Raw genomic sequence first — 48,894 nt, 5'->3', positions numbered from 1 at the left:
GGCGTGGAGGTTCGTTTCCAGAAGGACGAAGCCTTGCCACCGGTCCCCCTGGACGCGGAGCGGATGACCCAGGCGCTGCTGAACCTGTTCCTCAACGCCATCCAGGCGACGGAGCGAAACGGTGTGCTGGAGGTATCCGCGCGCCGCGAGGGCAGCCCTGGCCGACTGTCCGTGCGCATCGCCGACACGGGCAAGGGCATGCCCCCGGATGTCATCGCCAACATCTTCAACCCCTATTTCACCACAAGGCCGTCCGGCACAGGGCTGGGCCTTGCCATCGTGCACCGGGTGGTGGAGGGGCATGGCGGGGAGATCAAGGTGGAAAGCCAGCCCGGCACCGGGACCACGTTCACCATCCTGCTGCCCCTGGAAGGGCAGGCTGCATAGGAGATCGAAAGGTGAAGCCCTCCAAGACGAAACTGCTCGTTGTCGATGATGACTCCGGCCACAGGAACATGCTGCTCACGCTCCTGGCCGACTGGGGCTACCGCGTTGAAGGCACGGAGGACGGCGACTCCGCAGTGGCCCTGTGCCATCAGCGTCCCTACGACCTGATCCTGATGGACGTGCGCATGGCCGGGCTTTCCGGCATCGAGGCGCTCAAGGAGATCAAGGCCTACAACCCGGCCATCCCTATCCTGATCATGACGGCCTACTCCAACGTGGAGTCGGCGGTGGAGGCCATCAAGGCCGGAGCCTACGACTACCTCACCAAGCCCCTTGATTTCGACGACCTCAAGCTGACGCTGGAGCGCGCCCTGGACCATACGTCCCTGCGCGACGAGAACAAGGCCTTGCGCGTGACCCTGGCCGCCTCCTTTGATCCGGGCGGCATCATCGGCTCAAGCCCCCCCATGCGCCAGCTCCTGGACATGCTGTCCACCATCGCCCCCTCCGAGGCCACCGTGCTCATCACCGGCGAGTCCGGGACGGGGAAAGAACTCATCGCCAAGGCCCTCCACGCCAACAGCTCCCGCAAGAATGGCCCCTACGTGGCCGTCAACTGCGCAGCCTTGACCGAGACCCTGCTGGAGTCGGAACTCTTCGGGCATGAGAAGGGGGCCTTCACCGGGGCCGAGAGGCGGCGCGATGGCCGGTTCCAGATGGCGGACAAGGGAACGATCTTTCTCGACGAGATCGGTGAAATCTCCATGACCATGCAGGTCAAACTCTTGCGGGCCATACAGGAACGGGAAGTCCAGCGGGTGGGCGGGGACCACGCCATCAAGGTGGACGTGCGCATCCTGGCCGCCACGAACCGCGACCTCATGCACGAGGTGGAGCTGGGGCGCTTCCGGCAAGACCTCTATTACCGGCTGAATGTGGTCACGCTGTCCTTGCCGCCGCTCCGTGACCGTGTTGAGGACATCCCGCTTCTCGCCACGCATTTCCTGAAGAAGTTCGCGTCCAAGAACGGCAAGCAGGTCAAAGGATTCACCCCCGAGGCCATGGACCGGCTGCTCAAATATCCCTGGCCGGGAAACGTGCGGGAGTTGGAGAACGGCGTGGAGCGGGCCGTGGTGCTGCTCGCGGGCGAGTACATCCGCGAGCAGGACTTGCCCTCAGCCATCGCTCTGAGCGGCGCGGGTGCCTCGCCAGCCGGGGTGAACATCCAGGATATGACCCTTGACGAGATCGAACGGGTGGCAATCCTGGATGCGCTTGAGGGCGCTGGCGGGAACAAGAGCGAAACGGCCCGGAAGCTGGGCATCACGCGGAAGACGCTCCACGCCAAGCTCCAGCGGTACGGAGTGCAGTAGCTTTATGAGGACCCCAAAGAGCGAGTCCCTTTGCCTGGCTTGTCATCTCTTGTCAGAGCCCTTTGACCGCCGGGCTTGCGAGATTGTAGCTAATTGGGCTTGGGCATGTTTTTGCACAAGCTGAACCTCCCATATAACGATTAGCCTCTGTTGCCTGACGATTTGCTGGCTGTTCGTGTAGATCAGTGCTTGCCCCCCAGCCCATCCTACTGCGCCGCTTTACTTCTCGCCACGACCGCAGGATGGGTTAGACGGCGTTCGGTGGTGAGCCGCAATATTCCTCCTGCTATTCTGGGCGTTGTGCCCTATTGTGAATTACTTGTTTCTATTTGACGTATTTGATTTTCCGTGGCTATACCCCCCGTGCGGAACAGAATCAGGACCGACAGATCGGGGGCACATATCGTGGGTATCATTGGCGACGTGGCAGGCATCGACATCGGCTCACGCAGCATTGAGCTGGTGGTCATGCGTGGGGCAGAGGTCGTGCATACAGCCAAGGCCGCCACCACCTTCGACCCCGTGGGCCAGTGCCGGGCGCTGCTCAAAGACGTCTTTGCCACACGTGTCGTGGCCACGGGCTATGGCCGCAAGCTCTTCACCGAGGCCTTTGACGGCGACGCCCGCCTGGGCCGCGTGTCCGACATCACCGAGATACAGGCCTACGCTCTGGGTGTAACTCGGCTCTTCCCTCAGGCACGCACCATCCTCGACATCGGCGGTCAGGACTCCAAGGTCATCAGCCTGGGGCCGAACGGCCGCGTCCTGCGCTTCGAAATGAACGACCGCTGCGCCGCCGGAACCGGCAAGTTCCTGGAGATCATGGCCCTGTCGCTCCAGGTGCCGCTCACGGACTTCGGGGCCTTTGCCCAGTCCGGCGACACGCGCATCCCCATCAACAGCATGTGCACGGTCTTCGCCGAGAGCGAGGCCACCAGCCTCATGGCGCGCGGGGAAAAGGCGCAGAACATCGCGCTGGGCATCCACCTGGCCATCATGCAACGCATCCATTCGATGTTGCGGCGGGCGGGCCAGGACGGCCCCCTCGTCTTCGCCGGGGGCGTTGCGCGCAACCCCTGCGCGGTGGAGTTGTTGCGCGAAATCACCGGAACCCAGTGCCTGGTGCCCCAAGACCCGGACCTGGCCGGGGCCTTGGGCGCCTGCCTGCACGCCCAAAAACTCCTGGAGAACGACAATGACTGAAGCATCCAAGGCTCCGACCCTCGCCAAGTTTGCCAGCCCGGTGGACCGCTTCCACCTGGAGCTTGAGCCTCTGAAGGAGGCGGGCATGAAGCTTGCCGGAATATACTGCGTGTTCGCTCCGGTGGAGCTTGTGCGCGCCGCCGGGGCCGTTTCGGTCGGCCTGTGCGGCAAGAAGCAGGCCCCCATCCCCGAGGCCGAGCGCGTGCTGCCCGCCAACCTCTGCCCGCTCATCAAGTCCAGCTTCGGCTATGCCGCCACCGCCACCTGCCCGTATTTCAACGCCACGGACTTCATCCTGGCCGAGACCACCTGCGATGGCAAAAAGAAGATGTTCGAGCTGATGAACAGCATCAAGACCGTGCACATGATGCGCCTGCCCACGGACAAAAGCCCCGAGGCCCAGGCCCTGTGGCTGGCGGAGATGCGCCGCCTGGCGGCATTTCTGGCCGAGCGCACCGGCCAGACCGTGACGGACGAGGCCTTGCGCCGCGAGATCGCCCTGCAAAACAGAATTCGCCGCGCGCTGCTGGATGTGGCCGCCTTCATGTCCGAGGCGCGGCCACCCATCTCCAGCCTGGACCTGATGGGGGTGTGCGAGTCGCGCACCTTCGTGCTGGACCAGGAAGCCTACCTGAACGACCTGCTGGCCTTGCGCGGCGAGCTTGAGGAACTGCGGGCCAAGGGCTCCTCGCCGTACAGGCAGGGCGCGCCGCGCATCCTGCTCACAGGCACGCCCGTGGGCCGTGGCTCGGAAAAGGTGCTGCGCCTGCTGGAGGAAGCCGGGGCCGTTGTGGTGGTCCTGGAAAACTGCACCGGGATCAAGGGCGTTGTCGGTCTGACGGACGAGAACGCGGCCGACCCCTTTGCGGCCCTGGCCAAGCGCTACCTGGACACGCCCTGCTCGTGCATGAGTCCCAACACGGGACGCTTCGCCCTCATTGACGACCTGACCAGGCAGTTCCAGCCCACGGGTGTTGTGGACCTCGTCTGGCAGGCCTGCCACACCTACAGCGTGGAGTCCCACAGCCTGAGCCGCCACGTGACCGAAGACCTGGGCCTGCCCTTCCTCAAGATCGAGACGGACTACACCGAGTCCGACGTCGAACAGCTCAGAACCCGCATCGAAGCCTTCCTGGAACTGCAAACGCATTGAAACAAGGAGCCCTGTCATGAACAAACCCGCACTCCCCGGCAAACGCCTCGCAGGTCTTTTCTGCGCGCTGCTTTTCAGCCTGGTCTTGGCTTCCAGCGCCCTGGCCCAGAATCTCCCGTCCTACAAGCTCTCCTACGTGCTCACCACGCACCACACCCCGCTCATGGTGGCAGCGGTGAAGGGCGAGGAGTTCAAGAGCTTCGGCACCTACCTCAGGCCGCTCATCCCGCGCGAGAAGTATGAGCTGGTCTCCGGCGGCAAGGCCATCGCGGTCATTGACCTTGTTCTGGCCAAGAGCGGCTCCGAGACCTCCACCATGTTCGCCCAGAAGCAGGTGGACCTGGCCATGGCCTCCATGACCGCCATCATGGCCGGCATCGACAAGGGCACCCACATGCACATCGTGGCCCCCCTGCAGACCGAGGGCATGGCCCTTGTCGCTCCCAAGGATGCGCCCTTCAGCACCTGGGACACCTTCCTGGCCCATGTGAAGGCCGCCAAGATGCCCGTGAAGGTCGGCTACCATTCGCCCACCAGCGCGCCCAAGATTCTGCTGGAGCGCGCGCTGAAGCAGGCCGGGGTCGCTGTCACCGAGAACCCCAACGACTTCGCCGCCAAGGTCCTCCTGGCCGACCTGAAGGAGACCAGCAACATGCTCCCGGCCCTGGCCACCAGGCAGGTGGACGCCATCGTCGGCCCCTCGCCCTTTCCGGAAGTGGCCGTGAGCAAGGGCGCGGGCAAGATCGTGTTCGACCAGCGCGACATGCCGCCCAAGGGCTTCTGGCACGACTTTCCCTGCTGCGTGGTGGTCGCCAGCGACGACTTGATCAAGACCAACAATCCGGTGGTGAAGGCCCTTGTGGGCCTGACGCTCAAGACCAACGCCTGGAGCAACGCCAACCGAGGCGAGGTGGCCAAGATCACCGCCGACTGGATCGGCATCAGCCCCGACGCGGCCAAGGCCTCGTCCCTGGTGTTTCTGCCGCAGTTCACCCAGGGCTGGATGCGCTGGGCCGGGGTGTATCTGGAACTCCTGGACGGCATGGGCAACTTCAAGGGCAGCCTCAAAGGCAAGAAGCTCGACGAGGTGAAGCCGCTGTTGTTCGACTTCAGCTTCGCCGGCCAGCCCAAGAAGTAATCACCGGGCCATGAACCAGCGCATCACAAGCTTCTTCCTGCCGCTCGTCGTCCCGGCCCTGTTCCTCTGGGGCTGGGAGACGACGGCGGTGCGCGTGGCCAACGACATCATCCTGCCGCGCCTGGGCGACGTGCTGGCCGTGCTGGCGCACCCTATCCAGCCCATCATCGGCATGGGTTCGCTTTTGTCCAACGTCGGCATCAGCTTGGCGCGGGTGCTCTTCGGTTATCTCGCGGCCGTGGCCCTGGCCATCCCGCTGGGCATCCTCATGGGCTACTGTGCGGGCGCACACCGGTTGCTGAACAACTTCCTCTCCGTGTTCCGGCCCATCCCGCCCCTGGCCTGGACTCCGCTCATGCTGGCCTGGTTCGGCATCACGAGCCCGGCCACCGTCTTCAACATGGAAATCGGCCCGGCCTACATCTTCTTCAACAACTTGAAGTTCTCCATGGCCTTCATCATCTTCATCGGCGGATTCTTTCCGGTGCTCACAAGCAGCGTCCACGGGGTGCGCAGTGTGCGCCGGGTGCTCATCGAGTCCAGCCTGGTGCTGGGCGCCAACCGGCTGGACATCTTCCGCAAGGTCATCCTGCCCGCAGCCTCGCCGTCCATCCTCACGGGCATGCGCATCGGCCTGGGCGTGGCCTGGATGTGCCTGGTCTCGGCCGAGATGCTGCCCGGCAGCCTCTCCGGGGTGGGCTATCTCATCACCCATGCCTACACCGTGGGCCGCCAGGACATCGTCATCACGGGCATGGTCTCCATCGGGGTCATGGGCGCGCTCATGGACCAGGGCTTCCGCCTGTGCGAGCGCAGGATGCTGTTCTGGAGGGGGATGTCCTGATGAGCGCCAAGCACGCCCTCACCATCGAAGCGGTGAGCAAGGTCTTTCCCCTGGGCCGGGCCAACGGCCAAGGCAAGACCGTCACCGCCCTCGACAGCACCAGCTTCAAGGTGCTCAACAACGAATTCCTGTCCATCGTGGGGCCCTCGGGCTGCGGCAAGTCAACGCTGCTGCGGCTCATGGCTGGGCTGGACACCCCGACCACGGGCCAGGTCGCCTACCAGGGCCAGGCCGTGCAGAAGCCCACGGGCAGGATCGGGCTGGTGTTCCAGGACTACTCCCTGCTGCCCTGGCGCACGCTGGTGCGCAACATCAAGCTGGGCCTGGAATTCCAGGGGCTGCCCCGGCGGCAGGCGCGGGACAAGGCCCTGGAGTATCTGGAACTGGTGGGGCTGGCTGCATCCAAGGATGCCTACCCGCACGAGCTCTCCGGCGGCATGCGCCAGCGGGCGGCCATCGCCCGCGCCCTGGCCGTGGAGCCGGACGTGCTGCTCATGGATGAACCCTTTGGCGCGCTGGACGCGCACACGCGCCTGCTCATGCAGCGCGAGCTCTTGGCCATCTGGGAAAAGCACCGCAAGACCGTGGTCTTTGTCACCCACAGCATTGACGAGGCCGTGTACCTCTCTGACCGAATTGCGGTCATGGACAAGGACCCTGGCCGAGTCATTGAGGTGCTGGACGTGGACCTGCCCCGGCCCCGCACACGCAAGAATCCCGACTTTGGCAAGCTCACGGAGTCCATCCTGGAGATGCTCAAATACTAACGCCCAACGTGGAGGAAGCGACATGTCAAAGCATGTGACTTTGGATTGCCGAGGCCTGTCCTGTCCCGGCCCGGTGCTGCGCGTCATCGACGTCCTGGAGAAGGGCGCGCCCGAGACCCTGGAGGTCCAGGTGGACGACCAGGCAGCGCAAGAGAACGTCACTCGCCTGCTCACGGGCAAGGGCTTCACCGTCACGGCGGAGGAAGGCCCCGGCCGCATCGTGCTCAAAGCTGCGCGCGGGACTTCCGCCCAAGCTGACGCCTCGCCCCAGCCCCAGAGCCAGGAAAAGACAGTGGCCTTCATCACGGCGGACAGCATCGGCCGGGGCAATGACGAGCTGGGCGGCAAACTCATGCTCGCCTTCCTGGCCACCCTGCCGGAACTGGGCACGAGCCTGTGGCGCATTGTGCTGGTCAACGGCGGCGTGAAGCTGGCCTGCGAAGGGCACCCGGCGTTGGAAAAGCTGGAGGCCCTGGCAGCGTCCGGCGTGTCCATCCTGGTCTGCGGCACCTGCCTGAACTTCTTTGAGTTGATGGAGAGAAAACGCGTGGGCGAAACCACGAACATGCTCGATGTGGTGACGAGCCTGGGTTTGGCGGGGAAGATCATCCAGATTTAGCTTCTGATGTGGCGCAAGCCCACCCTTACCAAGGCCGTGACCTCGCTTGAGGCAAATGAGGCAAGGGAAGCCGCCGACATGGATCGTCCATGTCGGCGGCTTCGCGTATGGAGACGGATACAGCTGCGTCCCTGCCCGAGCGGAAAGAATGTAGAGACGGCCAAGGAATAGGAAATCAAGGAAACGGGGCGAGGCGAGGGCCTTGCTGTTCGGATGATCGTTGCCATGCTCGTCGCCACCTTGAAGCGACGGAACGAAAGGAAAAAGGAAAGAAGGAAAAAGGAAAGCGGCCCCACAGGGGCCGCCAAGGAAACGAAAGGAAAAGCTTCGGCTAGAATCCGCCACCGCCTTGGAGAAGCATTGCGGCTATGGCCGCCGCTACTGCTGCGGCAGGCAGGATGGTAACGGCGCGGAACCTAAGCTGCCAAGCGCGAGCGGCCTCCACAGCCTCCCTCTGGAGATGCTCAAGGTAGCTGGCCCAAGCATCCAGGTCGAACAGCACGGCCTTGCCGGGCTTGACAAAGATCCCTGCCCGCACGATCTCCAAGGCTGCCTTTTCCCGCCACCCCCACAGGGTTCTTTCTGGCAGCCCAATTTGCTTGGCTGCTTCCGATACGGTGACGTAGCGCCCAGGCTGAAATTTTGTGGTCGGCGCTTGAAGATCAATGGACTTCTGCTTTCTCATGCTCCCCTCCAGGAAGAGTCTTTGTTCATTTCCGTTCCTCGGTCGGGCTGCAGCCGAGGAACCTTTGCGTTGATACGAGTAGCCCTGTGCGACTGGCGCCTTACCCAACGTGTTTCTACTGACCACATAACACACTGATATCGTAAAGCAAGAACCGAAAATCCCTGAATGTGTCAAGCGGGCCATGTTTTTTGGCTCTGCGGGTGGCGGCTGCTGATGCCTGGATCACTTTTGCTCTGGCTCCGGTCCCCATATTGAGGACGGGCTGAGAGCCTGTAACGCCTTGTTGACGGCGATGGTGAGCCGCGAAACCTCAAAATAGGACAGAAACCGCTCCGCCTCGGTGTTCCCCCGTGCCACTCGGCAAACCTGAAGAAACTGAACCTTGTCCTTCTGCCGCACGGTCACACGTAACCCTTCGTGCTCCGTTCCCAAGATGATGCCCGGCTCGCCGCTTGGAAGACGCCCGCGCAGGAAGCAGTCGAGCACCGCCTTCAGGCCGGCAAGCGGCTCAAGGTCTGAACAGGGCCAGCCCAGATAGCTGGCCGCTACCTGCGTCCACCTACGCTTTCCGAGCTTCTCATCCGACACGCCCGCAGAAATTGCCAGTTCAAACCCATCGATGTTGTAGTTGAGGCTCATGGTGTCCGTCCTTCTGCGCCTAACGCCTGGGGTTCCAAATTTTGAGCCAATCCTCGTCCGTCACGTCCCTATCCAGAAGATACGACACACGCCCAAAATGAAGCTGCGTATCCCACGTTGCCGTTCTCAGGCTGAAGTACGCAGCCAGTAGCTTTGGGGAGTGTTGCAGGATGTGTCGGCTGACCCGCCGCCATATCCACGCCTCTACCTCCGTCGCCTCCTGTCGGGCGTCAAAGGCGTAGCGCGCCCAATGATGCCATGACCGAACAGCGGCATTGATCTGCCGTAGCTTATGTTCTGGTGAAGCGTCCGATGCCAAGGCCCCCCTGACGCTCTCCTTGAGTCGCTGCACAGTGGGCTCTGACATCCGTGCCTGGAGCTTGCCCTCGGCTACCCTGACCGACCATTGGAGGATATCCACCGCTCCCCCACGTAGGTCGACCCAGGCAACGCCATCCGCACTGAACGGCCTCCGCGCCAACAACCACAACTCGTCTTCATGCCACATGAACGCGGCCTGATGCTCTCTCGCTAACGCGAGTGCTTGTTCGGCGGCGGCGCGCCAAACCAATCCGCCTAGGACGTATCGCGTAAAGTTGGCGCGCAGGGTATCGCCCAACGCGTGGCCGAGCAACGCTTCTGCATGTGCGAGGAACGCATCGTCCGTAATTTTGGCTGCCGCAGCTCCCGGTGCAACCTGCGCCGTAGCCCAGTCGAACGAGAAGCGGCCAAGGCAAGGACGAGCGCAGCGGTTGATCTCGACGCGCAGCCAGCTCATCGCCACGCCCGGCCCCCACCACGGGCGCCAGTAGCCTCTTGCCTGGTTGGACAGAGGCGCCAGTACGAGCCACGTCGCGTAAAGGTCTCGGAACACCTCCGCTATCTCCAACTGTTTGGCCGCAGCGCGCGGCATGTAGTGCTCGACGAGCATCGCGGCTACCGCTTGGAAGCTATCCCGCTCCACATACCGCATCAGATCCACATGCCGCCCGGCTAGGGCTAGGGAACGCTGCGCCCTCCTCACGAGCGCAACGTCCCCCGGCCCAGGCCGATATTGCTTGCTGATGCCCACCCGCTACTCGCCGGCTTCAGCGGCTGGAGCCTTCTTCGCAAGCTCCTTTTCTGCCTTGATTAGCTCGCCATTCAGCCAGGCGCTGAACTCCGGCTGCAAGCTAAACTCCCATCCCTTCGCCGTGCATGCCTCACGGACGGCCTTATACTTGTTGTAGACCTCCTCGTTGACCTTTATGTTGACCTGCTTCTCCAGTCGTTCGGTTCTGCGAATGATTCCCATCTGCTTGTCCTTGGCTAGGGTTGCGGGCGCGGCCCGATTCCCCCCAAGGCTACGATCGCGCTGGAGGCAAAAGCAAATTTTTCAAGAGGGTCAGCACAATATTCTTCAACTTTTTTTATGAGGTGACGGCTAGCGCATTCGTCTGAGCCGAACCTGCTGTCAGGACGGGAGAAGTCATGTCCATATTTGAGGTGGACTGTCTTCGAGCATTTGCTTCCCGCTGCCTCTTGACCCAGCACTCCGGCGCCGTGATATGCTGACCTCAAACCCGCATCACGATCAGCTGGTCATCACGCCAGCACGGCCGCAGTGGACGTCACACACGTGCCGCAGAAGGATGCGACAATCCGAACAAAGGAGGAAGAGAAGGACCAGGAGAAGTGCGTCCCGGATAAATGGCGCTGCCGATGACCACGGAGTTCAAGGCGAGGACAAGACTCGCCGCAATGTGGTCACGGCGCCGCTCATTTGGAGGCTCGTCTCCACCGAACGGATCAGAATCGTAGGACTGCTGTATGACCCAGAGCAAACTACTTGTTAGCCGACAAGTATCCGCAGCCTAGCCAGCACGGATGATTCCAAGTTTGCTCGTACCGGAAAGCCGCGTGCGATGGAAACACGCCTGCGCGGTTTGGGAACCAGCTACACAAGCTACCCGAGGCTATCACGGGGTGTGAAGTGTTGTTGAGTTCATGCCTGTCTTAGGTGGTGCGCCTGGATAGGCCAAATGTCGTAAGCCCCAGAAACTGGGGTCGCGGGACGGAACCTTCGCTCTATGAGAGCATGGGCCGTGACGCGTAAGGGACGAAGCGGCTGCGCGTGGCGAAACTGGGTGGCCCCCGGAGATAAGCACGATGCGGTTAGAGCAGCTTCGTTAACGGGCGAAAGCCCAACCCGCTCCATCATGGTGACGAGAGAAACCTTCGTCGTAAAACCCGAGAGATAGCACCGTAGTAGCACTTTGCTGTGACACCTCGGAAGTTGAAAGGAGCGTATTCTGGGAATTATCGCCCCAGATGTGAACGCTCGGGTACAGAAGGCACCTAAAATGGATACCGACATGTGAGGTAAGAACTCACGGCGGCGTACTGCCTGGTCAGCATGCTGGCTAGGCAAGTGCCGTATTGGCTGAATCAGGGATGTAATCTGTTCGTCAGCGATGACGAGCAGAACACAGAGACTTCATAGTAACCTCCCCTTAGGGCAACGTCTGCGTCCGACCTTGTGTAAAGAGCACAAGGCGATTCCTGGTTGGCTACCAGGGTGTAAGCGAAGGACAGACGCGGCGAGGAAATGCGCCGAGGCGAAGGAAGTCAGGTGGGTCTAAGCAGAGATTCTGATTACGTTTGGATTTGGATATCTAGAAGAGGGGCCGCAAGGCCCCTCTTTACATCGCTATCGCGGGTAAGCATAAAAAGCCGTACCAAGCCAAAAAGAAAAGGCTCCCCGAAGGGAGCCTTTTGTCATATCGCCGCCAACTTTGCGGCAGGTTCATCCCGGCGACCGGGGAACTGTGGCAGACTACCGGAGCATTCTGTCTGTTGTTTCCTCCTGGCTGCCGCGTTTTTTCGAGCCCACGAGCTCGCCGTGCTCGTCCCGCAGCTCGCCTTCTTCGGCCTGTTTGTAGTCCATCAGGTATTCAAGCTCCTCGAGAGCCTTGGCCTGAGACAGCGCCGGGTAGATGGCCTGCACGCGCTTGCCGTTCGCACACTTGAGCAGTGCAACGTATCTCATGCTGATCTTCCTTTGCTCATTGCGAGCCTGCGTTTTGCGATGGAGGCAATTGCCACAGTCGCAGTGATTTTGAGTGTTCTCGTGCGTCGCTTCACTGTCCCTCCTTTATCTAAAACGGTTCCGTTTGCTTTAAGCGAACCACACCTCATTTCCTTAAGTCAATGGGATAAGATTAATATTATTCGAGGCTTGACATAATTTTTGTTTTTGATTCGGTGGCGCCGAAGTAATGCTCTTGAACGTGGCAAGGTTCAGGCCCCTCCCTTGGGCAGGCGCGGTGAGGTCACGGAGCTGCCCTGGCGCCTCCAAACCGTAGCGGGCCGGAGCCCCTGAAAAAGAAAAGCGGCCCCACAGGGGGCCGCTCAGGGAAAACGTCTGTTTGTCGCGGCTTTGGACGGAGGGGGCTGCCGTTGGGCAACCTTCACGGGGGGGCTAGTCGTCGTTGGAGCAAGAAGACCAGCAGTCGTCGTCGCTGAAGGAATCGTCGTCGTCGCTGGATAGCCATGAGTTGTCATCAAGGCTGGAGTCAAACATGTTGTGGTAGATGTTGCACCCCAGGTGGGCGTATGTGATGTCGGTGAGCATGCTCGTCAGCATCGGTATGCCGCACATACCTATGCCAAAGCCATCGGCGCTGCTGCCAGTGTCCCAGAAATCCTCCTCCTCCCAGTAGGCACGGTCGTCGGAGATCACAGTCTCTTCGGTGGTCTTTTCCCTGGTGCGCAGGTACCAGGCAATCGCCGCAAAAATGATCGCGCTGATGATGAGTCCGGCCATGTTCTTCTCCTGGTTTGTTCCTTTTGACCTGCTGCCAATATAGCAGATATAGGCAAAAGAGCCCAGGAGAAAGTGATCAATTTAAGCATGTTGAATATCTTTCTGGTAGTGTGTGGCTACTTGGGCGGTAGTTTTTAGGGAGGTGCTTGAGATGCCCATGCCATTTGCCCCGGTGGAGTTGGACCGGGTTGGTTGAGGAGGCACTCCGCAAGACTCTGGAGATACCGCATAGGGCACCACCGGCTTCCCCATTTTGAACAGCATCATGCCGGCATAACAACCCAACAGCTATCTATGACCGGAGCCCCCCGAAAACATCTCCGACCGTCGCCCGCAGCGGACAGCCAGCGCGAGCAAGCGGCACACTGCAAGGCGCGGCGTAGCCGCCCCCGGAAGGGGTCGCCTTGCGGCGTGCCGCGCTCGTGCTACCCTGCGGGTAGCGATGGTTGGCGGAAGGAAACAAGGCGGAAGGAAACAAGGCGGAAGGAAGCTGGAACGACCGGGTGTTGCAATTCGCTAGCGCACGGCAGGCTGAGATGCCCTTTGAAACAATTTCCCCCGAGGCACTCCAGGGGGGGCTCCCAAGGCAATCCAGGCGTGGTAATCGGCTCCTGTCTTATCCGAGACTTTCAACAAAGGAGCTTTCATGCCGATCGTTTATGTCCTCACCACCCTCTCCTGCAGCATCGTCCTCCCCGGCTTATCACGGCGCACCGGGGAGCCGTGCCGCATCGTTTCGACCCGGCAGTTGATCCTCGCCTGCGACCATGCCGAGGCCATCAGCCTTGTTGGCTGCCTCGATCCTCGCGGCGAAGTCTTCCGTGTCGCAGTGCGCGACATCGTGGGCGTCCAGCAGCGCCTGATAGCCTACGCCGAGAATCTCTCCGTGGATGGTAGGGTCATCCAGACCTTGGAGGCTCTGGCTCCAGCCTCGTTCCGTTACGACGCGTCCGGAACACCTTACACATACGGTTCTCTCGGCGCGCAGGATTCTGTCGAGCTCATCGGCGCCTGGCCGTCGCAGAACGGCGACATCACAGCGCAGATGCTGCCAGTGTGCGGCCTCTTGATTCCAGTGGCAGACCCGCTCATTCCGCCGTTCCGTCAAGTCGGACACTTGTGGCCGCATGGTGATTTCGCAAGGCCCGCCGGTTCGGAAATCGTGTCATTTGTCAGGGCACCGGGCGTGATGTTCGCAGCCCGATATCCGCTTGAACTGGCGGCGCGGGTCATCGTGCGCAACGTCAGCATGTGGGGCGAGTCGTGGGCGCCGGGTGAGATTTCGGCAGAAGCGAAAGAGACCGCTGCGGATATCACCCGGCAGTTTAGGCCGCGGCGACACACCCCTCTGACGCACGACATACTGCGCAGCGCCTCGGAGCGGCCGCCACTGGAGGACGCTGGGGACTTGCGGCATGACTATGCGCCGACCTCCCCAACTGCGCGCATGATATGGCACAACGGACGCACGCGTTCAGGCGTATGTCTTTCGGCCGATAATTGGGCGGTGGACAAGCTCTTCATCACGCCGCACGAGTGGGACGTTGAAAGCCTAGGCAGACTCAAGCTGCTCGGAAAAGGGATCATCAACATCCACCATTAGCAACCCACGTTCAAAGAAATGTGGGCGAGAGGGATCTCTTCCTCTCGCCCACGAGGTGCCGGAGGATTTGTTCTCCGGTTCAAGAGCTGCCCACATCAGCTCGTCGGTTTGTCGTCCTTCTCGCCATTTCGAAGTCCCGCCCGTTCCGCTACTGCGGCGATACCACGCCGCAACACGTCATCTTCGGTATGCTCGTAAATCTTTGCATTCGTTACGGTAGTATGCCCAGTTAGCCCCATCGAAGCGAGCAGGCCGACTTTACGTTTCACCCAGGTTGCGAAAGTGTGCCTGAAGTCATGAATCCTGAATCCAGCGAGACCAACGCTATCTCGGAGCTTCCTCCACCGGTATTGCATTGCGCTGTAAATGCTCGCCCCTTTCTCGCGATGAAAAACAATCTCTGCGTCCTTGAGCCCGATTTCGTTTGCTTGATTGATTAGATCCAAGGCTTCTCGGCCCAGTGGCACCGTTAGAAAACAATCATTTTTCTCGTCAAAAAATTCAGCCTCCTCGAATTCCATATCAACCTTGTCTCTCCGCAATGAGCATATTTCGCCTAGTCGGCGACCGGTCAAGAGCGCGAACAGAAGCCCTAAGGCGCACATCCGTTCCACAAGCGGCTTGGTATCCCCGCCGTAGCCTTGAAGTGTGGCCAGCAGATGTTTTGCCTGTTCGGGGGTAAGTGCTCTTCCGATGGCGTTTTTGACTTTCACAGTTACTTTTTTGGATGGATTGAACCCACGGTAAATTTTTTCGTCATATGCCCAATTATACAAGCGTTGCATCAAGTGTAGCACGTGTCTGCGTGTGGCAGGCGCAAGCGGTTTTCCGACGCGGGAAAGTTTGCCCTCCAACGCTTTGAGGAACGTCGAGACATCAGCGCGGGAGATGGCGTCAGCTCGGCGGTTGGCGAAAGCAGGGGCGAGATAGTCACGCCAGCGTTGCTCATCTTTTGGCCAGGTTTTCTTGTGTTCATCGGCAGTTGGATCCTTGGCTAAAGTGATGTAGCGCTGGAATATCTCGCCGAGGGTGATGCCCTTTCTTACAGCCTTCGGGTTGATATTCCGGTCAAGCTGGGTGCGTATCTGAAGCTCAACCTGCTTGGCTTCGGCCATGGTGTTCGCGAAACGCGTATGTTTCCGTGTCCCTCGACCGCCTTCCCTGATGACGACTTGGTAGCGTGTCCCGCGATCCTTTTTTGCCTTCCCACATTTTGGACAAACGCGCTTCTTCTCGCTATACACTGCCTTGCACGCACACACGACTAAGATAGCCATCGGTTACCTCCGCTCTCCATTTTGAAGGCCGCATCCCACGGGACACTAACGGGACACGAGCAACAGTATAAGTCGGGATTGAGCGGTGTCAAACGGGAAATTGCGGAAAGCTGTTTCAGCGCATAGTCGCTGTATTGATTGTATAAGTGCTGAAAATCTGATAGATTGACTCGAGGAATGATAGCCACTGAGGGGGGAATGATTCCCCCCGGACCCCCTCATGGCAAGCGAAAGGGCTTGGGACGAGCAAAGCTCGTCCCAAGCCCTTTCGCTTGCGGAGGTGTCGGGATGGGGGTGTCTCCCTTGCCATCACCAACGTTCCTTAAACGGGCGTTTCCCCTCAATCGGTCCGGCGCGGATTATCGGTGCGCAGCGCCGCGAAGCCGCGCCGGGCCGATTGGCGGGGAGTGCGCAAAGCCGCCCAGGCCAGCCCTGCCCGCTGCCTTGGGCAGCGCCCTCGACGGGCGTCACGCCCGGCGAGCCTGCGGATTCCAAAGGGCGCATGCCCTTTGGCGGGGTCCAGGGGCGGCGCCCCTGGTGTCTTGCGGGTTTCGTCCCGCCGTCCCGCCGTGCTGGACGGCCCCTTGCCCTGGCGCGATTGCCCGCGTAGAAACGGCCTATGATCAAAAAACGCAGCGAACCGAAACCGTATGCACCGGCCCCGGGCGAGGTGTCTGGCGAGGCCAGGCGCTCAGGCTTCAAGCTTTTGCCGCCGCAGGCCGAGGCCTTGTCCGGTTATTTGACGCTTCTGCTCAAGTGGAACAGGTCCATGAATCTGGTTGGCCGCTCGGACTGGCCCGGCGTGTTCCGTGATCTGACGGCGGACAGCCTGCACCTTGCGGAGTTTTTGAAGGGCCTGGCCCTGCCTGAAGCGCCGCTTTGCCTGGATTTGGGCGCCGGCGCTGGTTTGCCGGGCATCCCATTGCGCGTGCTGTGGCCCGATGGCGACTATGTGCTGGTGGAGCTGCGCGAGAAGCGGGCGATCTTTCTGTCCCAGGCCGTGGGCACGGTGAAGTTGCCGCGCACCTTTGTGGTGCATGGCCGGGCCGAGGTGGTGCTGGCCGAGCTGCCGAAGCTCAAGCTCTCGCAGCCCAGGGAGCGGGCGGATGTGGTGCTCAGCCGGGCGTTCATGCCCTGGCCGCAGCTGTTGCCCTTGGCTGCTGAGCTGTTGGCTGAAGGCGGACGGCTGGTGGTGTTGGCCAACGAGCCGCCTCCGGTGGGGCAGGGCGATGAGCTGGGCGTTGGCTTCCGGCTGGAGTCCAGCCTCGAGTATCCTGCGGACGGCCGCAGCCGTTATTTCTGGTCGCTTGTTTTGGCCAGCGCCTGAAGCATGCCGCCCTTGAAGATGAGCTTGGTGGCCAGCTCGTCGGCCTGATCCGCCAGGTCCATGAGCTTTTCCAGATAGCCAAGAATGGCCTGGCGGCGCTCCTCGTCTCCGTGTTCGAAGTCAAACTCCAGGTCGCCGGAGTTGAAGTAGTCCGTGAGCTTGTCCAGGTGGGCTGTATCGAGCATGTGCGTGTCCTTTGAGGCGTATCTGTTTGGCGCTAGTCGTGGTGGTATGGCAGGCCCTTGTTGATGCTGGCGGCGCGGTAAAGCTGCTCAAGCAGCACCACGCGGGCCAGCTCGTGCGGCAGGGTGATGCGCCCGAGGGAGAACATGGCCCCGCCCGCCCTGGCGCGCTCGCGCACCTCGTCCGACAGGCCGAAGGCCCCGCCCACCAGAAACCAGGGCGTGCGCGCAGCGTCTTCCCAGGCCTTGAGTTTCACAGCCAGCTCGCGGCTGGACCAGATTTCGCCGCGTTCGTCAAGTATCACCGGCACCGCGCCTGGCGGGAGCTTGGCGAGCAGGTCGCGGCCTTCGCGCAGGGACTTCTCCGCAGGCGGGCAGGCGGCGGGCGCGTCCTTCACTATGACGACCTCGCAGCGAGCCAGGCGCGAGAGCTTGAGCGCGTAGAGATCCGCCGCATCGCGCAGGCAGCCCTCCCGGCATTTGCCCACGAACAGGCAGCCCAGGCCTGCGGCCACTAAATTTGCCCCAAGCTGGCCGAGAGCCTGCCGTCTCTCAGCTCCACGCGGATAAATCCGCCGTCGTCCAGCAGCCCCGGATTCAGCACGTGGCAGCGGCCCAGGCGTTCTTCGCCCAGGCCCTCGTGGATGTGGCCGCAGACGCAGATATCGGGCTGGGCGTCTTCAAGAAAGGCGCGCACGGCGGTGCTGCCGACGTTCATTCCGTTCGGCAGGCGGTCCAGGCGCGTGCCGTGGGGGGCGTTGTGGATGATGGCCAGGATGTGTCCGCCCCTTTCGCCGTGGGGATAGGCAAGGGACTTGGCCTTGGCGTGGGTTTCAGCCAGCCACACGGCCATTTCCTGCTCCGTGGTTTCGCTGGGGGTGCCGAAGGGCGTGGTGATGGAACAGCCAACGCCCATGAGGGCAAGGCTGGGCGCCAGGAGCAGGGCCTGCCGGTGGATGTTCTGCCCGCGCAAGGCCAAGTGCTCGGTGACGCTCGGTCCGTCCATATTTCCCACCTGGGCAAGGACGCGCGGATTGGCGCTCAGGGCGGCGCTCATAACCACTTCGGCCTGGGTCGGTCCGCCCCGGTTGGTAAGGTCGCCGGAGATGATGAGCGCCTCTGCCTCGGCAATGCCGGGTATCCGCTTGAACATGCCCGTGCTCTCGTGCACGTCCCCCACCACTATCCAATACATCTGCCGCCCCCTCGGGTTGTTGCGAATATGTTCTATCCTTCATTCATTGTTGGTGAATGGCGTAGATCCCTACCAGGATGTGCGGATTTTTTCACTTCCATTCGAGGCGGTCATAGCATACACAAATTTGCGGCGCAAAGGGTGCGGGGGTGCCCGAAACCGGCCTTTCAGGGGGGGATAATGAACGAAGCGAGTCAAGAAAAAGACAGGCTACGGAAAATGTTGGTCGAGCAGCGCCTGGCGCTCTCGCCGGATGAGGTCAAGCGCGCCAGCCTGGCCGTTGCCGAGCGCGTGCGCGCCCTGTCTGAGTGGAAGAACGCCTGGTCGGTGCTGCTGTACTGGCCCATCAAGAACGAGATCGACACGCGGCCGCTGCTGGTTGAGCTGTGGGAACGCGGGGCCATTGCGCTTCTGCCGCGTTGTCGGCCGGAGCAGCCGGGCTTCATGGACTTGTGCGCCTGCACCTGCGAGGAGGATCTCACCGAGGGCTCCTTCAACATCATGGAGCCTGCGCCCTGCTGCGCCACGCGCGAGGACTCGGGCGAGAACTTCGTGCCGGACCTGGTGCTGGTTCCCGCCGTGGCCTTTGATGCCCACGGCTACCGCCTGGGCTTCGGCGGCGGCTACTACGACCGGCTGCTGGCCCGGCCCGAGATGGACGAGGCCGTAACCATCGGCCTGTGCTACGATTTCCAGCGCCTGCCGGTGCTGCCGACCAACGCCTGGGACGAGCCTGTGCAGGCCGTGTGCACCGAAAGCGAGCTCAAGTGGTTCCGCTAGGGGCCATAGCCTTCAGCTTCCCTGGCTTGGAGGGGATCTCGTGCGCCTTCACCACGCGCCAGGGCGGCGTGAGCCTGCCGCCTTTTGACGGGGCCAACCTGTCCTATGACGTGGGCGACGATCCGGCTCACGTGACCGCCAACCGCCGGGCCTTGGCGCGGCAATTGGGAATAGGCTCCTGGTGCGAACTCAAGCAGGTCCACGGCGACGTGCTGCACATCGGTCCTGCGGCCACGCCTTTGGACGCGGCCTCCTCACTGGAGGGCGACGCCCTGGCGACCTCGACGCCCGGCCTGGCCCTGGTCATCAAGACCGCGGATTGCCAACCCATCTTGATCGCGCATGAGTCTGGCCGCTTCGTGGCCGCCCTGCATGCGGGCTGGCGCGGCAACGTGCTGAACCTGCCGGGCGGCGCGATGGCGCGCCTTTGCGCCCATTATGGCTGCGAACCTCGCGAACTCTATGCCGTGCGCGGCCCCAGCCTCGGGCCGGAGCGCTCGGAGTTTATCCATTTCGCCCAGGAGTTCGGCCAGGAGTTCCTGCCGTTCTTCAGCCGCAAGGCCGATACCGTGGACCTGTGGCGGCTGACCAGGAGCCAACTGGAGACCGCCGGTCTGTTGCCGGAACGGATTTTTGGCATCGACCAGTGCACTCAGTCCAACCCGCAGGACTTCTATTCCTACCGCGCAAAGCGCACCACCGGGCGCATGATGTCGCTCATATGGATGCGCGGCGGCGCGGAATAACCTCCCGGTGAACCTTCCCGTGCGAGGCTTTTTCAAGTACGAGGGACGCTAACCCCTTGTGAGTGAGGTTTTTTCAATGCTTCGAGGAATCTACCACGTAACGTTCCAGTCCAGCCTTGCCACCATGGGCGAGGGGATCGTCGTGTTTGACGCCTGCGGCGTGCACGGCGCAAACGACACCCATGTGTTTCGGGGGCTGCAGGCTGGCGGCGGCGATACTGTGCTCCTGACTGTTGAGATCCGGCACATGCAGGGCGAGAAATATCCGTCCTTCGGTCCTTTGCAGGCCATCAACCTTGATGTTGAAGTGACGGAAAACCGGGTCGACGGATTCCGCGCTCTCGGCACCATCCGCGAGGCCAAGGGAATCCGTCTGAATGTGGTGGGGCGGAAGCTGGGAGAGCTTGCGGAGTAAGCCCAGGGAAGTGGCAGGCTAGCGTTGCAGGCTGCTCAGGATGGCGATGACGAGCAGCACGATGACGACGCCCATGAGCACCCGCACCGAGAGCCAGGACGGTTGCTTGGACGCTGCTGGCTGAACCGGAGGCCGCACGGGCTGCTGCACGGGCGGCGGCTGGAAACGCTCAAGCGTCTTGCGTTTGCCCCAGCGGTAGCCCACGAACACCAGCAGAAGCGCAATGAGCATTCCAACTTTGGTGAACATGAGCGCCCCCGGTGATCAACACGTTTTCTGAATGACGAGCCTGCGATGAAAGACGGGGCGTCTCTCCATATGGAGAGACGCCCCGTTTTGTTTTGGCTAGATGACCTTGTTCAGCGGATACTCGATGATGCCTTCTGCGCCCAGGGCCTTGAGCTCGGGTATCAGGTCGCGCACGACGCACTCTTCGACCACGATCTCAACGGACAGCCAGGCCGGATCGGACAGATTGCTCACCGTGGGCGAGGTCAGGCTGGGCAGAAGCTTGCCCGCCTGGTCCATCTTGGCCTTGGGCATGTTCATCTTGAGGCCCACCATGCGTTCAGCCTTGAGCGCGCCCTGCAGCAGCAGGTTCATCTTCTCGATCTTGGCGCGCTTGAAGGGGTCTTCCCAGGCTTTCTTGTTGGCGATGAGCCGGGTGTTGGTCAAAAGCAGATCCTTGATGATCTTGAGGCCGTGGGCGCGGATGGTGGTGCCGGTCTCGGTCACCTCCACGATGGCGTCGCACAGGCCCTCGACCACCTTGGCCTCGGTGGCGCCCCAGGAGAAGGCCACCTCAACCGGGATGTTGCGCTCGGCGAAGTAGTTCTTGGTGAACTGAACCAGCTCCGTGGCGATCTTCTTGCCCGCCAGGTCCTCGGGCTTGGTGTAGGGTGAGTCGCCGGCCACGGCCAGCACCCAGCGCGCGGGCCGGTTGCTCACCTTGGAGTACACAAGGTCGCTCACCACCACCACATCGGAATTGTTCTCAAGTATCCAGTCCTTGCCCGTGAGGCCGACGTCGAGCACGCCCTGTTCGACGTAGACGGACATTTCCTGGGCGCGGCACATGCTGCAGGAGATCTCTTCGTCGTCGATGTCGGGGAAGTAGTTGCGGGAGTGCAGGCGGATCTTCCAGCCGCTCTTTTCAAACAGCTTGAGGGTGGCGTCTTGCAGAGAGCCTTTGGGAATGCCCAGCTTCAGTTTTTTCGGTTCGCTCATTTTCCGTAGACCTCCTTGGGGTCGAATACCATAGGCGAGCACTCGCGTTCGGTGTCGCCGGCAAGTTCGCGGTAGAAACAGCTTTTGCGGCCCGTGTGGCAAGCCGCCCCGCCCAGCTGGGTCACCTGGATCAGCACCGTGTCGGCGTCGCAATCCAGGCGGATGGTATGGACCTTCTGCACATGGCCGGAGGTGCCGCCCTTGTGCCACAGCGTGTTGCGGCTGCGGCTGTAGTAATGCACCTCGCCGGTCTCAAGCGTTTTGTCCCAGGCTGCCTCGTTCATGTAGGCCAGCATGAGCACCTCGCCGGTCTGCGCCTCTTGGGCGATGACAGGGACGAGGCCGCTGCATTTGGCAAAATCAGGTCTGAGCATGGAAACCTCGCGAAGAATCGTCTGCGTGCGGGGTTTTCCCGCCTTGCAGCGAGAGCGGGTATACGCAATCCGGCCTCGGTTGTCCAACGCGCCCGGCGAGAGCCGCATAAATCCGATTTTTTGGTGGGGAATGTTCTGTGCCGGATATCACAAGGCCCTGGAATCCGCATAACCAGATGGTTGTGAAGGGGAATTATTTCATACAAAATGTGGCAATATCGCGAGGCTCCCTTGACTCGGTTGACGGAATTCGGTAGTCACGGGGAAGACAATATTCCCTACTTTTCTGGCGGAATTTCGTGCTGGCTGCCTTTCCGGAGCTGCGTGAAGTGACTTGTTCATGGTTGAGGCAAACCCTCTCAAACGTACGAGGCAAGGAACAACAACATGGAAAAAGGAAGAGTGCTGCTGCTGAGCGCCGGGACCCTGTTTGTCCTGGCCGTGGTCTCGATCCTGAGCCTTGAGGCGCAGGGGGTCGGGGAGACGCAGGCAAATGCAGCCGCCAGGGCCGACGTGGTGAAGATCGACGCCATGAAATCCCTGGGCGCGCTGGAGCTGCCGCCTGTCACGTTCTTGCATGACAAGCACACGGCGGCCGTTGAAAAGGCTGGCAAGGACTGCAAGTCCTGCCACCTGGAGAAAGACGGCAAGCTCGTGGTCAAGTACATGCGCGAGAAGGACACGACCTCGGCTGAGGTCAAGACGATCTACCACAAGAACTGCATCGGCTGTCACACCGACCTTGCGGGCAAGGGTCAGAAGACCGGTCCCTTGGACGGCGACTGCCGCTCCTGCCACGATGGAAAGAGCAAGATCGTCTCCACGAAGCAGCCTGCAGGCTTTAACAATGCCCTGCACTTCCGCCACACCGAGACGAAGGAGATCCCCTCGGATCTCAAGACCGAGTCCGGCGAGGCCGTGAAGGACAACTGCAACCGTTGCCACCACGAGTACAACAAGGAAACCAAGAAGACTTTCTACGCCAAGGGCAAGGAAGAGTCCTGCCGCGTGTGCCACCTGCAGAAGCCCAGCAAGGAATCTCGCAGTTTGGCCGAGGCCTCCCACGCCTCCTGTGTGAGCTGCCACCTCTCCCTTGCCAAGGCTGGCAAGAAGGAGACCGGCCCGGTTAATTGCGCCGGCTGCCACAGCAAGGACGCCCAGGACAAGATCGCCGCCAAGAACAAGGAAGCGGTCGCCAAGGCTCCCGAGGGCACCAAGCTCATCCGCCGCGGCCAGCCCGACCTGACCCTCATGAGCATCGAGAAGCCTGTGGAAGGCATGAAGCCTCTGGCCATGAGCCCGTCGGTGTTCAACCACAAGGCCCACGAGAAGAGCGTGGACACCTGCCGCAGCTGCCACCACAAGGAGCTGAAGGCCTGCAACAAGTGCCACACCCTCTCCGGCAGCAAGGAAGGCGGCTTTGTGCAGCTTGAGCAGGCCATGCACCGCGCCACCGCGAAGCAGAGCTGCGTGGGCTGTCACAACACCAAGAAGGCCGAGCCCAAGTGCGCCGGTTGCCACGACCAGCTGAAGGCGCGCAAGAATCCGCCCCAGGCCTCGTGCAAGAAGTGCCACATCGGCGGCAAGCTGAGCGTTCCGGCTGAGCCCGGCTCCATGCCCGCCTACTGGAACATGAAGCCCGAGGAAAAGGCCGCGGCCGCCGCGACCCTGCTGAAGGACCGTCCTGAGAAGGCCGATATCTTCGCCATCGACGACATCCCGGAAAAGGTCATCATCAAGAGCATGGTGAACGAGTACGAGGCGTCTGAAATGCCGCACCGCAAGATCGTGCTCAAGCTCGCGGAGAACATGAAGGACTCCAAGATGTCCGGCGTGTTCCACGCGGACCCCGGCACCCTGTGCCAGGCCTGCCACCACAACACCCCTGCAGGCAGCAAGAAGCCGCCCAAGTGCGTGAACTGTCACGGCAAGCCCTTTGACGACAAGCAGCCCAGCCGCCCGGGCCTCAAGGCCGCGTATCACGGTCAGTGCATGGGCTGTCACAAGTCCATGGCCCTGAAGAAGCCCCTCAATACGGATTGCGCGGGCTGTCATAAGGAAAAGAAGAAGTAGGCCGGACCCCGGCACAATAAGGAGCACGTCCATGAAGAGAAGACAGTTTCTCGGCTTGCTGGGCGCCGCGGGGATCACGGCCACCCTGGGCACGACTGCGCAAGCCGCCGGTGGCAAATCCTTTGACGGCTATCCTGATGCAAAAGGCGTCCTTTTCGACGCCACCCGTTGCATCGGCTGCCGCAAATGCGAGGCCGGCTGCAACAAGGTCAACAAGCTGCCCGCGCCGCCCAAGCCTTTTGAGGACCTGGCCGTCCTTGAGAAGGAACGCCGCACGGATGAAAAGACCTATACTGTTGTGAACAAGTACCAGGGCAAGAGCGGCCCGCTGTTCCGCAAGATCCAGTGCAATCATTGCATGGAGCCTGCGTGCGCATCGGTCTGCTTTGTCCGGGCCTTCACTAAGAATCCCGATGGATCTGTGACGTATGACGCCGACGTCTGCGTGGGCTGCCGTTACTGCATGGTTGCTTGCCCGTTCAACGTTCCGGCTTACGAGTACGACGATCCCCTGACCCCCCGCGTCATGAAGTGCACGATGTGCCATGACCAGATCCAGAAGGGCGAGATCAACGCTCCCGGTTGCGTCATCTCCTGCCCCAAGGAAGCCCTGACCTATGGCAAGCGCGACGATCTCATTGAGATCGCCCGCGAGCGCATGAAGAAGAATCCTGGCCGCTACGTGAAGCACATCTACGGCGAAAAGGAGATGGGCGGCACCAACTGGCTGTACATGGCCGGCACCGACGGCTTCAGCGCGCTGGGCATGCGCGAGGACCTGGGCACCAAGAGCGTGCCAGAGATCAGCGCTGGTCCGCTGTCCGTCGTTCCCATGGTGGCGGCTCTCTGGCCGGCGCTGCTGGGCGGCGTGTGGGCCATGAACAAGCGTAAAGAAAAGGTGGCCGAGGAAGAGCAGAAGGCTGCCGTTAAGGCCGCCAAGGCCGCCACTAAGGCCGAGGGCGAAGCCAAGCTTGCCAAGGCCATGGAGAGCGCCGAGCGCGACAAGGTCCAGGCCGTGGAGCGCGAAGTGAAGCGCGCCCTTGAGGAGGCCGAGGCCGCCCGCAAGGAGGCCGAAGCCGCCAAAACCGAAACCGCCGACAAAGACGGGGAGGGGGCCTAAATGACTACCGAGAACAAGTCTCTCATGACCCCGGTGAACATCATTACGGGAATCATCCTGGCCATAGGCCTGGTGATCACCGTGCTGCGGTTCACCAAGGGCCTGGGCACGGTCACCAACCTCGATCAGAACAACCCCTGGGGTGTCTGGATCGGATTCGACCTGCTGTGCGGCGTCGCATTGGCCGCCGGCGGATATACCACCAGCTCCGCCTGCTACCTGTTCGGCATGAAGAAGTATCACTCCGCAGTTCGCCCGGCCATCCTGACGGCCTTTTTGGGCTACGCTCTGGTGGTCTTCGCCCTGCACTTCGATGTGGGCCGTCCCTACCGCCTGGTGTACCCCATCTTCCTGCAGCCCGGCACCACGTCGCTCTTGTATGAAGTGGGTCTGTGCGTCTTCCTGTACGTCACTGTGCTGGCCATCGAATTCAGCCCCGCCGCCCTCGAGTGGCTGGGCATGAAAAAGCTGCGCAACACCGTGCACAAGCTGACCCTGGCCTTGACCATCTTCGGCGTGGTCCTGTCCACCCTGCACCAGAGCTCCCTCGGCGCCCTGTACATCGCCGTGCCCAGCAAGCTGCACCCCCTGTGGTACTCGCCTTACCTGGCCGTGCTCTTCTTCGTGTCGAGCATCCCGGCAGGCCTGTCCATGGTCATCTTCGAAGGCACCCTGGCCCACAAGCCCTGGCACCACATGATGGACAAGACCCACCTGGACGAGCACGAAGGAGTCATCCTCGGCTTTGCCCGCGGGGCCTCCATCGCACTTGCCGCCTACTTCTGCGTGAAGCTGGTCGCCGTGGCCTACGACAACAACTGGCACTACCTGGCCACCGGGTGGGGCGCGTGGTGGCTGGTCGAGGTTCTGGGCTTCGTGGCCCTGCCGAGCCTGCTCTACGCCATCGGCTCCCGCGAGAAGAACATCAAGCTCATCAAGTGGACTGCCGCCCTTACTGTGGTCGGCATCATCCTGAACCGCTTCAACGTGTCCATGGTGGCCTTCAATTGGCAGCTCCCTGCCGATCAGCGCTACTTCCCGAGCCTGATGGAAATCATGCTCTCCATCTTCGTGGTGACAGTGGGCGTGACGGTGTATCGTTTCATCGTCAGCCGCATGCCCATCTTCTTCGAGCACCCCGAATACAAGGACGCCCACTAAAGGAGGCGCATCGTGGATTACTACGTTTATCACGACTTCATGATGCACACCAAGAGCATCACCTACATCCTGATGGGTCTGTTCGTGGTGGGTTTTTGGGGCATCTGGGCGTTCATTACCTCGCGCGACGAGGAACTCCATAAGTTCCCTGAGCACGACAAGGAGTAGGCCATGTATCAGATCATCACCGGACCTCTTCTGTGGCTGACCTTCCTGGTGTTCGTGGGCGGGCTCGCCTGGCGCGTGTACACCTACGTCAAAGGCCTGGACTGGAAGCTTGACCGCGTAGCCTACGGCACCCAGACCGCCCATGGCGTGCGCGGCGCGGCCAACAGCATCCTCTCCTGGGTCGTGCCCTTCGGCTCCCAGGGCTGGAAGGTGAAGCCCATCTTCACCATCATGTTCTTTGTCTTCCACATCGGCATAGTCATCACCCCGCTGTTCCTCCTGGGACACGCGGTGATTCTTAAAATGCGCTTCGGCATCAGCTGGCCTGCGCTGCCCATGTACATGGCCGACATCCTGACAGTTGGCATGATGATCGCCGGCGTGTGCATCATCGTGCGCCGCATCGCCCTGCCGGAAGTGCGCATCATCACGAGCTTCTACGACTACCTCCTGCTGGTCATCACCATCGCCCCGTTCTTCACGGGGTTCATGGCCGTGCACCAGCTTGGCGGCGACTACAAGGTCTGGCTCTACGCGCACATCATCTCTGGCGAAGTGATGCTCCTTGCCATTCCCTTCACCAAGCTGTTCCACATGGTGGGCTTCTTCCTCACCCGCGGTCAGATTGGCATGGACTATGGCATTAAGCGCGGCGGCATGAAGGGCACGAATATGGCCTGGTAGGCTTAAAGCCGCCACGCCCCCAAAGCAGTCAAGGAGACGAAAGCAATGCCCGAAGGTAAGTTCTGCAACCGTACGCCCGTGAACACCCAGGAAGACCTTGAGGCCCTCCTGGGCGACAAGGGCGGCAAGCAATACTACGCGGAAATGGAAGAGCTTGACGTCGACAAGGCGAAGCTCGCCACGTCCCTCAAGAACACCTGCAAATCCCGCCTGCGCACCTGGCTCGACATGTGCGCCCACTGCGGGCTGTGCGCCGATTCCTGCTTCCTGTACCTCTGCAATGATCGTGACCCGAAGCAGGTCCCGGCCTACAAGATCCAGTCCACCCTGGGCGAAATCGTCAAGCGCAACGGCGATGTCGATAACGCCTTCATGCGTCAGGCCATGGAAGTGGCCTGGAGCCAGTGCACCTGCTGCAACCGCTGCGGCCAGTACTGCCCCTACGGCATCGATATGGGCGTTATGTTCAGCTACACCCGCGGCCTTTTGTACTCGCAGGGCTTTGTTCCCTGGGAGCTCAAGATCGGCTCGGGCATGCACCGCGTGTTCAAGGCCCAGATGAACGTTACCGACGAGGACTGGACCGAGACCTGCGAATGGATGGCTGAAGAGGCTCAGGACGAATGGCCTGGCCTTGAGATCCCCATCGACAAGCAGGACGCGGACATCATGTACACGGTCAACGCCCGCGAGCCCAAGCACTACCCGGAGGACATCTCCGAGGCCGCAGTGCTGTTCCACGTGGCTGGCGAGAATTGGACCGTGCCCAGCTCCGGCTGGGAGCAGACCAGCCTCTCGCTTTTCGCGGGGGACTGGGAGGCCTGCACCCTGCAGGTGAAGCACGTGTACGCCGCCATTGACCGCTTGAACCCCAAGCGCGCCGTTGGCACCGAGTGCGGACACGCACACCGCGCCACGGTCATTGAAGGCCCCTACTGGGCCGGACGGCCCGACGGCCTGACGCCCAAGCCGTACCTGCACTACACGGAATGGCTGGCTGAGGCCCTGCGCGAGGGCAAGATCAAGATCGACCCGGCCAAGCGTATCAAGCAGCTGGTGACCTTGCAGGACTCCTGCAACTACATCCGCAACTACGGCCTGAAGAAGATCACCCGCGAAATCGTCAGCTACCTTGTGGAGCCCGGCTACTTCGTGGAGATGAGCCCCAACAAGGAGCACAATTACTGCTGCGGCGGCGGCGGCGGCTTCAACGGCATCGGCCGTTTCCGCAAGCAGCGCAACCGCGCCCTCATGGTCAAGCGCGACCAGATCCTGGACACCGGCGCCAAGCTGGTCATCGCGCCCTGCCACAACTGCTGGGACGCAATCCGCGACCTTGAGGAAGAGTTCAAGATCGGCATCAAGTGGAGCTTCCTCAAGCCGCTGGTCATCAGCATGATGATCGTGCCGGAGCACTTGCAGCCGCAGGAAGAAGAATAGGTCTGCCTCGCATTGCGGGGGGAGAGGCCGAAATGAGTCTCTCCCCCCGTTTTTCGTCATAACATCCCCCTGAACTCGGAGAGTCCATGCGCCTGAGCACAAAGAGCCGGTACGGCACAAGAATGCTCATCGACATCGCCGAGAACTACCATAGCGGTCCCGTCTCGGTGGCAGAAATCGCCTCGCGCACCGGCATCAGCGAAAAATATATGGAGAAGCTCATCAGGCGCCTGAAAAAGGCAGGTCTGGTGCTCTCCAAGCGCGGGCCCAAAGGCGGCCATGTCCTGGCCAAGCCCGCCGCCAGCATCACCGTGGGCGACATCGTGCGCGCCCTGGAGGAATGGGTGGTTCTCAAGGGCTGTTCCCTCAGCCGCGACACCTGCGCCTCTTGCTCCCGTCTTGAATCCTGCCCCACCAAGGATGTTTGGGAAAAGGCCAACCAGGCCATGTTTGAGACCCTTGACACCTACACCCTGCAGAGCCTCCTCAAATCACTGCCCTAGCCCCCCGAAAAAGGTGAAACGTATTTTTGCGCATGGCACCTTGTGCCTTGTGCGTGCATGGTCTAAAGGTTGTACTAGGGAAGGCCGATAGGCTTAACTGCATTGGTTCTTCACCTGTCTGATAACCTTTGTTTTTTGGGGACGTGACGCTTGGTGATGGCTTCGTGTCCTTAAGGTCCGCCCGGAAGCCCCTCGCGCTGCCGGGACAAATTTTTCCGCGGAGGGCTCTCCATGCTCAAGAATTTCAGTCTGCGCACAAAACTGCTGGGCGGCTTCTTGATCGTCGCAGTGATCACGCTCGTCGTTGGTGGTCTGGCATTTTACCAGCTTAGCTCGCTTGCTGCAAAGAGCGCCAAGATCAGCACTTCCGACTTGCCTGGCGTGCAGGAGTCTTTGACTATCAAGTCCGAAATGTATTTCGTCGGGCAGTCATTGCGCACCCTTATGAGCGCTGAGGTGCCCAAGGAAGTCCGCCTGCGGCAGTTCGAGAACATAAAGAAATCGCGCGAGCGTTCCTCAAAGGCCTTTGAATCCTATTCCAAGCTTGAGGTTGACGACAAGGCCAAGGCCCTTTTTGAGGATCTCAAGGCCAAATTTATCGCCACGCGCGAAGCCAACAACAAGGCCTTGGAAATGGCTGATCAGGTCATTCAATCTGATTTGCTCCGGCCTGACGCTTTGACGGCTGGCCTGCAGCAATTCAGAGGTGATCACTACAGGCTGATGGACCAGGTTTCGGCCTTGATCCTGTTCGGCAAGAGTTTTGAAGGCGGAGATGACCACACCGCATGTAATTTCGGCAAGTGGTCGAGCGGTTTCAAGACCGAGAACAAGGTCGTGGCCGAGGCATTGTCCACGGTGGCCGCATCGCACCAGCGCTTCCATCAGTCTATTTCTGATATTAAGAAGCACATGGCTGGCGGTGCTGGCGGCGCAAGCAAGGCCAAGGCCGTCTTCAGCGAGGTCACCAGACCCTCGGCGGAGCTGACCTTTGAGCAGTTCCGCAAGGCGCTTGAGGAAGCCGACAAGGGCCAGCGGCTCTTCAGCGAGATGAGCGGCGTGCTTTTAGGCGAGTCGCGTACGCGGATGAATGCGGCCCTGGAAGCAGCCAACGCTTTGTCTGACTACCATGAGGCCACGGCCGAGGCCGCCTCAAAGGAACTCACCATCAGTTCCGCCATCAGCCGCACCGTGGTGCTCGTAGGGGTGTGCCTTGGCGTGCTCATCGCCCTTGTGCTCGGCATTGCCCTGACGCGCAGCATCACCCGGCCCGTGCTTCAGGGCGTGGACTTCGCCAAGCGCATGGCCGAGGGCGACTTCACCGGCCATCTGGCCATAGACCAGAAGGACGAGATTGGCGTGCTGGCCCGGGCCCTGAACGACATGGTGGGCCGCCTGCGCGTCGTGGTCGCAGACGTTCGCGGGGCCACGGACAACGTGGCCTCTGGTTCGGAAGAGCTTTCTGCGTCAAGCGAGTCCCTGTCGCAGGGCGCAACGGAACAGGCAGCTGCCATTGAGGAAGTATCCTCCAGCATCGAGGAGATGGCCTCCAATATCCGTCAGAATGCCGACAACGCCCAGCAGACCGAGCGCATCGCCTTGCAGGCCGCCAAGGACGCCCAGGAGGGCGGCGTGGCCGTGGGCAAGGCCGTTGTGGCCATGAAGAACATCGCGGAGAAGATCTCCATTATCGAAGAGATAGCGCGCCAGACCAACCTGCTGGCCCTGAACGCGGCCATTGAGGCCGCCCGCGCAGGCGAGCACGGCAAGGGCTTTGCCGTGGTGGCTGCGGAAGTGCGCAAGCTGGCCGAGCGCAGCGGCAACGCAGCGGGCGAGATCAGCGAATTGTCCAGCTCCACTGTGGTTGTGAGCGAAAAGGCCGGCGAGATGCTCATGAAGCTCGTGCCGGACATTCAGCGCACGGCGGAGCTGGTGCAGGAAATCGCCGCCGCCACCGGCGAACAGAACTCTGGAGCGGACCAGATCAACAAGGCCATTCAGCAGCTCGACCAGGTCATTCAGCAGAACGCCTCTGCCTCCGAAGAGATGGCCTCCACCAGCGAGGAGCTCTCAAGTCAGGCTCAGCAACTGCAACAGACCATGAGCTTCTTCCGCGTGGATGGCGGGGCAAGCACCCTGCGCGCCAGCAAGCCGAAGGCCCTGCCCGCCGGACCGTCGTCCCGCAAGGCCCCGTCGCGCCCTGCTCCGCGTCCCGCGCCTTCCGCCCCTGCGGCAGGCAAGAAGGGCGGTATTGAGCTTGACCTGAGTCCAGACGCCGAAGATGGCGAGTTCGAGAAGTTCTAGGCCGGGCAGCGGCCTCTAGGAGACGACATATGGCAGAGAAAAGCGCCATTGAGATCAGTCAGCACCTGACCTTCACCCTGGGTAAGGAAGTCTTCGCCCTGGACATCGCCAGCGTGCGCGAAGTGCTTGAGCTCACCTCCATCACCAAAATTCCGCGCACCCCGGACTTCATGCGCGGCGTTATCAATCTGCGCGGGCACGCCGTGCCTGTCATGGATCTGCGCCTGAAATTCGGCATGCCCAAGGCTGAAACCACGGTGGACACCTGCATCATTATCGTCGAGGTGGACTTCGAGGGCGACCGCATCATCATGGGCGGCATGGTGGACTCCGTGCGTGAAGTGTTCGAGCTTCCGTCCGACCGCATCGAAAGCGCGCCGCGCATGGGCACCTCCATCAGCACCGACTACATCAAGGGCATCGGCAAACAGGATGACGTGTTCATCATCATCCTGGACATCGCGCGTATCTTCTCCGCCGCAGAGCTGGCCTTGGCCCGCGAAACGCAGAAAGACGCCGCGTAGCAGCAAAAGATCAACCGGGGGAAGGGGGAGGCTCTGCCTCCCCCTTCCCCCGGACCCCCTTTCCCCTCCGCCAGGGGGCATGCAACCCCTGGACCCGCAGGGCCAAAGAGAATCCCCGGAGCGCAACGCGCTCCGGGGATTCTCTTTGGGGTCAGGGCGGAAAGATAGTGGGCTGGGAGGGCGCTTGATACCCGATAATTGGATCTCCCCCGCGTGCAGTCTTGCCCGGCGGCTTTGCGTTGGGCAAGACTGCACGCAGGGGAGAGTCCAGAGAGCCTTGCGCCCTCTGGCTGGGGTGCCAGGGCGGAGCCCCTGGCGTTGACTACTTGGCTGTGTAGCGCTCTATCTGCTGCTTGTATTCGCCAATGCCATCGGCGATGCCATGCGCGAGGGTCTTGAGGTAGGCGTCAGTCTTGAGGCGTGCGGCCTCGGTCTTGTTGGTGATGTAGCCTATCTCCAGCAGAGCGGAAGGCATTTTGGCGCCCATGAGCACATAGAAGGGAGCTTCGCGGTTGCCGTGGTCGGCCACGGTCCACTTGTTGCGGATGGCCGAGAGGCCCTGGCGGTGGACAACGCGCGCCAGATCGACGCTTTCTTTGATCTTGGAGGTCAGCATGAGGTCGGTGAGGATCATTTGCAGGTCGCTGATGTTCTTGTCGGACACGGAGTTTTCTCGCGCGGCTACCCGTACGGCGTCAGGAGTGCGGGCCAGATTCAGGCTGTAGGTTTCGAGGCCCTGCATGGTGGGATCTGCGTGGGCGTTGCAGTGCACAGAGATGAACAGATCCACCCTCTTTGCATTGGCTATGGCCGTGCGCTCCTCCAGGGCCAGGAAGTCATCCGTGGTGCGCGTGTAAATGACGCGGAACCCGCGGTCCTTGAGGATTTTGCCCAGGATGAGAGCCATGCGCAGGTTCACGTCCTTTTCCATGAGCCCGAAGCCGCGCGCGCCAGGGTCTTTGCCGCCGTGCCCTGCATCGATCATGATGGTGCGAACGGTGAGACCCAGTTGCTCCACCAGGTTCTCCGCGAGCTTCTTGCGGCTGCCCTTGGGCGCCTTGAAGTCCGGGGCAGGCGGAGGTTCGACCGGGGCCGAGATGGGGGGCGGCGTGCTGGCCTTGGCCTCGCTGGTGCTGAAGGCGTCGATGACCAGACGGAAGGGAGCGTCGAGCACAGTGACGCGATAGTCCTTAATTTCGGAGAAATCGAGCACCACGCGGGTGGAGTCTGGTTCTTTGTGGGCCACGCGGATGTGCCGAAGGATGCCCCCAGTCACCTGCTGCTCTTCGGCAAGCCCCGGACGCGCCTGCGCCCCAAGGAGGTCCACATAGAAGCGCGCGGCGTTTCCTTTGCCCCCCTGGTGCTCCAGAAGCTGATAGCGGTACTTTACGCGGGAATCGAAATCCAGCACCACCCTGGCGTTTGCTCCTGTGTTTTTGGGGCGCACCTCCAGAAGCTGCGGCTTGTCTGCGGCGCTGGCGGGGCTGGTGTCGGCGTGCGCAACATCTGGCGCGTGAACGGTCCTTTTCGCAGTGCCCTTTGGGGCTTGGGCGGCGCGGCGTTGCAGGGCGGCGGCCTTTCCTGCAAGAGGTGAGCGCGGGTAGGAGCGTTGAATGGTCTGGAAGTCGCTGGCTGCGCCTTCGGGGTCAGACAGACGTTCGAGTCGAATGGTGCCTCGGTGCAGCAGGGCGTCGGGGGCCAGCTGATACTTGGGGAAGCGCTCCGCGCAGGCCCCGAAGGTCTCGGCGGATGCGAACCAGTCGGCCTTTTGGCCGGTTTTTTTTGCGATTTCCTGCTGCACGCGCGCCAGGAAGAAGGTGGCCTTGGCACCGTTGGGGCCGTCGGGGCGGGTGCTTCTGGCCTGCTCCAGTTCGTGCTCAAGCTTGCGCAGGGCCTCTTTGGTGACGTTCTTTCGGGCCAGCAGGGTCTGGAAGCGCCGAACCGGAGCGTCGGCTGGAAGATCGCCGGACTTAACGGCTGCCTTGGCGGCCAGGGCCAAGTCCGGCGGCAGCAGGCACAGGGATAAAAACAGGAGCGCCACGAGCCAGAAAGCCCTGCGTCCCGTGCGCCCAGCGCAGTGCTTGTTCCCTTTCGGCATGGTCCTCCGGGCAGGTCGCGGCGATGCGCACACTCCTTGCTCCGTTCATCATTCCTTAGAATCTACAAAAAGTCCAGAGAGAGTGTCGGTAGGCATAAGCGCCGAAACCGGGCTCGGGTGGCTTGACCCGTGGGCCTGCCAAGGCTACCACCCGGCCATGCGCATCCCTGAACTGCTTCTGCCCTGTGGCGACATGGAATCCTTGGAAACGGCCCTCTTGTATGGCGCCAACGCTGTCTACCTGGGGGCCGACGGCCCCAATCTGCGCGCAGGCGCAGCCGGGTTCGCCGGCCAGGGCCTTGTGCGGGCGGCTGCCCTGGCCAGCGCCGCTGGCGTGCGTGTCTACGTCTGCCTGAACGCCAGCCCGCGCGAGCAGGATCTGCCCCTGGTGCGGCAGGGCCTGGAGCAGGCTGTGGAGGCCAAGGTGGACGGGCTCATCGTGGCCGATGCGGGAGTGGCTCGGCTGGCCCTTCGCGTGGCCCCGCACCTGCCCATCCACGTGAGCACCCAGGCCAATACCCGCAATTCCGAAGGCCTGGCCTTCTGGCGCGATCTTGGAGCCACGCGGGCCAATCTTGCGCGTGAGTGCGCCGCCGGTGAGGTCGCCGCCCTGGCCCGCGCCCGTAATGCGCAGATGCCGGGATTTGAACTGGAGATTTTTGCCCACGGCGCGCAATGCATGGCCCTTTCCGGCCGTTGCGGGCTCTCGGTGCACATGGTGGAGCGCGGCGTGAACCAGACGGGCCGCACGGCCTGCATGGGCGCGTGCGCGCATCCCTGCCGCTACGAGTATCGCCTGCGGGCCGTGGTGGAGGAAAGAAAGCGCTTGGGCAGCGAGGCCTGGGAGGTGCTGGAGCAGTGGACCGATGCTCCCAATGCGCCGGGAGAGGCTCCGTGGGCGCAGTTTTTTGCGCCGCAGGACCTGTGCCTCCTGTGGCACGCGCCCTGGTTGGCGCGCCTGGGCGTGGACGCCCTCAAGATAGAGGGCCGTACGCGCAGCTCGGCCTATCTGGCCGTGGTGGCCGATGCCTGGCGCTTCGCCCTGGACTCTTTGGCGAAGAATGCATTTCAGCCCCGCGCGGCCCTTGCGGAGCTGCGCCACGCGGCCACGCGCTCGCTCACGGCGGGACTATTCGGCGCCGACGCCCGGCGCGAGATTCCCGGCCTGGACAGGCTGGCCCCGCGCCGCCAGCCCATGCTGCGGGTCATCGGGCCGGCAAACGCCGATGCCACGGCCTGGGACGTGGAGCTCAAAGGCACCTTCGACACCAGACGGGCCGAGGGCATGACCCTCATCCTGCCCGGCTTGGAGCGCCCTGTGCTGGCTGCTGGCAGCTTCCGGTTGGAGCATGGTCCGGGCTCCAGCACTCCTGGTCTGCCGACGGACGTTGGGCATCCGGGCATGCGCGCGGTGCTGCGCGCCGAGCACCCGGGGATCAGGTCCGGCATCTTTGCCCGATGACACGCCGCCGCTGATTGCCGGTGCGCGCCCCCTTGGCAACAGCCCTGCGGCTGGTGTAGGGGTGGTTCAAATGGAGGAATCTATGGGCGGTACAGTGACGATCAATGAAGATGAATGCATCGGCTGCGAGACCTGTTGCGAGCTCGCCCCCGGCGTGTTCCAGTTCGATGCGGACTCCGGCAAGGCCAAGGTGGTTAACCCTAGCGGCGCTTCGGATGACGATATCCAGGCGTCCATAGACGCCTGCCCGGTCACCTGCATATCCTGGGAGTAGTTCCGGCCAGATCGGAGGCGGCGGCGGGGGAGGCGAAGGAGTCTCTCCCGCCCGTTTGCCTGCGCTTTGCCCCTAGCGTCCGGCCTCGGCCAGCTTGGCCAGCCCCTCGGGGTCAAGCACGGCCACGCGGTTGCCGGAAATTTCGATGAGCCCCTGGTCCGTGAGCTTCTTGAGCGCGCGCGACAGGGTTTCGGGAATGGTGCCCAGATAGGACGCTATCTGGCCTTTGGGCAGGTCCAGGGTGAGGTCGTCACGGTTTTGCGAGGCACGCAGGAGCAGCAGGTAGCCTGCCAGGCGCTCCGGCACCTCTTTCAGGCTCAGCTGGGCGATCTGCCCCACAAAGGCGCGCAGCCGGGCGGACAAGAGCGCCATGACGCCCAGGGCCAGCTCCGGGTCGCGCCGCAGCACCTCCACAAATTCCTTTCGCGGAAAGGATAGCATGAGGCTGTCCTCCAGAGCCTGCGCGCTGGCCGGATAGGTCTTGCCCTCGAAAACCGGCACCTCGGCAAAGGCTTCGCCCGCGCCAAAAACGTGCAGAATCTGCTCCTTGCCCGAGGGCGCCGCCCGGTACACCCGCACTTTGCCAGATACTACAGCATAGAAGTGTGTGCCTGGCTGGCCAGCCTCGAACAGGGTATCCCCGGCCTTGGCGCGCTTGAGCAGAGCGATGTCCGCAAGGCTCGTCAATTGCGCCTTGGGCAGCCCCTCAAAAAGTTTGATGACCGCCAAAGCCGAAAGCTTGTCCTTTTCCATGCCGCACCTCCGCGTCGGTTTTGACTTTAGTCATGGATGCGGAGAAGCACAACTGCAAGTATGGGCAAAGACGCGGGGCCAAGGCCGCACTCTTGTCACGCTCGTCTGCTCATAAGGAACCGCCAATGACGCCGTTCATGCTCACCCTGGCCGTGCTGGCTCATGTTCTTCTGGCCGCCCATGCCCTGCGTCGGGGGGACTGGGCCCTGTGCGCCGGGCTGGCGGCGTTGCCGCTGGCGTACGTGACGCGGCTTGGGGCGGTGCGGCTGGTGGCCGCCGCCGTGCTGCTTTTGGGAGCCGCCCAGTGGGTTTCCACCGGGCTGGACTTTGTGCAGCTGCGCCAGGCCCTGGGCGAACCGTGGCTGCGGCTTGCTCTGATCCTTTCCGCCGTGTGCGGCGTGACTCTGGCCTCCGGCCTGTGGCTGCTGGGCGCTCGCGCCCAAGCCTTGTTTCATCGAGGCCGCGAGGTTGAGATCCCGCAAGCCATGGCGTTTTTGCTCAGCGCAGGGTTGCTGGTCCTGGCCAGGAGCAAGGCCAGCGCGCCCGTGCTCCTGGCTGACCGCTTCCTGCCCGGCTCCGGCTGGCTGGAGGTGCTTTTGCTTGCCGCATACGCGGGGTGGCTTGCTGGCCGCATTCTTGATCCGCAGGAGCACAAGCGTTTGAGGCCGCGCATCTGGGCGCTGTTCTCCGCGCTGTTCTTCGGCCAACTGGCCCTGGGGCTGGCAGGGTTCACCGACCTGCTCATGACTGGCCGTCTGCACTTGCCTGTGCCTGCGCTCATCGCCGCTGGGCCGATCTTTCGCGGCGGCGGGTTGTTCATGCCCATCCTGTTCGCGTCCACGGTGCTGCTTGTGGGACCGGCCTGGTGTAGCCATCTGTGCTACATCGGGGCCTGGGACGACGCGTGCTCGCGCCTGGGGCCAAAGCCTCCGCACGCGCTTTCGCAGCGTTGGTCCATCGGCGGGAGGCTGACTGCGCTGGCGCTGGCCTGCGGCGGTGCGCTGGCCCTGCGGCTGCTGGGCGCGCCGGTGCTGGTCGCTGTGTGGCTGGCGGCTGGGTTTGGCCTGCTGGGCGTGGGGGTGATGCTCCTGGCATCGCGGCGCATGGGGACCATGGCCCACTGCACGGCGTTCTGCCCCATCGGCCTTGCGGGCAACCTGCTGGGACGGTTCATGCCCTGGCGCATGGGCATCAGCCTGGACGCCTGCACCCGTTGCGGCTCCTGTGCGCGGGCCTGCCGCTATTCGGCTTTGACGCCCCTTCAGATTGAGGCCGGGAAGCCGGGCCTTTCCTGCACCCTTTGCGGCGACTGCGTTGGGGCCTGCCCGCACGACGCCATGCACTACCGCTTCCCCGGTCTTTCCTCCGCCACTGCGCGAGCAGCGTTTTTGACCCTCGTGGCTGCGCTGCACGCGGTGTTTTTGGGCGTGGCGCGGATATGATCCGGCAGGGCTACGGCTGCGGCTGGACGGGTTTGGGCAGGCGCCACTTGCGGCGATAGGCCACGAGGCGAAGAGCCAGGGCTGCGGCAAAGACGGCCAACAGCGAGAAGGCGCTGAGGATCTGCGCAGCGTGGAGCGCATAGACGGCTGCGCCCAGGAGCAGGGCCACGCTGCCGTAGAATCCGCCGTGAAGGACCTCTGGCACCTCGTTGACGAGCACGTCGCGCAGCATGCCGCCGCCAGTGGCGGTGAGGAACGAGAGGGCCAGGACGCCGAAGAATTGCGCCTGGGCCTGGATGCCGATGACTGCGCCGGAAAGGCCGAAGGCCGCCAGCCCCACCGCGTCGCTGACCACGAAACTCCAGCGCTGCTCCAGTTGCGGCAGTTTGTGCAGCTTGAGCAGCATGGCCAGAAGCACCACGGCTCCGGTGATGAGGAAGGGCTCGGCATCGCGCACCAGGGTCACGGGGCGTCCGATGAGGATGTCGCGGATGGCGCCGCCGCCATTGGCGGTGAGGAAGGACAGGACGAACACGCCCATGAGGTCGAGGCCCTTGCGCACCCCGGTAAGGAAGCCGGACAGGGCGAAGGCCGCCCCGCCCACGAGGGAGGCGGCGTAAAGCGTCTGGGTTGAGAAGTCGAATGCCATGGATTGTGACGCCCGCCTTCGCGCACCGCGGCCACTGATGTCGACCGGGCGCGCCTTCCCGCTTTATTCTTCCTGCTTCTTGGCCTTCTTCTTCACCGGAGTCTCGTCGTTCGCGGCCTTGGCCTTCTTGGTTGCCTTGGGCTCCTTTTCGGCCTTGTCCTTCTTGCTGGACTTCGTGGCTTTTGTGCCTGCTTCAGGCTTGTCGGCCTTGTCCTTTTTGCTCTTCTTGGACTTGGCAGGCTTGGCTGCGGCGTCATCCCTGTCAGCCCGTTCAGCCTTGGAGACCTTGGCGGATTTGCTTTTGCGCTTGGGTTTCACCGGCGGTTCCGGCTCGTCGTCCATGTCCCCGTCGTCGGTTTCCGGGGCCTTTTTCAAGGCCGTCATGCCCTGCATGGCCGTCAGGTTGCGCGGAAAGACGTTGAGCGATCGCAGGAACAGGGTCTGGGCCTGCTGGGTCTGGCCCTTGCCCATGAGCGCCCAGCCCATGCCGCCCAGGGCCGAGGCGAAGGGCTTTTCCGGGTTGTAGGTGCGCAGCCAGTCAAAGGCGTGCAAGGACTTGTCGTACTTCTGCTGGTGATAGGCGCTCCAGCCAAGCTTATCCATGAGGTGGCACCACTTGTCCCAGGAGGAGCCGGTGAGCGGCGCCCGGGGAAGGATCTTGTCGAAGCAGGCTTCGGCCAGGGCCCAGTCGGCCTGGAAATAGGCAGTGGCTCCGAGGCCGAACAGGGCCTCCATGCTGCCGGGGTTGGTGGCGAGGATGCGCTCGAACCCGGCGCGGGCGGCGGGCAGGTTCATGGCGTAGAGCTGGCTCCAGCTCAGATCCTGGGCCAGGGCGCTCAGTTCCGTGTGCTGGGCCAGGAGCTGCGAAAGTTCCTGGTCGTCGAGGTAGGCGGGGTCGAGGTTCAGGCCGGACAGCAGTTCCGCGCGGGCCTGCTCGTGCTCTCCCTGGGCCATCAGGGCAAAGGCCAGGCCGTAGCGCGGCGCAGCCAGGCCGGGGTCCAGGGTCACGGCGCGGCGGAAGTCGCGCACGGCATCGCGGATGCGGCCTTCGCTGAGCGCCGCAAAGCCGCTGGTGCTCATGCGGTCCAGGCGCTCAAGGCGCGACTTTGGGGACTGCTGCTGGGCGGCGACGGCTTCCTTGTCGCGTCCCTGGCGGGTGAGCATCAGCACAAGGGCGCGCCAGGCCAGGGAGTTCTTGGGGTCCAGGCGCACGGCGTCGCGCAGGTGCGGCTCGGCCAGATCCAGGTGCCCGCGGGAAAGCAGGGCCAGGCCGTCGCCCAGGTGAGCGTCTGCGTCGTCCTTGTTTACGGTGATGAGGGTCTGGAACAGGGCGTGGGCCTTGTCCTCCTGCCCGGCCCAGAAGCTGGCCCAGGCCAGGGCGCGGCGGCCCGGACGGCTATTGGGGTTCTGGCGCAGGTATTCTTCCAGGTACGGGGCCGCAGTGGTGGGGTAGAGCTTGCGTGCGTATGCCTCGCCCATTTCCAGAAACAGTTCCGTGTATTCCGGGCGCGAGCGCATGAGCTCCAGCACTTCCGGGGTGGCGGCGAAGTCCGGGTTGAGGAAGATGGCTTCAGCAAGGCGCTGGCTGGCCTGTTCGGCGTTGCCCTGGCGCGCCAGGGTTATGCCCATGCCGTACGCCGCTGCGGGGAGCGAGGGGTTCTGGCGGCGCGCCTCGGCAAAGGCCGCCATGGCGTCTGCGTGTTGGCCCAGGCGCAGGCGCGCCCAGCCCAGCCCGTTCCAGCCCGTGGTGGAGCGTTTCTCCTGGGTCACCAGACGGAAGTATTCGGCTGCCGCCGCGTCGTATTCGGCGCGGTCATAGAGGATGCGCGCAGCGGAGAGGCGGCTGTCCACGTAGTCGGGCCTTGCTTTAAGGGCTGCGCGGAAGTTGTCCAGCGCTTTCTGGGTGTTGCCCTGGGAGAGCTCCAGGTGCCCCAGGGTGTTCAGGCCCAGGGCGTTGGATGGGTCTGCGGCCAGGGCGCGGGCGAGAAACTCGCGCGCCTGGTCCGGGCGGCCCATGGCCATTGCCGTGGCGGCCATTCCCACCAGGGGGTCGGTCGACATTGGCTTGAGCCGGGCGGCGTCGCTGAAGGAATCCCAGGCGCGGTTCAAATGGCCCAGGCGCAGGAAGCTCCAGCCCATGCCCAGGTGGCTTGCGCTGTCCTGCGGATCCACGTCGTCCAGATAGGAGGACAGTTTGGACAGGGCCTCCATGTAGTCTGCTTGGTGAAAGAACGACAGGCCCCAGTCCTTGAACACCGGGCGAAGTTGCGGATCGGCCTGTATCTGACGGCCCAAGGGTGCGGCCATGTTCGGATCCAGGCTCACCAGGCGGCGCAGGATGGGCAGGGCATCCGCCGGGCGTCCCAGGCCGAGCAGGGTGCGGGCCTGCCCCAGCAGGGCCTCGGCCCGGTAGTGTTGTCCTCCTGCAAGAGAGGCATACAGTGACAAGGCTTCACTGGCGTTGCCGCCGGTTTCGTGCAGACGGGCGGTTTTGAGGCGGGCAAGCTCGTCGCGGGGAGCATCTCCCGGGAAGCGCGAGTTCTTGCGGGGCACCTCGGCCCAGGCGGACATGGCGCCTCTCGGGTCGGCCAGCAGGGCGCGGGCGTCGCCCAGGGCGACGAACAGTTCCTTGGGCGAGCCCAGGACGTTGGGCCCCTGGGTTGCGGCCTCCAGCTGCTTCAAAGCCTCAGGGGTCTGGCCGCGTCCCAGGGCGATGAGCCCCAGAGCCAGGCGCGCGTCGGCAGGCACGGATTCGCGCAGCATGTCCGGAAGGGCCGCCGTGGGCGCGGCCTTAGCCAGGGCCTCGTTCAGCGTGCTCACTGCGGCGGAGGTCTTGCCGCGGGCGTAGAGGGTCCAGCCTGAGCCCAGCAAACCGACGCTCTCCATGGCCGGATCGTTGCGCACCAGGGAAAATTCTTCTTCGGCCTCGGGCAGCTGATTCATGCGCAGCAGGGCGAAACCCAGCACCGCGCGCACGTGGGGGGCATCCGGCCCTTCTGGCGCAGGCGGCGGCGGGGTCGCGGGCGGCTGGCCCATGGGCTGCTGGGGCATGGTCTGCGGCGTATGCTTGGGCAGGGTTGCACGCAGGACATTAAGGGCTTCCTGGTATTTGCCTTGCCGGTATAGTTCAAGGCCTTGCACGTAGGGCGAGTCGGCCCGGGCCGGAGCCGGAGTCATGAGACAGAGGCAAAGGGCCAGCGTCAAGGCCGGTGCGAGGATGGCGAAAAGGGCGGACACGCGGGCGCGCATGGATTCTCCTTAGGGTGGGCTCGCCAAGGCTGTCGATGGACTGGCGGCGGCCAGCGGAGACTATGCCCCAAGGGGAGCGCTTTCGTCCACAACCTTGCGCGTTGTGGTTGCGGGACGTTTCTCCGTTGCGGCGGCTATTTCGAGGGCGCAGGCTCTTGGGCCTTGGGCCGCTCCAGGGACTTGTCCAGGCTCTGGTTCAGGCGGTCCAGAGCCTGGCGCGACATCTCCATGACATCGCGCAGGGATTCGCGCAGCGCCGCGCGGGGCGACTTGCCCGGTTGCGCCGGTGGGGCCGGGGGCGCGCCGCTGTCCATGGCGGCAAGGCGCTGGTTGGCCTCATCAAGTGAGGCGCGCAGGGCGTCCACATCCTCCGCCAGGCGGGCGCGATCCTCAGCGGTCTCGCGCTCCAGGCGTTCCACGCGCTCGCGCAGGGTTTTGATCTCGGCGTCTTGAGCCGAGGACTGGCCCTTGCAGCCCACAAGGGCCAGAACCATCGACAGAACCAGGAGAATACGGGCTAGCGGCATGGCTAGAATTGGGAAAGGTCGATGTCGCGGCTGAACTGACCCGGCGCTTCCTTCACCACGGCCTGCCCGGCGATGATCCGCTGGCCGTCGAAGGCGAGGGTTGGGCCGCCGTGGAGTTCCCAGCCGTTGTTCAGGGCCTCGCTTACGCGCAGGCAGAAATTGGCGTCGTCCGGGCCGGTGAGGTAGCGGTAAAGCTTCATGGGCGTCCTCTTCAGATGGGTGTTTTGCGCACGGGCGTCCGGGCAACGATCTTGTTGTAGTAGTCCTGCTCCGCCTCCAGAAACACCGGGCGACGGCGCGACTCGTTGAGCCGGGTGATCATGAGGTTCAGGCGCTGCATCTGGCGGTAGCGCTCGGCCTCGTCGGTCATGGCGGACAAAAGCTCGATGGCGCTGTTGATCTCGCGCTGGGCCTCCAGTTCCGGGGGCAGGCAGCCAGCGTTTTTAAGCACGCGCCAGGCCATTTTGAGTTCTGGCGGAACATGGGCGTCGTCGTTCAGGTCAAGGGGCTTGCCCCGACCTGGGAGGTCGTCGAATTCGCCGTTCTCCTGAGCCGTTCTGATGCGCTCCTCGGCGATTCTCTCGATGAAGGCCAGCGACAGACTCATGGCGCGATGGTGCGACGGCTGGGGCCGAAAGTCAATATTTGGGAGCCCTCCAAAAATCGGCGCGGACAACTCTTTACACAGTGCGCGCAGTGCTTATATTCTCATCACAAGGGGCGCAAGCCCCAGTTGATACAACAAGCGGCAGGAGGGAGGTAGCAGCCAGTGTGCAAAGCTCGCAAAATCTGGCGGATTGAGCCGCCCCTGATCTCGAAAGAGATCCACACAACGAAAAGTGCGCCGTAATAAAGAGCCCCGATGTCCAAGCCCAGAAACGGACCGGAGCCAGCCGGGTGAACCGGCAACGGCGCACGACTCTTTTGTCGTTTCCGGCACAACATAATCCGCACAAGGAGCCCAGCTAAACATGGCGCCATGGTATGTAGCTGTCCTCATGGGCCTCGTTGAGGGGCTCACCGAATTTCTGCCTGTGTCCAGCACCGGGCATCTCATCCTCGCCGGGCACATGCTCGACCTCACCGGGCCTAAGGCCCAGACCTTTGAGGTCGCCATCCAGCTTGGAGCCATCCTCTCCGTGGTTGTGCTCTACCGCGACCGCTTTATGGGCCTGCTTCGCTCCGACCCGGCCCGGACCTTCTCCGGTCCGCGCGGCATTCTTCTGTTGTTCTTGACCTCGCTGCCCGCTCTGATCCTCGGCTTTCTGGTCCATCACGCCATCAAGACCCATCTTTTCGGGCCGCGCACTGTGGCCCTGGCCTTTGTGGTCGGCGCGCTGATGATGTTCGTCGTCGAGGCGCGGGCCGCGCGCCAGAGCCGCGTGCGCAAGGTGGGCGGGCTGGACTCCCTGAATCCCGGCCTGGCGCTGGGCATCGGCTGTTTCCAGTGCCTGTCGCTGTGGCCGGGTTTCTCGCGCTCCGGGGCCACCATCATGGGCGGCATGCTCCTGAATGTGGACCGCAAGACCGCCGCCGAATACTCCTTTCTGGCCGCAGTGCCGGTCATGTGCGCCGCGGTGGGTTACGATCTGCTCAAGAACTGGCGGCTCTTCGAGGCAGACGACCTGTCCTTCCTGGCCATCGGGTTCGTGGTGTCGTTCATTGCGGGCTGGGCTGCGGTGAAGGGCTTCATCGGGCTTGTTTCGCGCATGACGCTCCGCCCTTTCGCCCTGTATCGCCTGGCATGCGCGCCGCTCATCTGGTTCTTCTGGCCAGCATAGACCGGAAGTTGCGCAGCCTCGCCAGCGCCCGGACTCCGGGCCTTCCCACCATGACTTGAAATTGCGCTCGCAATACGTTATGCTGCGCTATTGGCCGAATAGCGCCCCGTTTTTTCATGTTATTTTTTCAGGAGGACTCCGTACATGACCCGCAAGGACCGCACCGAGGGCATTTACAGCCGTCGCGAGGTGCTCGACGATTCCGAGCGCCGCCAATATTATCAGCTGCAGCTCAAGGACCTCTTGTCCTACGCCTACCGCTATTCCGAGGACGTCAAAAAGCGTTTTGACCGCGCCCAGTTCAATGTGGACAAGTTCAAGGCGCTTGCCGATCTCAAACATGTGCCCATCCTGAAGAAAAAGGAACTCATCTTCCTGCAGAGCATGGGCCCGCGTCTGGGCGGCCTGCTCACCAAGGATCTTGGCGAACTGCGCCGCGTGTTTCTGTCCCCGGGTCCGATTTTTGATCCTGAGGACCGCATGGACGACTACTGGGGCTGGACCGAAGGCTTCTATTCCGTGGGCTTCCGCCCCGGCGATGTGGCCCAGATCACCCTGCCGTACCACATGGCCCCGGCTGGCCTGATGTTTGAGGAGCCCCTGAAGAACCTCGGCTGCGCGGTGATCCCCGCTGGCCCAGGCAACACCAGCTCCCAGCTTGAGATCATGCAGAAGCTGCGCGTCACCGGCTACATCGGCACGCCCAGCTACCTGCTGCACCTGGCCCAGAAGGCCGAGGAGAGCGGGCTTTCCCTGCGCAAGGACCTCTTCCTGGAAGTGGCCTTCGTGACGGGCGAAAAGTTCTCCGAGAAGATGCGCACCACCCTTGAGAAGAAGCTCGACTGCGTCATGCGCCAGGGCTACGGCACGGCGGACGTGGGCTGCATCGGCTACGAGTGCTTCCACAAGTGCGGCCTGCACCTGTCCAACCGCGCCTTTGTCGAGATCTGCCATCCGGACACCGGCATTCCGCTGAAGGACGGCGAAGTGGGCGAGATCGTGGTTACAGCCTTCAACAAGACCTACCCGCTCATCCGCCTGGCCACGGGCGACCTCGGCTACATCGACCGCGCGCCCTGTCAGTGCGGCCGCACCAGCCCGCGCCTGGGCAACATCGTGGGCCGCGTGGACACCACCGCCCGCATCAAGGGCATGTTCGTGTACCCGCACCAGGTGGAGCAGGTCATGGCCCGCTTCGAGGAGATCAAGCGCTGGCAGATCGAGGTCACCAACCCCGGCGGCATCGACGAGATGGTGCTGTCTGTGGAGTCCGGCGCCTTCAAGCGCGAGGACGAGCTGCTGCACACCTTCCGCGAGAAGATCAAGCTGCGCCCTGTGCTCAAGATCCTGGCCCCCGGAACCCTGCCCCCGCAGATTCGGCCCATTGAGGACAAGCGCTCCTGGGATTAGTCCCGCGCCCTGAACATATGGGAGCACCCATGCCTTCCCCGACATCTTCCCGCGCCCTGGCCGCTGCACACAGCAGAGGCCGGGGCGCGGCCCTTTTCGCCGCCCTGTTGCTGATTCTGCTCACCGCCTGCGCGCGCCCAGCGCCCATGAACGAGCCCATGGCCGTGAGCTTCCTGCCCGCCCCGGGCGAAATGCTCACCGACGCGGGCGACCGTCTGACGCCGGAAGCCTTCATGGCCAAAAGCCGCGATGCCGCGTACGTGCTCATCGGCGAGTCCCATGGCAACGCCTGCGACCACGAGGCCGAGCGCCGGGTGCTGACGCTTCTTTCCCACCAGGGAAAGGGCCCCGCCGTGGGCTTTGAGATGGTCCCGGCCAAGAACAGCACAGTGCTCCAGGACTTTGTGGCGGGCAACATTCGCCCAGAGGACCTGGAGGCGCGCCTGGACTGGGGCAAGACCTGGGGCCATCCCTTTGGCCGTTATCTGCCTGTGTTTCTGGCCCTGCGGGAGTGGAAGCTGCCTGCGGCGGGCTTGAACGTGCCCCCGGACGTCATCCGCAGGCTCTCCGCCGCAGCCATGAACAACGCCACCTCCGACGACCCCGTGGGTTCCCTGTCCGCGGAGGACCGCCAGTGGCTCCCGAAGCAGATCATCGAGCCCGCGCCGGAGCAGTTGGCCTTTTTGAACGAGGTCATGAGCAGCCACCCCCCTGCCAAGGGGAAGGCGCGCAGCATGGACGACCCCAGGCAGCGCGAGCGCTTCCTGCTCATCCAGAGCGTGTGGGACTCGGCCATGGCCGAGCGGGCCGTCGCCTTGCGCGCTTCCACGGGACGGCAGGTGGCGGTGCTTGCTGGCACGGCCCATGTGGAGGGCGGCCTGGGCATCGCGCGGCGCATCAAGGTGCTGGACCCCGGCGCCTCGATCCTGCTGGTTTCGCCCTGGCGCGGCGACGATCTGGACCCGGATGACGCCCAGGTGCGCGTATACTGCCCCATCAGCTTTGAGAGCCGCATGGGCATGGTGCTTGAGAGCAGGCCCAACGGCGAGGACTCCCTGGTGGTGGTCGCCGAGGTCCGGCGCGGCAGCCGCGCCGAGGCGGCGGGCCTGCGCCCCGGAGATCTGGTGGAGCGGGCGGGCGGGTACCGCATGAATTCCCTGAACGGCCTGCATCTTGCGGGCAGCGACGCCTTCCGCGAGAAGAAGAGCCTGGTGCTGGGCATCCGGCGGGGCGCGGCCTGCTACACCTTGGACCTGGGGCCCTTGGGCCAGCCGGGGCAGCAGCAGTCGGACCAGCGGCAGCCCAAGCCCGACCAGCCTGTGCCTGAACAAAAGCCGTAATCATGCCTGAACTGCCTGAAGTCGAAACCATCGCCCGCACCCTGGCCCCGGACGTGGTGGGCCGGGACATCCTGGGCGTCGCGGCCCCGGACCCCTCGGCCCTGCACCCGGATCAGCAGAGCTTTGCGGCGCTGGTCGCCGGGCGGCGGATTGAGGCTGTTGGCCGACGCGGCAAGCTGCTTTTGCTGCGCCTGCACGACCAGGGCGTCATCGCCGTGCACCTGCGCATGACCGGACGCGTGATGGCCTATGGCCCCGGCCAGGAGCCGGACCGCGCTCGCGCGGTGCTGGAGCTTTCGGGCGGGGTGCGCCTGGGTTTTTCCGATGTGCGGCGTTTCGGGTCCATGCACGCCTTTGCGGCGCAGGGTATCGAGAACTGGCCCTTTTACGCCAGCCTGGGGCCGGAGCCGCTGACCATGACCGCGTCAGAATTTCGTTTCCGTCTGGGCCAGGGCCGGGCGCGGATAAAGGCGCTGCTGCTTGACCAGCACGTGGTGGCGGGCATCGGCAACATCTACGCCGACGAATGCCTGTTCCGGGCAGGCATCCGGCCCGATGCGCCGGCGGGCGGCATCTCGCCAAGGCGGCGCGACATGCTTTTCGCCGCCGTGCAGGTTGTGCTCGCCCAGGCCATTGCCGAAAACGGCAGCTCCATCCGCGATTACCGCGACGCCAAGGGCGATGCCGGAGCTTTCCAGAATCATTTTCGCGCCTATGGCCGCGGCGGCCAGCCTTGCCTGGTGTGCGGGCAAACCATGCAGGCCATGCGGGTGGCTGGGCGCACCAGCACTTTTTGCCCCAGGTGCCAGCCCCCTCACGCTGTGTTGGAATGAAGCGGTTGGGCTGATCCCTGTCCAGCGAACTACGCAGTCTTTGGCTCGCCGGGGCTGGCCTCTTCCCTTTCGGCTCAGCCCGGCGTATGGTGAATTTAATTCATCCCCCCCAGACAAATTGGAGGAACGACATGCAAGAAAGACCCGGCAGCGTCACCATGCGTGGCAACCCGCTGACCCTTTTGGGGCCGGAAATCGTCGTGGGCCAGAAGGCCCCGGACTTCACCCTGGTCAACAACGACATGGGAACCGTCACCCTGTCCGACTACGCTGGCATGGCCTTGGCTTTGGTCAGCGTGCCGTCGCTGGACACCCCCGTGTGCGCGGTGGAGACCCGGCGCTTCAACGCCGAGGCCGCCAAGTTGGGCGCCGGAGTGCGAATCCTCACCATCAGCATGGACCTGCCCTTTGCCCAGAAACGCTGGTGCGGGGCCATGGGCATCGACAAGGTGGAGACCCTTTCCGACCATCGCGAGGCCGCTTTCGGCCAGAACTACGGCGTGCTCATCAAGGAGCTGCGCCTGTTGGCTCGCGCCGTGTTCGTGGTGGACAAGAACGGCATGGTCACCTACTCGGAACTCGTGAAGGAGATCGCCGACGAGCCCTTCTACGCAGGCGTCCTCACCGCGCTTTCCCAGGCTGCAGGCTAGCGCCGCAGTTGCCCGGCGCGCCTCATTCGAAGAGGGGCGGGGCGTATTCTCAGCACATGAAAAGGCCGGGCGCTCTCGCACCCGGCCTTTTCTTGTCTTTTTTGGGGCCGCTAACCGCCGGTCTTCATGCGCTCGATGAGCGTGCGCAGGCTCTGGGTCTGGTTCGCCAGCTCGCCCACGGCCTGCGCCGACTGGCGCATGGCGTCGGCTGTTTCGCCGGAGATGCGGTTGATGTCTTCAATGCTGCGGTTGATTTCTTCGGATGTGGCCGACTGCTCTTCGCTGGCCGTGGCGATGGAGCGCACCTGGTCCGTGGCCGTATCCACCAGCGACACGATTTCGTGCAGGGCCTCGCCGCTGGTGTTGGCCAGCTTGGTGGCTTCCTCCACCGTGTGGACGGCGCGGTCCACGTTGTCCATGTTCTTGCGCGCCCCTTCCTGAATGCCCCGGATGGCGTCGCCCACCTCGCGGGTGGCGTTCATGGTCTTCTCGGCCAGCTTGCGCACCTCGTCGGCCACAACGGCGAAGCCGCGTCCGGCGTCGCCTGCGCGCGCGGCCTCGATGGCGGCGTTGAGGGCCAGCAGGTTGGTCTGGTCGGCGATGTCGGAAATGACGTTCATGATCTGGCCGATGCCCTCGGCCTGCTTGCCCAACTGGCCCATGTCCTCCTTGAGGGACATGGACACGCTCTGCATGGTGTTGATGCC

Annotated in this window: 51 protein-coding genes; 30 read left to right on the top strand and 21 right to left on the bottom strand. The window is 63.0% G+C overall.

Going from position 1 to position 48,894, the window contains the following annotated elements; genetic code table 11:
- The 8 genes from Q8O35_RS02525 to yedF form a co-directional block, all read left to right on the top strand.
- Positions 1-387, top strand: a 387-nt coding sequence (locus Q8O35_RS02525; protein ID WP_305570247.1) for a PAS domain-containing sensor histidine kinase, incomplete at its 5' end; no start/stop codon positions are given.
- 68 nt (positions 388-455) lie between these two features.
- Positions 456-1,760, top strand: coding sequence for a sigma-54-dependent transcriptional regulator (locus Q8O35_RS02520; RefSeq protein WP_371133083.1), 1,305 nt, complete (start codon positions 456-458; stop codon positions 1,758-1,760).
- A gap of 405 nt (positions 1,761-2,165) precedes the next feature.
- Positions 2,166-2,963: an acyl-CoA dehydratase activase gene (locus Q8O35_RS02515; RefSeq protein WP_305570243.1), complete on the top strand. Its 798-nt coding sequence runs from the start codon at positions 2,166-2,168 to the stop codon at positions 2,961-2,963.
- Complete coding sequence (locus Q8O35_RS02510) at positions 2,956-4,116, top strand: double-cubane-cluster-containing anaerobic reductase (RefSeq protein WP_305570241.1); 1,161 nt, start codon at positions 2,956-2,958, stop codon at positions 4,114-4,116. Before Q8O35_RS02515 ends, Q8O35_RS02510 begins: the two co-directional genes overlap by 8 nt.
- A gap of 16 nt (positions 4,117-4,132) precedes the next feature.
- On the top strand, positions 4,133-5,254 hold the full coding sequence (locus tag Q8O35_RS02505) for an ABC transporter substrate-binding protein (RefSeq protein ID WP_305570239.1): 1,122 nt from the start codon (positions 4,133-4,135) through the stop codon (positions 5,252-5,254).
- 10 nt (positions 5,255-5,264) lie between these two features.
- Positions 5,265-6,098, top strand: a complete 834-nt coding sequence (locus tag Q8O35_RS02500; RefSeq protein WP_305570237.1) for an ABC transporter permease — start codon at positions 5,265-5,267, stop codon at positions 6,096-6,098.
- Positions 6,098-6,865 (top strand): ABC transporter ATP-binding protein, encoded by a 768-nt coding sequence (locus Q8O35_RS02495; RefSeq protein ID WP_305570235.1) that lies wholly within the window; start codon positions 6,098-6,100, stop codon positions 6,863-6,865. The genes Q8O35_RS02500 and Q8O35_RS02495 overlap by 1 nt, the downstream gene beginning before the upstream one ends.
- Positions 6,866-6,887: 22 nt before the next feature.
- Positions 6,888-7,484 (top strand): sulfurtransferase-like selenium metabolism protein YedF, encoded by a 597-nt coding sequence (yedF, locus tag Q8O35_RS02490; protein ID WP_305570233.1) that lies wholly within the window; start codon positions 6,888-6,890, stop codon positions 7,482-7,484.
- A 331-nt stretch (positions 7,485-7,815) separates the two neighbouring features.
- Here yedF and Q8O35_RS02485 read toward each other — a convergent pair whose 3' ends face one another.
- The 6 genes from Q8O35_RS02485 to Q8O35_RS02460 all read right to left on the bottom strand — a co-directional run bounded on the left by Q8O35_RS02485 (position 7,816) and on the right by Q8O35_RS02460 (position 12,616).
- Positions 7,816-8,169: a hypothetical protein gene (locus tag Q8O35_RS02485; RefSeq protein ID WP_305570231.1), complete on the bottom strand. Its 354-nt coding sequence runs from the start codon at positions 8,167-8,169 to the stop codon at positions 7,816-7,818.
- Positions 8,170-8,394: 225 nt separating this feature from the next.
- Positions 8,395-8,811 carry a hypothetical protein gene (locus Q8O35_RS02480; RefSeq protein ID WP_305570229.1) on the bottom strand — a complete coding sequence of 139 codons (417 nt, stop codon included), beginning with the start codon at positions 8,809-8,811 and terminating at the stop codon, positions 8,395-8,397.
- A 19-nt stretch (positions 8,812-8,830) separates the two neighbouring features.
- Positions 8,831-9,793 (bottom strand): hypothetical protein, encoded by a 963-nt coding sequence (locus Q8O35_RS02475; RefSeq protein WP_305570227.1) that lies wholly within the window; start codon positions 9,791-9,793, stop codon positions 8,831-8,833.
- A 93-nt stretch (positions 9,794-9,886) separates the two neighbouring features.
- Positions 9,887-10,105 carry a hypothetical protein gene (locus Q8O35_RS02470; RefSeq protein WP_305570225.1) on the bottom strand — a complete coding sequence of 73 codons (219 nt, stop codon included), beginning with the start codon at positions 10,103-10,105 and terminating at the stop codon, positions 9,887-9,889.
- Between the two features lie 1,521 nt (positions 10,106-11,626).
- Positions 11,627-11,839 carry a hypothetical protein gene (locus Q8O35_RS02465; RefSeq protein ID WP_305570223.1) on the bottom strand — a complete coding sequence of 71 codons (213 nt, stop codon included), beginning with the start codon at positions 11,837-11,839 and terminating at the stop codon, positions 11,627-11,629.
- Positions 11,840-12,271: 432 nt separating this feature from the next.
- Positions 12,272-12,616, bottom strand: a complete 345-nt coding sequence (locus Q8O35_RS02460; protein WP_305570221.1) for a hypothetical protein — start codon at positions 12,614-12,616, stop codon at positions 12,272-12,274.
- Positions 12,617-13,262: 646 nt separating this feature from the next.
- Between Q8O35_RS02460 and Q8O35_RS02455 the strand changes: the two genes are divergently transcribed.
- Positions 13,263-14,219 (top strand): hypothetical protein, encoded by a 957-nt coding sequence (locus Q8O35_RS02455; protein ID WP_305570217.1) that lies wholly within the window; start codon positions 13,263-13,265, stop codon positions 14,217-14,219.
- Positions 14,220-14,314: 95 nt separating this feature from the next.
- Here the strand turns inward: Q8O35_RS02455 and Q8O35_RS02450 are convergent, their stop codons facing one another.
- Positions 14,315-15,334: a site-specific integrase gene (locus tag Q8O35_RS02450; protein WP_305570215.1), complete on the bottom strand. Its 1,020-nt coding sequence runs from the start codon at positions 15,332-15,334 to the stop codon at positions 14,315-14,317.
- A gap of 781 nt (positions 15,335-16,115) precedes the next feature.
- Between Q8O35_RS02450 and Q8O35_RS02445 the strand changes: the two genes are divergently transcribed.
- Positions 16,116-16,823, top strand: coding sequence for a 16S rRNA (guanine(527)-N(7))-methyltransferase RsmG (locus Q8O35_RS02445; RefSeq protein ID WP_305570213.1), 708 nt, complete (start codon positions 16,116-16,118; stop codon positions 16,821-16,823).
- On the opposite strand, the gene Q8O35_RS02440 is transcribed toward Q8O35_RS02445, so the two are convergent.
- From Q8O35_RS02440 to Q8O35_RS02430, 3 genes are read right to left on the bottom strand one after another with little or no spacing between them, the layout of a single operon-like run.
- A complete protein-coding gene (locus Q8O35_RS02440) occupies positions 16,790-17,008 on the bottom strand; it encodes a hypothetical protein (RefSeq protein ID WP_305570211.1) in 219 nt (72 codons plus the stop codon). The genes Q8O35_RS02445 and Q8O35_RS02440 overlap by 34 nt on opposite strands.
- Before the next feature lie 32 nt (positions 17,009-17,040).
- Entirely contained in the window at positions 17,041-17,520 is a 480-nt protein-coding gene (locus tag Q8O35_RS02435) for a 23S rRNA (pseudouridine(1915)-N(3))-methyltransferase RlmH (protein ID WP_305570209.1), read from the bottom strand.
- Positions 17,520-18,200: a metallophosphoesterase family protein gene (locus tag Q8O35_RS02430; RefSeq protein ID WP_305570207.1), complete on the bottom strand. Its 681-nt coding sequence runs from the start codon at positions 18,198-18,200 to the stop codon at positions 17,520-17,522. Before Q8O35_RS02430 ends, Q8O35_RS02435 begins: the two co-directional genes overlap by 1 nt.
- A gap of 180 nt (positions 18,201-18,380) precedes the next feature.
- On the opposite strand from Q8O35_RS02430, the gene Q8O35_RS02425 reads away from it, so the two are divergent.
- The 3 genes from Q8O35_RS02425 (at position 18,381) to Q8O35_RS02415 (ending at position 20,141) form a co-directional block, all read left to right on the top strand.
- Positions 18,381-18,980 (top strand): 5-formyltetrahydrofolate cyclo-ligase, encoded by a 600-nt coding sequence (locus Q8O35_RS02425; protein WP_305570205.1) that lies wholly within the window; start codon positions 18,381-18,383, stop codon positions 18,978-18,980.
- A 26-nt stretch (positions 18,981-19,006) separates the two neighbouring features.
- Positions 19,007-19,726: a peptidoglycan editing factor PgeF gene (gene pgeF / locus Q8O35_RS02420; RefSeq protein ID WP_305570203.1), complete on the top strand. Its 720-nt coding sequence runs from the start codon at positions 19,007-19,009 to the stop codon at positions 19,724-19,726.
- A 76-nt stretch (positions 19,727-19,802) separates the two neighbouring features.
- Positions 19,803-20,141, top strand: a complete 339-nt coding sequence (locus Q8O35_RS02415) for a GrlR family regulatory protein (protein WP_305570201.1) — start codon at positions 19,803-19,805, stop codon at positions 20,139-20,141.
- Positions 20,142-20,159: 18 nt separating this feature from the next.
- Here the strand turns inward: Q8O35_RS02415 and Q8O35_RS02410 are convergent, their stop codons facing one another.
- From Q8O35_RS02410 to hisI, 3 genes are all read right to left on the bottom strand, one after another.
- Positions 20,160-20,390: a hypothetical protein gene (locus Q8O35_RS02410; protein ID WP_305570199.1), complete on the bottom strand. Its 231-nt coding sequence runs from the start codon at positions 20,388-20,390 to the stop codon at positions 20,160-20,162.
- Between the two features lie 96 nt (positions 20,391-20,486).
- Positions 20,487-21,368: an ATP phosphoribosyltransferase gene (gene hisG, locus Q8O35_RS02405; RefSeq protein ID WP_305570197.1), complete on the bottom strand. Its 882-nt coding sequence runs from the start codon at positions 21,366-21,368 to the stop codon at positions 20,487-20,489.
- Entirely contained in the window at positions 21,365-21,742 is a 378-nt protein-coding gene (hisI, locus tag Q8O35_RS02400; RefSeq protein WP_305570195.1) for a phosphoribosyl-AMP cyclohydrolase, read from the bottom strand. Before hisI ends, hisG begins: the two co-directional genes overlap by 4 nt.
- Positions 21,743-22,129: 387 nt before the next feature.
- On the opposite strand from hisI, the gene hmcA reads away from it, so the two are divergent.
- The 9 genes from hmcA (at position 22,130) to Q8O35_RS02355 (ending at position 31,719) form a co-directional block, all read left to right on the top strand.
- Entirely contained in the window at positions 22,130-23,815 is a 1,686-nt protein-coding gene (hmcA, locus tag Q8O35_RS02395; RefSeq protein WP_305570193.1) for a sulfate respiration complex hexadecaheme cytochrome HmcA, read from the top strand.
- Positions 23,816-23,846: 31 nt separating this feature from the next.
- The gene (gene hmcB / locus Q8O35_RS02390; protein ID WP_305570190.1) at positions 23,847-24,935 is read left to right on the top strand and encodes a sulfate respiration complex iron-sulfur protein HmcB; all 1,089 of its coding nucleotides are present in this window, start codon (positions 23,847-23,849) and stop codon (positions 24,933-24,935) included.
- Complete coding sequence (hmcC, locus tag Q8O35_RS02385; RefSeq protein WP_305570188.1) at positions 24,936-26,096, top strand: sulfate respiration complex protein HmcC; 1,161 nt, start codon at positions 24,936-24,938, stop codon at positions 26,094-26,096. It abuts the gene before it with no gap.
- 12 nt (positions 26,097-26,108) lie between these two features.
- The gene (gene hmcD / locus Q8O35_RS02380) at positions 26,109-26,264 is read left to right on the top strand and encodes a sulfate respiration complex protein HmcD (RefSeq protein WP_305570186.1); all 156 of its coding nucleotides are present in this window, start codon (positions 26,109-26,111) and stop codon (positions 26,262-26,264) included.
- Between the two features lie 3 nt (positions 26,265-26,267).
- The gene (hmcE, locus tag Q8O35_RS02375) at positions 26,268-26,948 is read left to right on the top strand and encodes a sulfate respiration complex protein HmcE (RefSeq protein WP_305570184.1); all 681 of its coding nucleotides are present in this window, start codon (positions 26,268-26,270) and stop codon (positions 26,946-26,948) included.
- A gap of 45 nt (positions 26,949-26,993) precedes the next feature.
- Complete coding sequence (hmcF, locus tag Q8O35_RS02370) at positions 26,994-28,388, top strand: sulfate respiration complex iron-sulfur protein HmcF (RefSeq protein ID WP_305570182.1); 1,395 nt, start codon at positions 26,994-26,996, stop codon at positions 28,386-28,388.
- An 86-nt stretch (positions 28,389-28,474) separates the two neighbouring features.
- Positions 28,475-28,891 carry an Rrf2 family transcriptional regulator gene (locus Q8O35_RS02365; protein WP_305570180.1) on the top strand — a complete coding sequence of 139 codons (417 nt, stop codon included), beginning with the start codon at positions 28,475-28,477 and terminating at the stop codon, positions 28,889-28,891.
- A 231-nt stretch (positions 28,892-29,122) separates the two neighbouring features.
- The gene (locus tag Q8O35_RS02360) at positions 29,123-31,195 is read left to right on the top strand and encodes a methyl-accepting chemotaxis protein (protein ID WP_305570178.1); all 2,073 of its coding nucleotides are present in this window, start codon (positions 29,123-29,125) and stop codon (positions 31,193-31,195) included.
- Positions 31,196-31,224: 29 nt separating this feature from the next.
- On the top strand, positions 31,225-31,719 hold the full coding sequence (locus tag Q8O35_RS02355) for a chemotaxis protein CheW (protein ID WP_305570176.1): 495 nt from the start codon (positions 31,225-31,227) through the stop codon (positions 31,717-31,719).
- Between the two features lie 322 nt (positions 31,720-32,041).
- Here the strand turns inward: Q8O35_RS02355 and Q8O35_RS02350 are convergent, their stop codons facing one another.
- A complete protein-coding gene (locus Q8O35_RS02350) occupies positions 32,042-33,817 on the bottom strand; it encodes an N-acetylmuramoyl-L-alanine amidase (protein ID WP_305570174.1) in 1,776 nt (591 codons plus the stop codon).
- A 157-nt stretch (positions 33,818-33,974) separates the two neighbouring features.
- Here Q8O35_RS02350 and Q8O35_RS02345 point away from each other — a divergent pair, with 157 nt between their 5' ends.
- Complete coding sequence (locus Q8O35_RS02345; RefSeq protein ID WP_305570172.1) at positions 33,975-35,279, top strand: peptidase U32 family protein; 1,305 nt, start codon at positions 33,975-33,977, stop codon at positions 35,277-35,279.
- A gap of 82 nt (positions 35,280-35,361) precedes the next feature.
- Positions 35,362-35,553, top strand: a complete 192-nt coding sequence (locus tag Q8O35_RS02340) for a ferredoxin (RefSeq protein ID WP_305570170.1) — start codon at positions 35,362-35,364, stop codon at positions 35,551-35,553.
- Between the two features lie 72 nt (positions 35,554-35,625).
- On the opposite strand, the gene Q8O35_RS02335 is transcribed toward Q8O35_RS02340, so the two are convergent.
- Positions 35,626-36,306, bottom strand: coding sequence for a Crp/Fnr family transcriptional regulator (locus tag Q8O35_RS02335; RefSeq protein WP_305570168.1), 681 nt, complete (start codon positions 36,304-36,306; stop codon positions 35,626-35,628).
- A gap of 125 nt (positions 36,307-36,431) precedes the next feature.
- On the opposite strand from Q8O35_RS02335, the gene Q8O35_RS02330 reads away from it, so the two are divergent.
- The gene (locus Q8O35_RS02330) at positions 36,432-37,748 is read left to right on the top strand and encodes a 4Fe-4S binding protein (RefSeq protein ID WP_305570166.1); all 1,317 of its coding nucleotides are present in this window, start codon (positions 36,432-36,434) and stop codon (positions 37,746-37,748) included.
- A gap of 10 nt (positions 37,749-37,758) precedes the next feature.
- Here the strand turns inward: Q8O35_RS02330 and Q8O35_RS02325 are convergent, their stop codons facing one another.
- The 5 genes from Q8O35_RS02325 to Q8O35_RS02305 all read right to left on the bottom strand — a co-directional run bounded on the left by Q8O35_RS02325 (position 37,759) and on the right by Q8O35_RS02305 (position 42,780).
- On the bottom strand, positions 37,759-38,397 hold the full coding sequence (locus Q8O35_RS02325; protein ID WP_305570164.1) for a trimeric intracellular cation channel family protein: 639 nt from the start codon (positions 38,395-38,397) through the stop codon (positions 37,759-37,761).
- Between the two features lie 63 nt (positions 38,398-38,460).
- Positions 38,461-41,646 carry a tetratricopeptide repeat protein gene (locus Q8O35_RS02320; RefSeq protein ID WP_305570162.1) on the bottom strand — a complete coding sequence of 1,062 codons (3,186 nt, stop codon included), beginning with the start codon at positions 41,644-41,646 and terminating at the stop codon, positions 38,461-38,463.
- 134 nt (positions 41,647-41,780) lie between these two features.
- Positions 41,781-42,173, bottom strand: coding sequence for a hypothetical protein (locus Q8O35_RS02315; protein ID WP_305570160.1), 393 nt, complete (start codon positions 42,171-42,173; stop codon positions 41,781-41,783).
- A gap of 2 nt (positions 42,174-42,175) precedes the next feature.
- A complete protein-coding gene (locus tag Q8O35_RS02310) occupies positions 42,176-42,373 on the bottom strand; it encodes a DUF1737 domain-containing protein (RefSeq protein ID WP_305570158.1) in 198 nt (65 codons plus the stop codon).
- Positions 42,374-42,384: 11 nt separating this feature from the next.
- Positions 42,385-42,780, bottom strand: coding sequence for a DnaJ family domain-containing protein (locus Q8O35_RS02305; protein ID WP_305570156.1), 396 nt, complete (start codon positions 42,778-42,780; stop codon positions 42,385-42,387).
- Positions 42,781-43,144: 364 nt separating this feature from the next.
- On the opposite strand from Q8O35_RS02305, the gene Q8O35_RS02300 reads away from it, so the two are divergent.
- The 5 genes from Q8O35_RS02300 (at position 43,145) to tpx (ending at position 48,187) form a co-directional block, all read left to right on the top strand.
- Positions 43,145-43,954, top strand: a complete 810-nt coding sequence (locus Q8O35_RS02300; RefSeq protein ID WP_305570154.1) for an undecaprenyl-diphosphate phosphatase — start codon at positions 43,145-43,147, stop codon at positions 43,952-43,954.
- A gap of 144 nt (positions 43,955-44,098) precedes the next feature.
- On the top strand, positions 44,099-45,364 hold the full coding sequence (locus Q8O35_RS02295) for a phenylacetate--CoA ligase family protein (protein ID WP_305570152.1): 1,266 nt from the start codon (positions 44,099-44,101) through the stop codon (positions 45,362-45,364).
- A 29-nt stretch (positions 45,365-45,393) separates the two neighbouring features.
- On the top strand, positions 45,394-46,704 hold the full coding sequence (locus Q8O35_RS02290) for a ChaN family lipoprotein (RefSeq protein ID WP_305570150.1): 1,311 nt from the start codon (positions 45,394-45,396) through the stop codon (positions 46,702-46,704).
- Positions 46,705-46,706: 2 nt separating this feature from the next.
- Positions 46,707-47,537: a bifunctional DNA-formamidopyrimidine glycosylase/DNA-(apurinic or apyrimidinic site) lyase gene (gene mutM / locus Q8O35_RS02285; protein ID WP_305570148.1), complete on the top strand. Its 831-nt coding sequence runs from the start codon at positions 46,707-46,709 to the stop codon at positions 47,535-47,537.
- A 131-nt stretch (positions 47,538-47,668) separates the two neighbouring features.
- Positions 47,669-48,187, top strand: a complete 519-nt coding sequence (gene tpx / locus Q8O35_RS02280) for a thiol peroxidase (RefSeq protein ID WP_305570145.1) — start codon at positions 47,669-47,671, stop codon at positions 48,185-48,187.
- A 110-nt stretch (positions 48,188-48,297) separates the two neighbouring features.
- On the opposite strand, the gene Q8O35_RS02275 is transcribed toward tpx, so the two are convergent.
- Positions 48,298-48,894, bottom strand: a 597-nt coding sequence (locus Q8O35_RS02275; protein WP_305570143.1) for a methyl-accepting chemotaxis protein, incomplete at its 5' end; no start/stop codon positions are given.

Source organism: Humidesulfovibrio sp., from assembly GCF_030689645.1.
Classification (GTDB): domain Bacteria; phylum Desulfobacterota; class Desulfovibrionia; order Desulfovibrionales; family Desulfovibrionaceae; genus Humidesulfovibrio.
Note: the sequence above shows the minus strand (reverse complement) of the source record. Positions and strands in the feature narration are given on the sequence as shown.

Bases quoted from the DNA above. Each gene is read 5' to 3' on its own strand.
- Q8O35_RS02415 (WP_305570201.1), top strand. From the start codon at position 19,803: ATGCTTCGAGGAATCTACCACGTAACGTTCCAGTCCAGCCTTGCCACC.
- Q8O35_RS02480 (WP_305570229.1), bottom strand. From the start codon at position 8,811: ATGAGCCTCAACTACAACATCGATGGGTTTGAACTGGCAATTTCTGCG.
- Q8O35_RS02410 (WP_305570199.1), bottom strand. From the start codon at position 20,390: ATGTTCACCAAAGTTGGAATGCTCATTGCGCTTCTGCTGGTGTTCGTG.
- Q8O35_RS02330 (WP_305570166.1), top strand. From the start codon at position 36,432: ATGACGCCGTTCATGCTCACCCTGGCCGTGCTGGCTCATGTTCTTCTG.
- Q8O35_RS02360 (WP_305570178.1), top strand. From the start codon at position 29,123: ATGCTCAAGAATTTCAGTCTGCGCACAAAACTGCTGGGCGGCTTCTTG.
- Q8O35_RS02350 (WP_305570174.1), bottom strand. From the start codon at position 33,817: ATGCCGAAAGGGAACAAGCACTGCGCTGGGCGCACGGGACGCAGGGCT.
- Q8O35_RS02365 (WP_305570180.1), top strand. From the start codon at position 28,475: ATGCGCCTGAGCACAAAGAGCCGGTACGGCACAAGAATGCTCATCGAC.
- hisI (WP_305570195.1), bottom strand. From the start codon at position 21,742: ATGCTCAGACCTGATTTTGCCAAATGCAGCGGCCTCGTCCCTGTCATC.
- yedF (WP_305570233.1), top strand. From the start codon at position 6,888: ATGTCAAAGCATGTGACTTTGGATTGCCGAGGCCTGTCCTGTCCCGGC.
- Q8O35_RS02460 (WP_305570221.1), bottom strand. From the start codon at position 12,616: ATGGCCGGACTCATCATCAGCGCGATCATTTTTGCGGCGATTGCCTGG.
- Q8O35_RS02510 (WP_305570241.1), top strand. From the start codon at position 2,956: ATGACTGAAGCATCCAAGGCTCCGACCCTCGCCAAGTTTGCCAGCCCG.
- Q8O35_RS02340 (WP_305570170.1), top strand. From the start codon at position 35,362: ATGGGCGGTACAGTGACGATCAATGAAGATGAATGCATCGGCTGCGAG.
- Q8O35_RS02325 (WP_305570164.1), bottom strand. From the start codon at position 38,397: ATGGCATTCGACTTCTCAACCCAGACGCTTTACGCCGCCTCCCTCGTG.
- Q8O35_RS02295 (WP_305570152.1), top strand. From the start codon at position 44,099: ATGACCCGCAAGGACCGCACCGAGGGCATTTACAGCCGTCGCGAGGTG.
- Q8O35_RS02335 (WP_305570168.1), bottom strand. From the start codon at position 36,306: ATGGAAAAGGACAAGCTTTCGGCTTTGGCGGTCATCAAACTTTTTGAG.
- mutM (WP_305570148.1), top strand. From the start codon at position 46,707: ATGCCTGAACTGCCTGAAGTCGAAACCATCGCCCGCACCCTGGCCCCG.
- Q8O35_RS02440 (WP_305570211.1), bottom strand. From the start codon at position 17,008: ATGCTCGATACAGCCCACCTGGACAAGCTCACGGACTACTTCAACTCC.
- Q8O35_RS02355 (WP_305570176.1), top strand. From the start codon at position 31,225: ATGGCAGAGAAAAGCGCCATTGAGATCAGTCAGCACCTGACCTTCACC.
- hmcC (WP_305570188.1), top strand. From the start codon at position 24,936: ATGACTACCGAGAACAAGTCTCTCATGACCCCGGTGAACATCATTACG.
- Q8O35_RS02505 (WP_305570239.1), top strand. From the start codon at position 4,133: ATGAACAAACCCGCACTCCCCGGCAAACGCCTCGCAGGTCTTTTCTGC.
- Q8O35_RS02320 (WP_305570162.1), bottom strand. From the start codon at position 41,646: ATGCGCGCCCGCGTGTCCGCCCTTTTCGCCATCCTCGCACCGGCCTTG.
- hmcE (WP_305570184.1), top strand. From the start codon at position 26,268: ATGTATCAGATCATCACCGGACCTCTTCTGTGGCTGACCTTCCTGGTG.
- Q8O35_RS02500 (WP_305570237.1), top strand. From the start codon at position 5,265: ATGAACCAGCGCATCACAAGCTTCTTCCTGCCGCTCGTCGTCCCGGCC.
- hisG (WP_305570197.1), bottom strand. From the start codon at position 21,368: ATGAGCGAACCGAAAAAACTGAAGCTGGGCATTCCCAAAGGCTCTCTG.
- Q8O35_RS02455 (WP_305570217.1), top strand. From the start codon at position 13,263: ATGCCGATCGTTTATGTCCTCACCACCCTCTCCTGCAGCATCGTCCTC.
- tpx (WP_305570145.1), top strand. From the start codon at position 47,669: ATGCAAGAAAGACCCGGCAGCGTCACCATGCGTGGCAACCCGCTGACC.
- Q8O35_RS02495 (WP_305570235.1), top strand. From the start codon at position 6,098: ATGAGCGCCAAGCACGCCCTCACCATCGAAGCGGTGAGCAAGGTCTTT.
- Q8O35_RS02485 (WP_305570231.1), bottom strand. From the start codon at position 8,169: ATGAGAAAGCAGAAGTCCATTGATCTTCAAGCGCCGACCACAAAATTT.
- Q8O35_RS02465 (WP_305570223.1), bottom strand. From the start codon at position 11,839: ATGAGATACGTTGCACTGCTCAAGTGTGCGAACGGCAAGCGCGTGCAG.
- hmcA (WP_305570193.1), top strand. From the start codon at position 22,130: ATGGAAAAAGGAAGAGTGCTGCTGCTGAGCGCCGGGACCCTGTTTGTC.
- Q8O35_RS02310 (WP_305570158.1), bottom strand. From the start codon at position 42,373: ATGAAGCTTTACCGCTACCTCACCGGCCCGGACGACGCCAATTTCTGC.
- Q8O35_RS02470 (WP_305570225.1), bottom strand. From the start codon at position 10,105: ATGGGAATCATTCGCAGAACCGAACGACTGGAGAAGCAGGTCAACATA.
- Q8O35_RS02445 (WP_305570213.1), top strand. From the start codon at position 16,116: ATGATCAAAAAACGCAGCGAACCGAAACCGTATGCACCGGCCCCGGGC.
- Q8O35_RS02290 (WP_305570150.1), top strand. From the start codon at position 45,394: ATGCCTTCCCCGACATCTTCCCGCGCCCTGGCCGCTGCACACAGCAGA.
- Q8O35_RS02345 (WP_305570172.1), top strand. From the start codon at position 33,975: ATGCGCATCCCTGAACTGCTTCTGCCCTGTGGCGACATGGAATCCTTG.
- Q8O35_RS02520 (WP_371133083.1), top strand. From the start codon at position 456: ATGCTGCTCACGCTCCTGGCCGACTGGGGCTACCGCGTTGAAGGCACG.
- Q8O35_RS02315 (WP_305570160.1), bottom strand. From the start codon at position 42,173: ATGCCGCTAGCCCGTATTCTCCTGGTTCTGTCGATGGTTCTGGCCCTT.
- hmcF (WP_305570182.1), top strand. From the start codon at position 26,994: ATGCCCGAAGGTAAGTTCTGCAACCGTACGCCCGTGAACACCCAGGAA.
- Q8O35_RS02425 (WP_305570205.1), top strand. From the start codon at position 18,381: ATGAACGAAGCGAGTCAAGAAAAAGACAGGCTACGGAAAATGTTGGTC.
- Q8O35_RS02430 (WP_305570207.1), bottom strand. From the start codon at position 18,200: ATGTATTGGATAGTGGTGGGGGACGTGCACGAGAGCACGGGCATGTTC.
- Q8O35_RS02305 (WP_305570156.1), bottom strand. From the start codon at position 42,780: ATGAGTCTGTCGCTGGCCTTCATCGAGAGAATCGCCGAGGAGCGCATC.
- Q8O35_RS02300 (WP_305570154.1), top strand. From the start codon at position 43,145: ATGGCGCCATGGTATGTAGCTGTCCTCATGGGCCTCGTTGAGGGGCTC.
- hmcB (WP_305570190.1), top strand. From the start codon at position 23,847: ATGAAGAGAAGACAGTTTCTCGGCTTGCTGGGCGCCGCGGGGATCACG.
- Q8O35_RS02450 (WP_305570215.1), bottom strand. From the start codon at position 15,334: ATGGCCGAAGCCAAGCAGGTTGAGCTTCAGATACGCACCCAGCTTGAC.